Source organism: Kitasatospora sp. NPDC004669, from assembly GCF_040609455.1.
Lineage (GTDB): Bacteria > Actinomycetota > Actinomycetes > Streptomycetales > Streptomycetaceae > Kitasatospora.
The window spans coordinates 1-50,308 of the sequence record NZ_JBEXKB010000062.1 but is presented as its reverse complement, the minus strand read 5'-3'; the positions used below and the strand labels follow the sequence as shown (position 1 = coordinate 50,308).

The 50,308-nt window shown below is 71.9% G+C and carries 46 protein-coding genes and 1 pseudogene; 25 read left to right on the top strand and 22 right to left on the bottom strand.

Annotated features, from left to right (window positions below; translation table 11 throughout):
• Positions 1-94: 94 nt before the first annotated feature.
• The 6 genes and pseudogenes from ABZW30_RS36265 to ABZW30_RS36240 all read right to left on the bottom strand — a co-directional run bounded on the left by ABZW30_RS36265 (position 95) and on the right by ABZW30_RS36240 (position 6,130).
• The gene (locus ABZW30_RS36265; RefSeq protein WP_355675518.1) at positions 95-277 is read right to left on the bottom strand and encodes a hypothetical protein; all 183 of its coding nucleotides are present in this window, start codon (positions 275-277) and stop codon (positions 95-97) included.
• A gap of 58 nt (positions 278-335) precedes the next feature.
• The gene (locus ABZW30_RS36260; RefSeq protein WP_355675517.1) at positions 336-842 is read right to left on the bottom strand and encodes an XRE family transcriptional regulator; all 507 of its coding nucleotides are present in this window, start codon (positions 840-842) and stop codon (positions 336-338) included.
• A gap of 368 nt (positions 843-1,210) precedes the next feature.
• Positions 1,211-2,425: a cytochrome P450 gene (locus tag ABZW30_RS36255; protein ID WP_355675516.1), complete on the bottom strand. Its 1,215-nt coding sequence runs from the start codon at positions 2,423-2,425 to the stop codon at positions 1,211-1,213.
• Positions 2,426-2,438: 13 nt separating this feature from the next.
• Positions 2,439-3,833: an FAD/NAD(P)-binding oxidoreductase gene (locus ABZW30_RS36250; protein ID WP_355675515.1), complete on the bottom strand. Its 1,395-nt coding sequence runs from the start codon at positions 3,831-3,833 to the stop codon at positions 2,439-2,441.
• Entirely contained in the window at positions 3,830-4,057 is a 228-nt protein-coding gene (locus tag ABZW30_RS36245) for a ferredoxin (RefSeq protein ID WP_355675514.1), read from the bottom strand. The genes ABZW30_RS36250 and ABZW30_RS36245 overlap by 4 nt, the downstream gene beginning before the upstream one ends.
• 369 nt (positions 4,058-4,426) lie before the next feature.
• Positions 4,427-6,130: pseudogene (locus ABZW30_RS36240) on the bottom strand (IS200/IS605 family accessory protein TnpB-related protein).
• 110 nt (positions 6,131-6,240) lie between these two features.
• Here ABZW30_RS36240 and ABZW30_RS36235 point away from each other — a divergent pair.
• Both ABZW30_RS36235 and ABZW30_RS36230 read left to right on the top strand, forming a co-directional pair.
• Positions 6,241-7,236, top strand: a complete 996-nt coding sequence (locus ABZW30_RS36235; protein WP_355675513.1) for an aldo/keto reductase — start codon at positions 6,241-6,243, stop codon at positions 7,234-7,236.
• Between the two features lie 59 nt (positions 7,237-7,295).
• The gene (locus ABZW30_RS36230) at positions 7,296-7,553 is read left to right on the top strand and encodes a hypothetical protein (protein WP_355675512.1); all 258 of its coding nucleotides are present in this window, start codon (positions 7,296-7,298) and stop codon (positions 7,551-7,553) included.
• Between the two features lie 56 nt (positions 7,554-7,609).
• On the opposite strand, the gene ABZW30_RS36225 is transcribed toward ABZW30_RS36230, so the two are convergent.
• Complete coding sequence (locus ABZW30_RS36225; protein ID WP_355675511.1) at positions 7,610-7,768, bottom strand: hypothetical protein; 159 nt, start codon at positions 7,766-7,768, stop codon at positions 7,610-7,612.
• Between the two features lie 283 nt (positions 7,769-8,051).
• Between ABZW30_RS36225 and ABZW30_RS36220 the strand changes: the two genes are divergently transcribed.
• Positions 8,052-9,338, top strand: coding sequence for an Ig-like domain-containing protein (locus tag ABZW30_RS36220; RefSeq protein WP_355675510.1), 1,287 nt, complete (start codon positions 8,052-8,054; stop codon positions 9,336-9,338).
• Positions 9,339-9,413: 75 nt separating this feature from the next.
• Here ABZW30_RS36220 and ABZW30_RS36215 read toward each other — a convergent pair whose 3' ends face one another.
• Both ABZW30_RS36215 and ABZW30_RS36210 read right to left on the bottom strand, forming a co-directional pair.
• On the bottom strand, positions 9,414-10,691 hold the full coding sequence (locus ABZW30_RS36215) for an FAD-dependent monooxygenase (protein ID WP_355675509.1): 1,278 nt from the start codon (positions 10,689-10,691) through the stop codon (positions 9,414-9,416).
• An 18-nt stretch (positions 10,692-10,709) separates the two neighbouring features.
• Positions 10,710-11,570: an alpha/beta fold hydrolase gene (locus ABZW30_RS36210; RefSeq protein ID WP_355675508.1), complete on the bottom strand. Its 861-nt coding sequence runs from the start codon at positions 11,568-11,570 to the stop codon at positions 10,710-10,712.
• Between the two features lie 85 nt (positions 11,571-11,655).
• On the opposite strand from ABZW30_RS36210, the gene ABZW30_RS36205 reads away from it, so the two are divergent.
• Positions 11,656-12,564 (top strand): helix-turn-helix domain-containing protein, encoded by a 909-nt coding sequence (locus ABZW30_RS36205; protein ID WP_355675507.1) that lies wholly within the window; start codon positions 11,656-11,658, stop codon positions 12,562-12,564.
• Positions 12,565-12,655: 91 nt separating this feature from the next.
• On the opposite strand, the gene ABZW30_RS36200 is transcribed toward ABZW30_RS36205, so the two are convergent.
• The 4 genes from ABZW30_RS36200 to ABZW30_RS36185 all read right to left on the bottom strand — a co-directional run bounded on the left by ABZW30_RS36200 (position 12,656) and on the right by ABZW30_RS36185 (position 14,652).
• Positions 12,656-12,859 (bottom strand): DUF397 domain-containing protein, encoded by a 204-nt coding sequence (locus ABZW30_RS36200; protein ID WP_355675506.1) that lies wholly within the window; start codon positions 12,857-12,859, stop codon positions 12,656-12,658.
• 53 nt (positions 12,860-12,912) lie between these two features.
• On the bottom strand, positions 12,913-13,509 hold the full coding sequence (locus ABZW30_RS36195) for a DUF5919 domain-containing protein (RefSeq protein WP_355675505.1): 597 nt from the start codon (positions 13,507-13,509) through the stop codon (positions 12,913-12,915).
• 110 nt (positions 13,510-13,619) lie between these two features.
• A complete protein-coding gene (locus ABZW30_RS36190; protein WP_355675504.1) occupies positions 13,620-13,826 on the bottom strand; it encodes a DUF397 domain-containing protein in 207 nt (68 codons plus the stop codon).
• Positions 13,816-14,652 carry a helix-turn-helix transcriptional regulator gene (locus ABZW30_RS36185; RefSeq protein ID WP_355675503.1) on the bottom strand — a complete coding sequence of 279 codons (837 nt, stop codon included), beginning with the start codon at positions 14,650-14,652 and terminating at the stop codon, positions 13,816-13,818. The genes ABZW30_RS36190 and ABZW30_RS36185 overlap by 11 nt, the downstream gene beginning before the upstream one ends.
• A 117-nt stretch (positions 14,653-14,769) precedes the next feature.
• Between ABZW30_RS36185 and ABZW30_RS36180 the strand changes: the two genes are divergently transcribed.
• The 5 genes from ABZW30_RS36180 to ABZW30_RS36160 all read left to right on the top strand — a co-directional run bounded on the left by ABZW30_RS36180 (position 14,770) and on the right by ABZW30_RS36160 (position 17,929).
• A complete protein-coding gene (locus ABZW30_RS36180) occupies positions 14,770-14,973 on the top strand; it encodes a hypothetical protein (RefSeq protein ID WP_355675502.1) in 204 nt (67 codons plus the stop codon).
• The gene (locus ABZW30_RS36175; RefSeq protein ID WP_355675501.1) at positions 14,973-15,305 is read left to right on the top strand and encodes a hypothetical protein; all 333 of its coding nucleotides are present in this window, start codon (positions 14,973-14,975) and stop codon (positions 15,303-15,305) included. The genes ABZW30_RS36180 and ABZW30_RS36175 overlap by 1 nt, the downstream gene beginning before the upstream one ends.
• Positions 15,298-15,765, top strand: a complete 468-nt coding sequence (locus ABZW30_RS36170) for an NUDIX domain-containing protein (RefSeq protein ID WP_355675500.1) — start codon at positions 15,298-15,300, stop codon at positions 15,763-15,765. Before ABZW30_RS36175 ends, ABZW30_RS36170 begins: the two co-directional genes overlap by 8 nt.
• A 29-nt stretch (positions 15,766-15,794) precedes the next feature.
• Positions 15,795-16,583, top strand: coding sequence for a DUF4253 domain-containing protein (locus ABZW30_RS36165; RefSeq protein WP_355675499.1), 789 nt, complete (start codon positions 15,795-15,797; stop codon positions 16,581-16,583).
• Positions 16,584-16,786: 203 nt separating this feature from the next.
• Complete coding sequence (locus ABZW30_RS36160; protein WP_355675498.1) at positions 16,787-17,929, top strand: hypothetical protein; 1,143 nt, start codon at positions 16,787-16,789, stop codon at positions 17,927-17,929.
• Between the two features lie 64 nt (positions 17,930-17,993).
• Here ABZW30_RS36160 and ABZW30_RS36155 read toward each other — a convergent pair whose 3' ends face one another.
• A complete protein-coding gene (locus tag ABZW30_RS36155) occupies positions 17,994-19,784 on the bottom strand; it encodes a beta-galactosidase family protein (RefSeq protein ID WP_355675497.1) in 1,791 nt (596 codons plus the stop codon).
• Positions 19,785-20,021: 237 nt separating this feature from the next.
• Between ABZW30_RS36155 and ABZW30_RS36150 the strand changes: the two genes are divergently transcribed.
• Together ABZW30_RS36150 and ABZW30_RS36145 are read left to right on the top strand one after the other, a co-directional pair.
• Entirely contained in the window at positions 20,022-30,638 is a 10,617-nt protein-coding gene (locus ABZW30_RS36150) for a LamG-like jellyroll fold domain-containing protein (protein ID WP_355675496.1), read from the top strand.
• Positions 30,639-30,671: 33 nt separating this feature from the next.
• Positions 30,672-31,187: a hypothetical protein gene (locus tag ABZW30_RS36145; RefSeq protein ID WP_355675495.1), complete on the top strand. Its 516-nt coding sequence runs from the start codon at positions 30,672-30,674 to the stop codon at positions 31,185-31,187.
• Between the two features lie 612 nt (positions 31,188-31,799).
• Here ABZW30_RS36145 and ABZW30_RS36140 read toward each other — a convergent pair.
• Together ABZW30_RS36140 and ABZW30_RS36135 are read right to left on the bottom strand one after the other, a co-directional pair.
• Complete coding sequence (locus tag ABZW30_RS36140; protein ID WP_355675494.1) at positions 31,800-32,078, bottom strand: hypothetical protein; 279 nt, start codon at positions 32,076-32,078, stop codon at positions 31,800-31,802.
• Positions 32,075-32,512, bottom strand: a complete 438-nt coding sequence (locus ABZW30_RS36135) for an ATP-binding protein (protein ID WP_355675493.1) — start codon at positions 32,510-32,512, stop codon at positions 32,075-32,077. The genes ABZW30_RS36140 and ABZW30_RS36135 overlap by 4 nt, the downstream gene beginning before the upstream one ends.
• A 231-nt stretch (positions 32,513-32,743) precedes the next feature.
• Here ABZW30_RS36135 and ABZW30_RS36130 point away from each other — a divergent pair, with 231 nt between their 5' ends.
• From ABZW30_RS36130 to ABZW30_RS36120, 3 genes are all read left to right on the top strand, one after another.
• Entirely contained in the window at positions 32,744-33,598 is an 855-nt protein-coding gene (locus ABZW30_RS36130; protein ID WP_355675492.1) for a helix-turn-helix transcriptional regulator, read from the top strand.
• A 27-nt stretch (positions 33,599-33,625) separates the two neighbouring features.
• Positions 33,626-33,835 (top strand): DUF397 domain-containing protein, encoded by a 210-nt coding sequence (locus tag ABZW30_RS36125; protein ID WP_355675491.1) that lies wholly within the window; start codon positions 33,626-33,628, stop codon positions 33,833-33,835.
• Positions 33,836-34,053: 218 nt separating this feature from the next.
• The gene (locus ABZW30_RS36120; protein WP_355675490.1) at positions 34,054-34,380 is read left to right on the top strand and encodes a DUF1330 domain-containing protein; all 327 of its coding nucleotides are present in this window, start codon (positions 34,054-34,056) and stop codon (positions 34,378-34,380) included.
• Positions 34,381-34,387: 7 nt separating this feature from the next.
• On the opposite strand, the gene ABZW30_RS36115 is transcribed toward ABZW30_RS36120, so the two are convergent.
• Positions 34,388-35,332, bottom strand: a complete 945-nt coding sequence (locus ABZW30_RS36115; protein ID WP_355675489.1) for an NAD-dependent epimerase/dehydratase family protein — start codon at positions 35,330-35,332, stop codon at positions 34,388-34,390.
• Positions 35,333-35,500: 168 nt separating this feature from the next.
• Between ABZW30_RS36115 and ABZW30_RS36110 the strand changes: the two genes are divergently transcribed.
• Entirely contained in the window at positions 35,501-36,841 is a 1,341-nt protein-coding gene (locus ABZW30_RS36110) for an ALF repeat-containing protein (RefSeq protein ID WP_355675488.1), read from the top strand.
• Between the two features lie 75 nt (positions 36,842-36,916).
• Here the strand turns inward: ABZW30_RS36110 and ABZW30_RS36105 are convergent, their stop codons facing one another.
• Positions 36,917-37,096 (bottom strand): hypothetical protein, encoded by a 180-nt coding sequence (locus tag ABZW30_RS36105; protein ID WP_355675487.1) that lies wholly within the window; start codon positions 37,094-37,096, stop codon positions 36,917-36,919.
• Positions 37,097-37,178: 82 nt separating this feature from the next.
• Positions 37,179-37,391 carry a hypothetical protein gene (locus ABZW30_RS36100; protein WP_355675486.1) on the bottom strand — a complete coding sequence of 71 codons (213 nt, stop codon included), beginning with the start codon at positions 37,389-37,391 and terminating at the stop codon, positions 37,179-37,181.
• A 114-nt stretch (positions 37,392-37,505) separates the two neighbouring features.
• Between ABZW30_RS36100 and ABZW30_RS36095 the strand changes: the two genes are divergently transcribed.
• From ABZW30_RS36095 to ABZW30_RS36085, 3 genes are read left to right on the top strand one after another with little or no spacing between them, the layout of a single operon-like run.
• Positions 37,506-38,027, top strand: a complete 522-nt coding sequence (locus ABZW30_RS36095) for a peptidylprolyl isomerase (RefSeq protein WP_355675485.1) — start codon at positions 37,506-37,508, stop codon at positions 38,025-38,027.
• Positions 38,028-38,053: 26 nt separating this feature from the next.
• Positions 38,054-38,476, top strand: a complete 423-nt coding sequence (locus ABZW30_RS36090; protein ID WP_355675484.1) for a hypothetical protein — start codon at positions 38,054-38,056, stop codon at positions 38,474-38,476.
• 15 nt (positions 38,477-38,491) lie between these two features.
• Positions 38,492-38,623 (top strand): hypothetical protein, encoded by a 132-nt coding sequence (locus ABZW30_RS36085; RefSeq protein ID WP_355675483.1) that lies wholly within the window; start codon positions 38,492-38,494, stop codon positions 38,621-38,623.
• Between the two features lie 64 nt (positions 38,624-38,687).
• Here ABZW30_RS36085 and ABZW30_RS36080 read toward each other — a convergent pair whose 3' ends face one another.
• Together ABZW30_RS36080 and ABZW30_RS36075 are read right to left on the bottom strand one after the other, a co-directional pair.
• Positions 38,688-41,417, bottom strand: coding sequence for a M4 family metallopeptidase (locus ABZW30_RS36080; RefSeq protein WP_355675482.1), 2,730 nt, complete (start codon positions 41,415-41,417; stop codon positions 38,688-38,690).
• A 163-nt stretch (positions 41,418-41,580) separates the two neighbouring features.
• Positions 41,581-41,913: a cupin domain-containing protein gene (locus ABZW30_RS36075; protein WP_355675481.1), complete on the bottom strand. Its 333-nt coding sequence runs from the start codon at positions 41,911-41,913 to the stop codon at positions 41,581-41,583.
• 70 nt (positions 41,914-41,983) lie between these two features.
• Here ABZW30_RS36075 and ABZW30_RS36070 point away from each other — a divergent pair, with 70 nt between their 5' ends.
• Positions 41,984-42,955 carry a helix-turn-helix domain-containing protein gene (locus ABZW30_RS36070; RefSeq protein ID WP_355675480.1) on the top strand — a complete coding sequence of 324 codons (972 nt, stop codon included), beginning with the start codon at positions 41,984-41,986 and terminating at the stop codon, positions 42,953-42,955.
• 17 nt (positions 42,956-42,972) lie between these two features.
• Here the strand turns inward: ABZW30_RS36070 and ABZW30_RS36065 are convergent, their stop codons facing one another.
• Complete coding sequence (locus ABZW30_RS36065) at positions 42,973-43,161, bottom strand: TetR/AcrR family transcriptional regulator C-terminal domain-containing protein (protein WP_355675479.1); 189 nt, start codon at positions 43,159-43,161, stop codon at positions 42,973-42,975.
• A 404-nt stretch (positions 43,162-43,565) separates the two neighbouring features.
• Here ABZW30_RS36065 and ABZW30_RS36060 point away from each other — a divergent pair, with 404 nt between their 5' ends.
• The 6 genes from ABZW30_RS36060 to ABZW30_RS36035 all read left to right on the top strand — a co-directional run bounded on the left by ABZW30_RS36060 (position 43,566) and on the right by ABZW30_RS36035 (position 50,223).
• Positions 43,566-44,414 carry a hypothetical protein gene (locus ABZW30_RS36060; protein ID WP_355675478.1) on the top strand — a complete coding sequence of 283 codons (849 nt, stop codon included), beginning with the start codon at positions 43,566-43,568 and terminating at the stop codon, positions 44,412-44,414.
• A gap of 53 nt (positions 44,415-44,467) precedes the next feature.
• Positions 44,468-45,355 carry a hypothetical protein gene (locus tag ABZW30_RS36055; RefSeq protein ID WP_355675477.1) on the top strand — a complete coding sequence of 296 codons (888 nt, stop codon included), beginning with the start codon at positions 44,468-44,470 and terminating at the stop codon, positions 45,353-45,355.
• On the top strand, positions 45,352-46,362 hold the full coding sequence (locus ABZW30_RS36050; RefSeq protein WP_355675476.1) for a hypothetical protein: 1,011 nt from the start codon (positions 45,352-45,354) through the stop codon (positions 46,360-46,362). Before ABZW30_RS36055 ends, ABZW30_RS36050 begins: the two co-directional genes overlap by 4 nt.
• Positions 46,359-47,504 (top strand): hypothetical protein, encoded by a 1,146-nt coding sequence (locus ABZW30_RS36045; RefSeq protein ID WP_355675475.1) that lies wholly within the window; start codon positions 46,359-46,361, stop codon positions 47,502-47,504. The genes ABZW30_RS36050 and ABZW30_RS36045 overlap by 4 nt, the downstream gene beginning before the upstream one ends.
• Positions 47,505-47,772: 268 nt before the next feature.
• Positions 47,773-48,084, top strand: coding sequence for a hypothetical protein (locus ABZW30_RS36040; RefSeq protein WP_355675474.1), 312 nt, complete (start codon positions 47,773-47,775; stop codon positions 48,082-48,084).
• 3 nt (positions 48,085-48,087) lie between these two features.
• Positions 48,088-50,223: a DUF6571 family protein gene (locus ABZW30_RS36035; protein WP_355675473.1), complete on the top strand. Its 2,136-nt coding sequence runs from the start codon at positions 48,088-48,090 to the stop codon at positions 50,221-50,223.
• Positions 50,224-50,308 lie beyond the last annotated feature (85 nt).

Genomic DNA, 50,308 nt, shown 5'->3' with positions numbered 1-50,308 from the left:
CACCCCTCGGCAAGACCCGCACCTCACACCTCGCCGCACTCGACCTGGCAGCCTGATCACCCAGCCCGGTTTACGAATTTCCCAACGGAGTCCTTTAGGGCGGGGCGGAAGTCAACCGCCGGTACAGCGCGAACTGCGGCCGCCCGCGCCGCGCGGCCAGCCGCTCCAGCAGCACCGCCGGGTCGAACGGGCGCGGCAGCTCCAGCCGTTCGGCGATCCGCCGGCAGCGCCGCAGCGTGGACCGGTGGCCCCGGCCACCCCATAAGTCATCCCACAAGCCGAGCTTCCTTCCCAGCTTCCGCCCGCACCGTTCCCGGGCCGGGGCCCGTCCGGCCTCAGGGGCGTTTGCGCGCCGCGTCCCGGCGGGCGATGACGTCGACCAGCTCGCTGACGGTGTCCAGGCCCTCCGGCGACAGGCCCACCGCCCGCAACGCCAGGCTGCGCACGCCCGCGTCGCGCAGCGCGCCCAGCAGCGCCAGCTCCCTGGCGATCTCGGCGCCCTGCCGCTCGTCGAAGAAGTAGGCGGGCGGGACCTGGAAGAACTGGGCCAGCGCCTCCAGGTGGCGCTTGGTCGGGTTGTCCCGGCGCCCGGTGCGCAGCTGCCACAGGTAGGTGGTGGAGAAGGACTCCCCGGTCGCCTCGCGGCAGGCCCGGGCCACTTCCTCGTTGGTGTACTGGTCGCGGTCGGGGCGGCGGACGGTGTGGAACAGCGCCTCGATCCGGGCCGCGAGCCCGCTCAACTCCCCGGGTCCGCTCAACTCCCCGGGTCTGCCCGGCTCCCCGGACACGTCCTCCGGATCCTCCGGCCGCACCTGAACGACGTCCCCCGTCGACTCCGCCATGCCCCACCTTCCTCACCCCGGGCCCTCCGCGTCGCGATCCCGACGGACGGGGCAGGGCCGGCCAGGTCACGATAGCCGAACGGCATCAGCTGGCGTGGTTCGAAAGATACCCACGATCAACACCAGTTGACCCGCGTGGCGTCGGCCGACATCCTGGACGGGCAGGCCCACAGTCGCGACCGAACGAGCTGACCTCCACTCACATCAGCTCGTATCGACGACACTTGACGCTTCCGCCGGATCACCCGAACGACCTCGACACCCCGGCAGGACGGCCGGCACGCGCTCGGTCACGGCGCCGCGACCGAGCACGCTGCGCCTCCGACTCCCGACATCCTTGCTGATGCCCTCGCTTGTCCCCTCCACCGTCAACCCTGCTCGACGTGCAGATGGATCGGACCGCGGAGAACGGGGCTCCGCCGGTACGGTGGCGGGTCGGCGACCAGCCTGGGGCGGTCGAGGCGGCGTACCAGCTCGGTCAGGGCGATCTGGGTCTCCCGTCGCGCCAGGGGGCCGCCGAAGCACAGGTGGATGCCGCTGCCGAACCCCAGGTGCTGGATGTCACGCCGATCGGGATCGAAACGGTCCGGATCGTGGAAGCGCTTCGGGTCGCGGCTGCCCGAGGCCAGCATGAGTATGATCCGCGAGCCCTTGGGGATGACGGTGTCGGCGACGGTGATGTCGCTGTACGCCGCCCGCCAGGGAATGATGTGCACGGGAGGCTCGTAGCGCAGGAGTTCCTCGACCAGCGGGACGACGAGGCCCGGGTCGTCGCGCAGTCGTCCCAGCACCTGTGGGTGGCGGAGCAGTGTCAGCATGCCGTTGGTGATGAGGTTGACGGTGGTCTCGTGGCCGGCGATCAGCAGCAGGTGGGCGGTGGCGACGATTTCGTCGTCGGTCATGCGCCCGTCGGGCCCGTCATCGTTGGCCAGCCGTGTCAACAGGTCGTCGCCCGGCCGGCCGTGACGCTGTTCCAGCAGCCCGCCGAGGTACTGCTGCAGGTCCTTGCGGGCCTGCACGCCGTTCTCCAGTTTCTCCTTCGGGTCGATCCTGGGGTTGTAGTCGATCGAGTTGACGATGGCGTCCACCCACACGTGGAACCTCGGTTCGTCCTCGCGCGGCACGCCGAGCAGGTGGCAGATCACCGCGACGGGGAACGGATAGGCGAAGTCGTCGACGATGTCGATCTGCTCCTTGCCCGCGAAGCCGTCGATCAGAGCGCCGACCGTGGCGGTCAGGTCGCCTTCCATGCCCGTCACCAGCCCCGGGGTGTGCGGGGGGCCGAAGTGGCGCATCGCCATGCGTCGCAGGCGGTCGTGCTCGGGCGGGTCGAGGTTGATGAACGCCGGCGTGGTCTGTCCCTCGGCGGCCTCCAGCGGATGCGACAGGTTGCGGACGTCCGAACTCAGGTGCGGATTGTGCAGGAGGTCCGTGATCTCGCGATAGGTGCTGACGACGTAGTTGCCGTCCTCCTGCCGGGCCACCGGTGTCTCACGCAGTTCGGCGTACAGCGGGTACGGGTCGGCCCGGGAGGAATAGTCGAGGATCCGGCTCAGGGTGTCGGGCGTCTCGGTCGTGGTCATCACACTTTCCCTCCTACCGGTGGTGCTGCTGCACGGCCGTGACCCGCCGCTCGCCCGGGTCGTTGCCGGTGACGACCACGGTGGCCCCCTGGGCGAGCAGGTCGGGGCCGGGGAAGTCGACGGGCACCGGTTTCGTGTCGACGGGCTGGTCGGGCGTGGGGCTGGGCGGCGGAAAGGGCGCGGCCGTCTCGATCAGCTGCCGGTAGTGGTCCAGCCACTTCGCGTTGTCGAAGCTCACGGCCGCGGTGACGCGGCCCCGATAGCCGTAGGCGGCGACGAAACGGCGGTCGGACACCGACCCCTGGGCGACGACCACCTCGTCGGCGAAGGTCGGCACGCCGACCGACTTGATGTTGACGCCGAACTGGATCGACCAGAACACCGGGAGGGACAGGTGGGGCCAGCGCTCGGCCTGACCACTGACCATGTTGTGCGCCGCGACCCCGGCCTGCTCCACGGCGTTGGCCCAGTGCTCCAGCGAGATGAGCCGGTACTCGTAGACCGGATTCGGGCAGCGGGCCACGTCTCCGGCGGCGAAGATGTCGTCGGTGATCAGGCCGTCGAGGGTGAGGGCACGGCAGCCCGTGTCGCAGGCGATTCCCCACGGGCCTGCCGCCAGTCCCGAGCCCCGTAGCCACTCGGTGTTGCGGATGCCCCCCAGTGCCACCACCGCCACGTCGGCGTCGATCGTGCTGCCGTCGTCGAAGTGCGCGCGGCGGAAGTGCCCCTGTGCGTCGCCCTCGAGCCGGGTGACCTTGACTCCGCAGCGCAGGTCGACGCCGTGAGCGCGCTGCATGTTCGCCGCGACCTCGCCGATCATGGCACCGAGCGCTCCGACCAGCGGGGCCGGCGCGAGTTCGGCCACGGTCACCGGGATGTCCCGTTCCCGGCAGACGGAGGCGATCTCGGAGCCGGTGAATCCCGCCCCGATCACCAGTACGCGGGAGGGCCCGGCGGCGAGGGCTCGCTGCAGGCTCTCGGCGTGCTCGCGGGTACGTACGACGAACACCCCGTCCAGGGCCGCCTCGGACTCGACGAACCAAGGCCGGGCCCGCACCCCGGTGGAGATCAGCACCCGGTCGAAGGGGACCTCGCGTCCGTCGGCCAGCCGTACATGGTTGGCCGCCAGGTCCAGCCCGCTCGCGGGCACGCCCAGCAGCCACTCCGCGTCGATGTCACGACGTCGCGGCAGAGTGGTGTTCCCTGCCGAGACCCAGCCGGTCAGTACCTGCTTGGACAGCGGAGGCCGGTCGTAGGGCTCGGCCGACTCGTCACCGATCATGGTCAATGAGCCGGTGAAACCCTCGTCACGCAAAGCCTCGGCGGCTCGCAGTCCCGCCAGGGACGCCCCGACGACCACGATGCGTCCGGCGCGTTTGAACGCCCGCAGGTTGTCAGCGCTGGTCATGACGCCGACGCCTCAACCGGTACGTCCCGTCCCTCCAGCTGGTCGACCAGAATCGCCTGGACCGGGCATGCCGCCGCGGCGCGCAGCACCTGGTCGCGCTGGGCGTCGTCGGGCTTCGGGTCGTACATCAGCGCTTCCTCGCCGTGCATCCGGAACGCGTCCGGAGCCAGGAACGCGCACTGCGCGTACCCCTGACACCGGGAAAGATCAACGACAACTCTCATCCCGACCTCCACAGGGACTGCGAGCTACGGACCCTGAAGCCGGCGCAGTTCCGGCGCGCAAAACGGGAGAGGCCCCACGGGACAGACCTACAGAGGGAATGAGCCCCCTTGCGCACCCTGCCAAGCGCGAGGGGCGCACCGCGTTCGTCGGGTCTGCGTAGAAATAATCGATCACCGCGAATTGGGTGACTGACCTCTGTAAAATTTCCTGAACATGGCCTCTTTCGAGGCTATCCCTCGCACGCATCACCCGCACCCCCGGGAAAGCGAGGCCCCGCCCGCTCGAACCCGAGCCCCGCACCGGGGCCCCAACTCCCCGGCCTGAAGGCCGGGGCATCCCGGGAGAACATAGGGCGAGCACCGTTCCAATTAAGTGATCAGGAGTGAGTCTTGGACCCAGGTCTGATCGCTGCGTGCATCCCGAACGGTGTTGGATGCCCGACTGGTCGCCCGCGTTCTCGTGGTCCCCGTCCGGGCGCGCAGCTCGCGGCTACGGTCCGTGACGGGGTGGCGGGTTTCCTCACGCCCCCGGGCGCCCGGTGGGGCCTGGACGGTCCGATGCCCACGACGATCGCTCCGGTCGTCGTGGGGCGGTGCCGTCCGTCGCCGGATCGGGTGTCCGAGGGCGCGTCGCCCGATCGCGATGCTCGCGGCATCGTGCCGGGTGGTCTTGCGGGTGGGCGTCGCGAGCGGCTTCTGCCAGTGCTGCGCGCCCCATTGGGAGGTGTAGGCGGGGTCCACGGCGACGACGACCATGTCCAGCTCCGTGGCCATGGAGACAAGCCGGGCGCGGAGCTGGCCGGTGGGGATGCCGGAGACGAGCTGCCGGAACCGCTTGCGGCGGCCGTGTTTCTCGCGGGTGGTCTCGGCGGTGAAGTCCAGGTTCTCCAGGCCGATCGCTCTCACACCGCAGCGCTTCGCCCAGTGCAGCAGTCGGGTGATGGCGTGGCGGATCTGGGCGTCGCGATGGGTGGCGGTGCCGGTCAGGTCGTAGGGGAACCGGTGGGGCTCGCCGACCGGGTTGCCGTGCGCATCGAGGTGTCAGGCGGCGAAGTGGTCGGCGTTGGTGTCCACCCCGACCATCCCTGCCGCGCGGGCCGCCTCCAGCGGCATCGTCCGCACCACGGGCCGGGTCCAGGAGGCGTCCAGATACCACCGCCCCCGCTGCACGTTCAGGTGGATCCGGTACGCCACCGCCCGGTCACCCTCGATGCGGTCTCGCCATTCCTCGCCCCGGTGCGCGAACGCCACCTTCGCGGCAAGGACGTACCGGCCGTGCTTCGCGTTCGCCAGATCGGCAAGCGGCGCGGGCAGCCTGATCGACACCTCGCCGTCCGGGGCGACCCGGATCGTCTCGTTGCCGAAGCGCTTGCCCGACTCGCCGTCAGCGGCGAGGAACCACCGTGCGCTCTGCCACCGCTTTCGCCAGTCGGCTTCGGTGAGACCGGCGGCGGCCAGGTTGTGCCGGGTGTTCAGCAGCCTCCCGCCGCCGCGCACCACATGCACGACACCGGCCTCACCATCGGCCCGGGCAGCCGCGTACCGTTCCTCCAGTGCCGCGAGCCGACGGGACTTGACGAACCACTCGCGCTTGGAACGGTAGCCACCGGGTGTGCGCTTGGTGCCCTTCTCCCCGACCGGCAGCGACAGGCGGTGCCTCAGCATTCGGATGCCGGCGTCCAACGAATCCAGGTGCGCGGCCTGCCCACGCCGGGCCAGCGCCCACTGGTCATGCGTCGCCTTCGTGATCGAACCGGCCCAGCGCGACGACGACTCCACGGTCAGGTCACGTTTGCGCGCGGCCCACGTCTCCTTACCGTGCTCCAGGCCGTCCGCGCACCGCGCCCTCAGATCCTTCGACGCCAGAGCCCCCAGCTGCCCGCCGACCAGCCGCAGAACCCTCTCATCCTCAGGCGTGAGGCCCCTGAGACGGTCACGGACCGTCACACCCGACGGGCCAAGGGAAACGAACGGCGCGTCGATCCGCCGGAGCTTCCTCCTCGGCGCGGTCACGCCATCCCCCCTCCCCGTCAATGCCACCACCCTCACACACACCACCGACAGCCGTCTCATCGATCCAACAAGCCGTGATCGGAAACAAACACATGGACACCTATGCACACCAAAACGAACTCAATCCGCAACAGTTCACAACCCCCGAGCCCGCCCGAGGAGACCCCGCCGTGCCGACCGAGCCCACCACCGCCCCCGCCGCCCGCCCGCACACCGCGCGCCTGGGCCTGGGCACCGCAGCCGTCGGCCGGCCCGGCTACATCAACCTGGGACGCGAGGCCGACCTGCCCGCCGAGCGCACCGTCGAGGCGCTGTGCGAGCGCACCCACGCCCTGCTCGACGCCGCCTACGCGGCCGGCGTGCGCTACCTCGACACCGCCCGCTCCTACGGCCGCGCCGAGGAGTTCCTCGCCCAGTGGCTCACCGAACACCCCGAGGCGGCGGCCGAGGTGACCGTCGGCAGCAAGTGGGGCTACACGTACACCGCCGACTGGCGCACCACCGGCGTCACGGCCCACGAGGTCAAGGAGCACTCCACGGAGGTGTTCGACCGCCAGATCCACGAGACCCGCGCCCTGCTGGGCTCCCACCTGGACGTCTACCTCATCCACTCGGTCACCCCCGACAGCCCCGCCCTCACCGACCCCGCCCTGCACGGGCGCCTGGCCGCCCTCGCCGCCGAGGGCGTGCGGGTGGGCCTGTCCACCAGCGGCCCCGCCCAGGCCGACACCGTCCGCCGCGCCCTCGACGTCACCGTGGCCGGCCGCCCGCTGTTCACCGCCGTCCAGGCCACCTGGAACCTGCTGGAGACCTCCGCCGCCCCCGCCCTCGCCGAGGCCCGCCGGGCCGGCTGGCTGATCGTGGTCAAGGAGGCCATGGCCAACGGCCGCCTGGCCGGCCGCAACGCCACCGGCCCCGACACCGCCCCGCTGCGCACCCTCGCCACCCGCACCGCCACCACCGCCGACGCCCTCGCCCTGGCCGCGGCCGCCGCCCAACCCTGGGCCGACATCGTCCTGTCCGGCGCCGCCACCCTCGACCAGCTCACCTCCAACCTGACCGCGGCCGAGGTGTCCCTCACCCCCGAGGACCTCGCCGCCCTGGCCACGATGGCCGAGCCCACCGACGCCTACTGGCGCACCCGCTCGTCCCTGCCCTGGGCCTGACCGCCCGTCGGCGGCGAAACCTGTTGCGGCGCCTCCGGACCCTCCGGGATGCTCCGCGCATGGACGTCAACTTCGACGGGGTCACCCCCGTGCCCCGGATGCTGCTGCTCAGCGAGTTCCTGCTCCACTCCGACTTCCGCGTCGGACTGGACAAGCCGGTGTTCGTCGCGGCGGGCGACCGGCTCTCCTACGAGAAGGGCGCCGTCGTGGTGACCCGCCCGACCGGCGAGCGACACCGGCACCCGGCCGGCAACAGCCACTGGATCTGCAGCCGACAGGGCACGGCACTGGACTGGACGCCCCGCAACAGGACCTGAGCGCCAAGACGCGCCCGCCCTCGCGGACGACCGGAATGCACCCGCCGCTGCCCCTGTCAGCTGGTGTCGAACCCGCCGGTGCGGACGGCGGCGAGGGAGGACTGCCGGGCAACGGACGGGAGGGACGAGGAGCGGGAAGTCGGCTCAGGGGAGAGCAGTTCGGTGCCGTCCTCGGGGTGGCAGCGGAAGGCCAGGGCGACGAAGCCGCAGGCCATGGGTTGCTCGGCCGTCCGGGTTGCCCGGCGGCGTGGTGGGCGTGGCGGCTCGGAAACCGGTGGCGACGATGGGGGCCAGCGGAGCCGGCAAGGCTCCGCGGTCCGGTCCCGTATCGAATCGTCGAGCCGCAACGCGGCCCGACGGCGGCGCTTCCGCCGAGGGTATGCCGCCGGTCGGCGGTGCGGCAGTCGTGAGGAGAAACCGCTCGTGATCGTTTCCTACCGCTCTGCCATCACACGTCATGCCCGGCCGCGCCTTCGCGCGCTGACGGCGGGAAGCCTGATGACGGGAATGTCCCTGGCCCTCCTGCCGTTCCTGGCAGGCCCCGCCGCCGCCCAGGGATCGTGCGTGCAGACCGGCAACCAGGTGGTGTGCACGTTCAGCTACACCGGGGCGGCCCAGACGTTCACCGTGCCCACCGGGGTGACACAGGTGTCCGTGGACGCGAAGGGGGCCTCCGGAGGCGCGGGCGCCGGAGACACCAACCCCGGCGGCGCCGGCGGCCACGGTGCCGAGGTGACCGGCACCGTGACCGTCACACCAGGCCAGACCCTGCAGGTCAACGTCGGCGGCGCGGGCACGGACGGGACGCAAGGCGCTCCCGGCACCGGCGGCTTCAACGGCGGCGCCACCGGCGGCTCGTCGGACTTCGTCCACGGCGGTGGCGGCGGGGGCGCCTCGGACGTCCGCACCGGAGCCTTCGACCTGCTCTCCCGACTGGTGACGGCCGCCGGCGGCGGTGGCGGCGGCGCAACCGCCGTCCTGGCCGGCGGCCCTGGCGGCGCAGGCGGCCAGTCGGGGGCGAACGGCACCGCCGGTACTTCTGGCGCCAGCACCACCGGTGGCGGTGGCGGCGATGGCGCGACGCCCACCACGCCGGGCGCGGCGGGTACCGGAGGGACCGGCGCCGACTCCAACGGCGGGAACGGCGACCCCGGCACGTTCGGCTCCGGCGGCGTCGGCGGCCCCGGCGAGAGCGGACGCCCGGGCAGCGGGCTCACCGCCGGCGGTGGTGGCGGTGGTGGGGTCTTCGGTGGTGGCGGCGGCGGTGGCGGAGGCGTCACCAACACGGAGTTCGCGGGAGCGGGCGGTGGTGGCGGCGGCTCCAGCGCCGGACCGGTCGGCAGCGCCTTCACCACGGGGGCGAACACCGGCAACGGGCAGGTCACCATCACCTACACCCTGCCCGGCACGGTCACCACCCACCTCACGTCCTCCCGGAACCCCTCCCGGTGGGACCGGCCGGTTTCGGTCACGGACGTCGTCTGCCCGGCCACCGGTGGACCGGGCGCGCCCCGGCCGACCGGCACCGTCACCTTCGCCGTCGACGGCGCCACCGTGGGCACCGCCCCGCTGACCCCCGGCAGCGGCAACTGCAGCACCACCCATCTGACGCTCGCCAAGCTGTCGGCCGGTACGCACGTCATCACCGCGACCTATTCCGGTGACAGCAACTACCAGTCCAACTGCGGCAGCCCGGAGACCCTCATCCAGGAGGTCAAGAAGTGCAGGGAAGAGCACGAGGCCCTGAACGACGGCAGTGACAGCACCCACGACGAGTGCCGCTGACGGCAGCCGCACTTGGTGAACTCGGCGAACCGTTCCAATGAAGTGATCAGGAGTGAGTCTTGGAGCCAGGTCTGATCACTGCGTGCGTCCCGAACGGTGGTGGATGCCCGACTGGTCGCCCGCGAGGCCGCCCCGGCCTCCTGATGCGGCGGGCGACGGCGGGTAGTCGTCGACGGTCACGGAGTTGTAGACGCGCGCGCTCTTGGTGGTGAGACGGACGAGGGCGCGGCTGGGGCCCGCGGGCAGGGCGGAGATCAGGCGCGCACCCTGGGCCAGTCCCCACACGCCGAGGCGGGACGTGGGGATCAGGGTCTTCGCCACGCTCAGCGCAACCGCGCGGCTGCCGCGCACGTGCTGCGCCATCACGCGCTCGTAGGCCGGGAAGGCGTGTTCGTGGTCGCCGTCCGCCCGTGCCAGCTCTCCGGCGAGGACGTACGCGCCGACGACGGCCAGGCTGGTGCTGCCGCCGACGGCCGGACCGGGGCAGTAGCCCGCGTCGCCGACGAGCGTCACCCTCCCCTGCGACCAGGTGTCCATGCGGAGCTGGGTGATGGAGTCGAAGTAGAACGCCGGGGTGCGGTCGAGCTCGTCCAGCCAGCGGTCCACGTGGGCGTGCATGCCGGCGAACGCACCGCGCAGCAGCTCCTTCTGCCGGGGCACGTCGCGGTAGTGGTAGTCGAGCTCGCGCTCGCTCCGGAACAGGAACAGTGCGCGCGCGTCGCCGAGGTGCCGCGCGCCGTACATGCCGGCAGTGCGGCCGACGCCGACGTGCATGAGGAGCTCGCCGTCGAGGCCGGAGACGTTCGGCAGGGTCAGCACCCCGAGGTAGGCCCCGATGAAGGCGTTGAAGCGGGACTCCTCGTCGAAGACGAGGCGGCGTACGTTGGAGTGCAGCCCGTCCGCACCGACGACGAGGTCGAAGCGGCGCGGCGCGGCGTTTTCGAACCACACCTCGCCGTCGGGCGAGATCGCGGTGATCGAGTCGCCGAAGACGTACTCGACGTCGTCGCGTGCGGCGTCGTAGTAGATCTCGCTCAGGTCGTCGCGCATGATCTCCACGTGCCGGTCGTAGGTGGCGCTGAAGACCTTGGAGAGGTCCGCCCGGACGGGACGCCGTGAGCCCTCCTGGTAGACGGTCATCCGGTTCGTGCCGGTGGCCCGCTCCTCGACGCGAGGGAGCACGCCCATCTTCTCCGAGATGTTCATCGCGGGCCGATACAGGTCGACCGCGTGGCCGCCGCTCTCGCGCAGAGCCGGCGCGCGCTCGACGACGGTGACGCAGAAGCCGTGCCTGGTGAGCCAGTAGGCCAGGACCGGACCGGCGATGCCGGCGCCGGAGACGAGAATCCGCATGGCACCTTTCCCAGTCATTCAGTCCGCCCGTACGGCGTGGACCGAGGTGAAGGCCAGCAGCGGGGTGGCGGTCCGCTGCGGATCCTCCAGCAGGGGCGAGTGCCCGAGACCGGGCAGCAACTCGACCTTCGAGCCCGGAACGGCGCGGTAGTCGGAGGCGGACGAGGACCGCCATCTGCGGTCGTCCTCGCCGAAGATCACCAGCAGTGGCTTGCCCAGGACCGCCAGCCGATCCGGCAGGGCCCGCTGCTCCAGGTAGGAGCGGGTGGCCCGCATCGTGGTGGTGAACGTGTGGTGGGTCATGCCGCGTACATCGTCCAGGAGCTCTTCCGGGATCCGGTAGCCCGGGCGGCTGAAACCGGTGCTCGCGAGCCACCGGAGCTGCTCGTCGGTCGGCGGCCACTGCGAGGGGTCGGTTGCGGCGGACTCCGGTGCGATGAAGGCGTCCAGGCTGGGCCCGGTGTTGACGAGCGCGAGCGCGGTCACCAGCTCGGGCCGCTGCTCGGCGAGGGCGATGGCGACCACGCCGCCGCTGGAATGACCAACGACCACGGCGTGCTCGACGCCGAGCCGGTCCAGCGCCTCGCCGGCTCGACGCGCCTGGTCCGGGATCGCGTAGCTGCGGTCGGCCGGTTTGGCCGACCGGCCGTGCCCGAGCAGGTCGATCCGGATGACGCGATGAGATCCGGTCAGCAGCGGAACCATCGGGTTCCACGAGCGGGTCGAGGACGCGGACCCGTGGACGAGCAGGAGCGCGGGGGCGTCGCGGGGGCCGTCCTGGCACACGTAGATGTCGCCGTCGCCGTCGTTCAGTGACAGGATCGAACTCTCGCTCTCGGCGCGGCCGTTCACGTACGGACCGCCGTCAGAAACAGTCATGAGCCCACTGTCTCCGCCGGTACGCGCCGGTGGATTGGACGAATGTTCCCCTGTTCAGCTTGGCCGGCCCACGTAGCATGGGACGATGCGCAGCTTCGTGCGTGGTGCGACCATGTGGGACGTCGAGTGCCCGCGGCGGCCCAGCCGGGTGACCGGTGTCACCATGGCCGGGTTCCGTGCCCGTGACCTGGAAACGCTTCGGATAGTCCCGCACCCGGCCGTCACGCTGCTCCTGGAGTTCGGCGCCGGTTCGCCCGTCGTCGACTACGCCGCAGGGCGGCAGCAGCGGGGAAGCATCGTCGCCGGGCCCGGGCTCGGGTCCGGCGGCGCGGTCCGGGCGCGGGGAGAGAACGTCGAGTGTGTGCAGGTGCGCCTGTCCCCGGTGATCGCACGCGCGATTCTGGGCGCCTCCCCGAGCGACCTCGACGGCGCCGTCGTGTCGCTGGGCGACCTGTGGGGCCGGGAGGCCTCACGGATCCGCGAGCAACTCGGCGAGACCTCGTCGTGGCAGGACCGCTTCGCGTTGACGGACGCGCTGCTCTCCCACCGGCATGAGGCGGGGCCGCCGGTGGACCCGGAGGTGGCCTGGGCCTGGCACCGGATCGTCGTCAGCCGTGGCCTGAGCCGGGTCGACGGACTCGCGGCCGAGGTCGGGTGGAGCCGTAAGCGGCTGTGGTCCCGGTTCCGGTCGCAGCTCGGCCTGCCGCCCAAGCGCGCCGTGAAGCTGGTCCGCTTCGACCATGCCGCCCACCGCCTGGTCGCGGGTGAGGGCGCGGCCCAAGTCGCGGCCGACACCGGCTACGCCGACCAGTCCCACCTGCATCGGGACGTCATGGCGTTCACCGGGGCGACCCCCGCGACCGTGGCCGGCGAGCCGTTTCTCGCCGTTGACGACATCGCATGGCCCAGCAGGGGAACAGCAGCGATGCCTCACCTCTCCAGGGAGCCCCGGCCCGGTCGCCGGCCGGAGGTGAGACGGTGGCCACCGCTGTGAACGCCTTCGGGGCCCGGGGAGTTGAACTTGTCGGACGGGTAGAGAAGGCCCCGCCGCCCCGAGGCCGGGGCGGCGGGGCCGGGTGCTGGTGTCAGCGGGCGTCGAACTCGCCGGTGCGGACGGCGGTGACGAAGGACTGCCAGGCGTCGGCGGGGAAGACGAGGGCCGGGCCGGAGGGGTCCTTGGAGTCGCGCACGGGCATGAGGCCGGTGAAGCCGTCGGCGACCTCGATGCACTGGCCGCCACTGCCGCTGTATGTGCTCTTGCGCCAGGTGATCGGGGTGTTGCTGTTCATGGCGGTTCCCTCCTGGTTGGGCGGTGGAGTGGGAAGTCGGCGGGTTCGACTTCCTATGCGCGGGCCGGGCTGGTGCGGATGTCGCTGCCCCGGGACCAGAGTTCCTCGATGTGTTCGGCGAAGCGGTCGAACATGCCGCTCTCCTCGCTGCGCCGCAGGTGCATCAGCGGTGAGTCGTGACCGACGGTACGGGCCAGGTGCGGGGTGACGAGGGCGTGGTCGTCGAAGCGGAAGACGGAGAGGCCGATGCGGTTCGGGCCGTCCTCCGGGGCGCTGAAGCGGGCCTTGACACCTTCGGTGTCGGAGAGCTTGGCCAGGTTCTCCAGTGTGACCCTGATCCGAGTGGACACGGTGAGGGCCACGGCCTCGATCCGCTCGCGCTGGCGTGTCGTGTCGGAGTCGGGATCCCCGAGGAGGAAGCGGATCCGGCAGCCGTTCTCGGCCTTGCACCGCAGGGTCTGCAGCAGCGCGGGCTGCTCCAGCCAGACGAAGTAGCTGGTGTACCCGGCGAGGAAGACCTCGGACCGGGCCTCGGCGATCAGCTGCGCCCAGACCGCTTGAGGGCAGGCAGATCGGTACGGGTAGACGGCGAACACCTCCCGGTCGTGTCCGGTCTTGACGTTGGACTGGAGGAGGTTGGGCCGGACCATCTGTTCATCAACCCCTGAGGTCGGGATGGGAGTGGGGGAGTTGAACTTGTCGGACGGGTAGAGAAGGTCCCGCCGCCCCGAGGTCGGGGCGGCGGGACCGGGTGCTGCTGTCAGCGGGCGTCGAACTCGCCCGTGCGCACGGCGGTGACGAAGGACTGCCATGAGGCGACGGAGAGGATGAGGGCCGGGCCGTTGGGGTCCTTGGAGTCACGAACCGGGACGATGCCGGGGAAGCCGTCTGCCACCTCGATGCATTCGCCGCCCTGACCGCTGAACGTGCTCTTGCGCCAGCGAGCGCCGGATAGGTCAAGGTGCACTTTCAAATTCCTTCCGTACTACGCGGATCAGCTCAAGCGACGCGGCCAGCGGCAGCGCCTCAGCTTGCAGCCGATCGTACTCCCTGGCCCAGCCCGCGAGGGTTTCGGCGTCGCGCTCCAGAAAGCCGCGTTGGTGGCTCTCCGAATAGCCGAGAAGCGAACGATTCGGCATGGTGAGGATCGTCACCGGGTGTGCGAATGGACGGTTCTCTCCGAGGCCGATCGGGGTGACCTGGACGGTCATGTTCGGCCGACCGGCTAGCTCCTCCAGGTAGGCCAACTGGCCAACCATCACAGCTGTTCCACCGATCGGTCGCCGCAGACACCATTCGTCGAGCACGGCGTGGATGTAGGGCGGAGAGGGCTGAGTGAGCCGTTGTTGTCGGGTCAGTAGAAACCGCATGCGCTCGTCAGCCTGCTGTTGCGTAACGGTCCCGCGCCTGACGGGTGCCTGTTCATAGGCAGCTGCATACTCGGGCGTCTGCAGAAGCCCTGAGATGACTCCGATCTGGAAGAACCGGAGCGCTGTCGCTTCGGCTTCCCGCTCGGCGTACTCGGGGAATCCCTCTATCAGGATGCTGTGTTCAAGTTGGTCGAGCATCAGGGCAAGCGTGCCGCCGGTGTTGAGGTACTCGTCTACGAGCTCCACGAACCGCCGGCTCGGCCGGCGGACGCCACGCTCGATGCTGGAGATGTAGGCATCGGAGTAGGAGATGGCCTTGCCGAGCTCGGACTGGGTCATCTCGACAGCGTCGCGGAAGCGGCGCAGCTGAATCCCGAGGGGCGCGTACGGCGATGACGCCGGGTCAAGATCCTTACGGTTCATGATGCTTCCCAACTGAACCATGCTGAACTGGTGACTTCAGATGCTTCCCTACGAGGGGATCCATCCGCAACTCTTTCCACACAGAAAGTGAATGCCTGACTTCGGAAGGTGATTCCCATGCCCCAGGATCAAGCGCCCCGCATGCACGGCTACGGGGTCCGTTGGGACACCGGGGCCCAGTGCTACCGGGTGCGGAACGAGATGACCGGGGAGTGGCTGCGCAGTGCCGCCACCGGCGAGTTGGCCTCCTTCAGCTCCTTCGGCGACGCCTGGGGCGCCTGGAAGGTTTTCGAGGTGCACAAGCGGCCGGGGGAGCAGTGATGGGCTCGACCCTCTCCCGCGTGACCGCCGAGCAGCGGTGTGAGGCCGCCTCCGTCGTCGAGGACCTGATCTCCGTGCTCGCCCTCGGCGGAGTTAAGTTGCCGTCGGTCGAAGTCGACTGGGAGCACGGGCGGTTGACCGGGTGCTACCTCGTCCAGCTCGGCTCGGCCCGCACTCTCGAACTCCTGCGGATCGTCGACCTGCTCCGCAAGGGTCTGCGCTACGAGCGCCTGACGTATGACGACCGAACTCCTCGCCCGCCTGCTCTGGTGGGTGGGCTTCTCCCTCCTTCTCCTTGCCGTACTCAGGAAGTGAGCTCCCCCGATGCGTGACCCCCGCCTCCTGGCCAAGCCGCCCGTGACCCGGCTCGGCTGCCTCGTTTTCGTGCGCAACCGGCGCGGCGACGTCCTGCTCGTGAACCCGGATTACATGGACGGGCTGATCCTGCCCGGCGGCGCCGCGAACACCAACGAGCCCCCGCACCGCGCCGCCGCCCGCCACCTGCACGCCGAGACCGGCCTGAACCTGCGCCTGACCCACCTCCTCGCCGTCGACTTCACCCCCGCCGACCGCTACCTGGAGCGCCTCAACCTCGTCTTCGACGGCGGCACCGTCCGTGACGACACCCCTCTCACTGTCCCGCCCCAACACCGCAGCGGCCTGCTCGGCGCCCGCTTCGTCCCCGTCCGCGAACTGCCCGACGTCATGGCCCCCGCCCAGGTCGCCCGCGTCACCGAGGCGCTCGCCAACCGCACGCTGCCCGTCCTCCTCCACGGACAGCGCACCGCCTGATTGTCAGTCCCCACCCCTACGGTGGGCGCATGACCTGGCCTTTCGACGTCGTCCCGCCCGCATCCCTGCCGCCCGGCCGTTCCGTCGTCGGGGACGACGGGCGGCCACTCCCGCTGTGGATCAGCGACGCCCCCGCCCCCGCCGGCCTCTGGGAGCAACTGCACCGGGCCCACGCGCAGAGCGGGCTGTGGCCGCTGCTGCTCAGCCCGCTGAGCGACGCGGACCCGGACTTCCGGCCCTGGCTGTCCGGCGAGTTGGACCCGGACCGCGCCTCCGACCCCGCCGAGCACGACCCGGCGGCCGTGCTGCGCGCGTGGTGGGAGCCCGGCGAGGACCTCGAACCCGAGGACATGGATGAGGAGTTCGAGGCCCTCGCCCCCTACGGCGCCGCCTGGCCCGGCCTCGCACCCGCCGCCACCGTCCCCGACGGGGCCGCCGACGCCGAGGCCCGGGGGCTGGCCGGCGCGCTGCAGTCCGTCAAGGACGTGCGGCTGGGCCTGGTGCGGGCCGCCGGCGGGGCCGAGGCGCTGGTGGCGTGCGGGTGGAGCGGCCCGCTCAACCACGACAACGACATCGCGAAGATCGCCGCCGTGCTCGCCGACTGGGAGCGCCGCTTCGGCGCCCAGGTGGTCGAAGTCGGCTTCGACACCCTGCAGTTGAGCGTGGCCGTGCCGCCCGCGACCCTCGCCGAGGCACTCCCGCTGGCCGTCGAGCACGCCGCCTTGTGCCCCGACCAGATCCACCAGGGCGCCGGCACCCTCACCGCCTACGCCGAGCAGCTGGTCGGCTCCCACCACTGGTTCTTCTGGTGGGACTGACCGGGGGAGGCCGGCCGGGGCGACCGAGGACGGTCATTTTATTCGGACAGGCGGGGGTGGTGCGTGTGTCATCTGGCTGAATTCCGAGATCCGCCCGCTTGCGCGGGCGCGGGGGTGGGGGACCTGACGTGCGTCGCGCCGACTGGCGTGAGCAAGTCAGCTGAGGGGCCCGTCCGGGCCCCTGCCGTATGAGGACGACATCCATGAACCACCTGACCCTGCGGGGTTCCGTGATCGCGGCCGGCCTGTTGCTGGGCACGGCCGTCGTTTCCCCCTCCGCCCACGCCTTGCAGGCCGCCACGCCGATCGCCTGCGGCGACACGGCCGGCCTGATCCAGGCCATCAACAACCTCAACGGGCCCGGCGGCACGATCCAGCTGGCCGAGGACTGCGTCTACGCCTTCAGCACCAGCGTCGACAGCACCGGTGACGCGCTCCCGCCCATCAGCGGGAAGATCACCATCAAGGGCGACGAGAGCAGCATCGTGCGCTCCGCCACCACGCCCGACTTCTTCCGCCTGCTCGACGTGGTCTCCACCGGCGACCTCACCTTGCACGGCGTCCAGGTCAGCGGCGGTAACGCGGACGGCGACGGCGGCGGCATCCGGGTCCAGCAGGGCGGCAAGCTGACGCTCGACGAGAGCGCGGTCACCGACAACAAGGGCTTCGACGGCGGCGGCATCGCCAACGCCGGGACCCTGACGCTCCACCGCAGCAACGTCTCCGGCAACGTCGCCGACGTCGGTGCGGGCATCCTCAACACCGAAAGCGGCACGGTCACCATCGGGCACAGCAAGATCAACGGCAATCAGGCCGACAGCAATGGCGGCGGCATCGTCAACGCCGGGAGCGGCACCCTCACGGTCGAGGACAGCGTCCTGGCCCACAACACGGCCCGCAACCTCGCTGGGGGCGCCGTGTTCAACCTCTCGAAGGCGACGTTCACCGACACCGAGGTGTCAGACAGTTTCGCCGGTCTCGACGGCGGGGCCTTCTACAACGACCTCAAAGCCACCCTGGACGTCACCGGCGGCCCCATCGTCCAGAACCGGGCCGGGCGCGACGGCGGGGCCCTCAACAACGCGGGGACCGCGACCCTGACCAAGGTGCGGCTGAAGGACAACGTGGCCGGGCGCGACGGCGGGGCCATCCACAACCAGACCCTGGCCGGCCCCTCCACGCTCACGCTCCACCACACCACGGTCGTCGACAACACCGCCGCGGTCAACGGCGGTGGCATCCTGAACGACTACGGCTCCCAGGTGACCCTCGACGACAGCCGGGTCGTCCACAACACCCCCAACAACTGCTTCCCGCTGAACAACATCCCCGGCTGCCAGAACTGACGGCCCGAAGACGCGAGGGGCGGGCCTCGGGACGCCCCTCGCGCCTTCAACCGCCGGGCCGGGGTCAGTACTCGGCGCTGGGCGCGGCCGTGGTCGGCCCCAGGTCCGGCTGGTCGCGCAACTCCAACGCCTCACCGTGGAGTTCGAGTTCGAGCACGACCACCTCGTTGTCCCCGGCCCGCCACAGCGGCGCCGGGGCGTAGAGGGTGCGCTGGGGGCCCTCCGCCCGGTAGCGGCCGAGCAGGAAGCCGTTGACCCACAGCAGTCCGCGCCCCCAGCCGGGCAGGGCGACGAACGCGTCGGCGGGGGAGTCCAGCCGGGCCGTGAAGCGGTGGAACACCGGCTCCCCGCCCGCCGCCCCGACATCGTCCGAGAAGCGCAGCGCGGACAGGTCGGTCAGCGGCAGCGGCCGGATCTGCCAGCCGAACAGCCGCTGGTGCCCGTGCGAGACGCCACGCGTGATGCCCTTGCGGTCGTCCATCTGCGGCCCGTAGTTCACCCGGCCCAGTGCCTCGACCAGGATGTCCAGTCGGACCCCGTCCTCCCCGACGGCCAGCGGCAACACCGCGCCGGGCACGTTGCGGTCCAGCGTCCCGAGCGGGCGCCCGTCGGCGAAGACCTGGGCGCGGTCGGCCAACCCGTCGATGCGCAAGGGCAGTTCGGGGCGCGGTCCGGGCACGCGGGTGCGGTAGTGGATCAGGCCGCGGTCCTGCCCGAGGGCCTCCATCGGCAGCGGCGCGGCGCGCTCCACCGGCTGCGACAGCGCGTCCAGGTTCGCCGACAGCGCCGCCCGGCCCTCGGCGCGCTCCAGCCGCTGCGGGGCCACCCTCGGTGGCTGGGGCGGCAGTTCGCCGTCCGGCAGGTCCACGTAGCGGCCGATGACCTCGCGCAGGGCGTGGAACTTGTCGGTCAGCTCGCCCGCCTCGCCGATCGGCGCGTCGTAGTCGTAGCTGGTGACGGTCGGCTCGTACCCGGCGTCGTACGGGTGGGCGCCGGCGTGGTTGGCACCGGACCACAGGCCGAAGCTGGTGCCGCCGTGCGCCATGTAGAGGTTCACGGAGGCGCCGGTGGCCAGCAGTTCGTCCAGCGAGGCGGCGGTCTCCTTGGGGTCTCGCACGTGGTGCGGGCGGCCCCACTGGTCGAACCAGCCGATCCAGAACTCCATCGCCGCCAGCGGCCCGTCCACCTGGTGACGGCGCAGCAGCGCGAGGCGCTCGGGGGCGCGCGAGCCGAAGGTCGCGGTCGCCAGGTGGCCGGGGATCGCGCCGCCCTGCTGCATGAGGTCGTGGGCGCCGTCGGCGGTGAACAGCAGGCAGTCCACCCCGCGCCGCACCAGGCCGTCGCGCAGGTGGAGCAGGTAGGCGGCGTCGTCGCCGTAACTGCCGTATTCGTTCTCCACCTGCACGGCCACCACCGGCCCGCCCCGGCTCGCCAGCAGCGGCAGCACCTCGGGCACCAGCGCGTCGAACCAGCCGTCCACCTCGGCCAGGTATGCCGGGTCCGCGCAGCGCAGCCGCAGCCCCTCCACCGCCAGCAGCCGGGCGGGCAGCCCGCCGAACTCCCACTCCGCGCAGATGTACGGGCCCGGCCGCAGGATGACGTCCAGCCCCAACTCCCCGGCCAGGCGCACGAACCGGCCCACATCGCGCCACCCGGTGAAGTCCGTCCGCCCGGCCCGCAGTTCGTGGAAGTTCCACGGCACGTATGTGTCCACCGTGTTCACCCCCAGCGCCCGCACCCGCCTGAGCCGGTCCTCCCACAGTTCGGGATGCACCCGGAAGTAGTGCACCGACCCGGCGACCACCCGGTGCGGCGCCCCGTTCCGCAGGAACCCGCTCCCGTCGAACCCCAGCATGCGCAGCCCACCCTTCCCTCGCCGAAACACCCGCCGCGAGCCTAGCGAGTGACGTCACTCCAGGTCATCGGTTCCCCGCCGTCCGTGTTTCCGCTGTGATCTCCGGCACAAGATGGCGATTGTCTCTTTATCTGCCTACTGACGATCCGATATATCTGCTGCGGTTTCATTTGCTTCTTCTTGACTGTCTGGTGGGTTTACCTCGTGCTGCGCCGTCCCCTGGCCATCCTGATGGCCATGACCATGGTCGTCCTCGGAACAGCCGAAGGGTCGGCCTTCGCCGAGACCCTGATGCGCCAGAGTGCCGGCACCGCGCCCGCCGACCCCGGCCCGCGCCCCAAGCAGCAGCAGGGCAGCGCCGAGGGGCGCGGCCACGACGCCGCAACCGCCGCCACCAGCGCGAAGGACGGCTCCGGGCACCCGGACGCGGCCCCCGCGCCGGGCGAACTGCCCGAGGACAAGACCGGGTCGGGCTCCGCCGCAGCCCCTGCCCAGGACCTCGCGCCCAAGCCCGCCGCGCTGCCCGCCACCGAGGCCAAGCCCGCCGACAAGCCCGCCGCGCTGCCCGCCAGCAAGGTCGACCCGGCCAAGAGCTTCGACCCGGCCACCAGCAAGGAGCTCCCCGAAAAGCGCACCGCGCAGCAACGGACCTTCCAGAACACCAACGGGACCTTCACCACCCGCAGCTACCCCGAGCCGGTCAACTTCCAGCGCTCCAACGGCTCCTGGTCAGCCATCGACACCACCCTGATACCCGACGGCACCGCCACCGGCGGCCGGGCCGCCCCGGTCCAGAACTCCTGGACCACCACCTCCACCGAGCAGCAGCTCAAGCTCGGCCTCACCGCCGACGCCGACCCGCTCGTCCAGCTCCAGCTCGGCGAGGGCCTCTCCGCCGGCTACAGCCTCCAGGGCGCCGCCCCCGTCCAGGGCACCGCGCAGGGCAACGCCATCACCTACCCCGAGGCCCGGCCCAAGGCCGACGTGACGATCCTCGCCGCAAGCTCCTCGTTCAAGGAGAACCTGGTCCTCAAGGACGCCACCGCGCCCACCGAATGGGTCTTCCCGCTGCGCCTGCAGGGCGTGAGCGCCTCCCTGGACGCCGACGGCTCCGTCCACTTCACCGACGCAGCCGGCACCCTGCGCGGACGCATGCCCGCCGGCTGGATGCAGGACTCCAACTTCGCGCCCAACACCGAGGAAGGCGTGATCACCGGCGGCGTCACCTACGAGCTGGTCCAGCTGCCGACCGGCGGCCAGGCCCTCAAGGCCAAGCTCGACGAGGCCTGGCTGCACGCCCCCGAACGCGTATACCCCGTCAAGGTCGACCCGCAGCTCTCCTCCGTCCGGGCCGTGGAGACCACCTACGGCTACACCGGCTACAACGTCGACTTCTCCGGCGACACCGTCCTCAAGGTCGGCACCAACGACGGCGGCAAGCACCAGGCGTCCTCGTTCGTCAAGTTCACCGGCATCGAGGACTCCCTCAGCAACGCCACCATCCTCGGCGCCCGCCTGAGCCTGTACAACGGCTGGTCCTACAGCTGCACCCCGCGCACCGTGACCATCCACCAGGTCACCTCCTGGTGGTCGCCCAGCTCCCTGCGCGGCTCCAACGCCCCCTCCACCGGGCCCGCGCTGGCAGCCCCCTCCTTCGCCCACGGCTGGCGGCCCAGCGCCTCCAGCGCCTGGGCCTGCCCGGAGGCCTGGGAGTCGATCGACCTGGGCGCCGACGGCCGCAACCTGGTCAACTCCTGGACCCACCACTGGACCGCCAACTACGGCCTGGCCATCAAGACCGACGCCTGGGACAACTACTCCTGGAAGCAGTTCGGCAGCGCCAACAACGGCGGCGGCCAGCCGGTCCTGGACGTCACCTGGTCCCGCTACGGCGCCGACTACGAACTCTGGGGCCTGCAGCAGCCGGTGACCGCCACCCAGGAGGGCATCGTCCGCCTGCGCGTGTGGAACCGCGGCATGGACACCTGGACCCCCACCAACAACTACAAGATGTCGTACCTGCTGTTCGACCAGTGGGGCAACAACATCACCAACTACGGCACCAACGTCGCCTGGACGGCCATGCCGGGCGACGTTCCCCCGGGCGGCAGCGCCGTGGTCGACGCGCACATCCGCACCCTCCCGCAGGGCGCGTACACCGTCGCGTTCACCATGGACCAGTACCAGGTCAGCAACTTCTGGGTCGACGCCGGCGTGCCGACCGTCAACATCCAGATCTCCTCCGTCAACGTCCCCCCGTACATCACCCGCCTCGCCCCGCCCTCGGGCGCGGTCGTCTACCAGCTCCAACCCACCCTCACCGCCGAGGGCGTGGACCCCGACCGCGCGCCCTACCCCGAACTGGACTACAAGTTCGAGGTCTGCCGGGTCGTCGGCGGCGACGCCCGCGTGGACTGCAAGCAGACCGACTACCTCAAACGCCAGGGCCGCTTCGTCGTCCCGGCCGGCTGGCTGACCTGGAACGAGCAGTACGCCTGGTACGCCAAGGCCGGTGACGGCGCCGGCTCCAGCCCCTGGACCGCCGCCTCCTACATCCGCACCGTCCTGCCGCAGCCCAACCAGTACACCACCGCCGCCGACGCCGGACGCAGCGTCAACACCGCCGCCGGCAACTACACCACCGCCGCCACCGACGCCGCCCTGCCCACCGTCGGCCCCGAGCTGTCCGTCACCCGCAGCTACAACTCCCTCGACCCGCGCACCGACGGCGCCTTCGGCGCCGGCTGGAGCACCCCCTTCGACATGCGCATCCAGGTCGAGTCCAGCAACTGGCTCGCCCTGCCCGGCAACGTGCTGCTCACCGCCTCCAACGGCTCGCGCGCCCGCTTCGGCTGGGACCCGGGCAAGAACGCCTACATACCCGGCAGCGGCATGGCCGCCGACCTGCGCAAGGCCGACGGCGGCGGCTGGACGCTCACCGACCGCGCCGGCAAGATCCACACCTTCGGCGCCGACGGCCGGCTCACCCGCGTCGCCGACGTCGCCGGCCACACCCAGGACCTCGTCTACGACGGCGGCCGCCCTGTCCAGGTCAAGGACACCGCCTCCGGCCGCAACCTGACCCTCACCTGGACCGGCGCCCACGTCACCTCCGTGACCGCCACCGGCTCCACTGGCGGCTGGCAGTACCAGTACGACGGCGACAAGCTCACCAAGGTCTGCCCGCCCGGCGCGGACCCTGCCGCCGCCACCGGCTGCACCGTCTACGACTACGGCACCGGCTCGCGCTACCGCACCGCCGTGCGCGACGCCGGCCCCTCCGGCTACTGGCGCCTGGGCCAGGCCGACGGCAGCACCCTCACCAACGACGCCCAGGTCAGCGACCGTTCCCCAGCCTCGGCCAAGGACGTCACCTTCGGCGCCGACGGCGCCCTGGGCGCCAGCGGCAACCAGGCCGTCACCTTCAACGGCCGCTCCACCTCCTACGTCGAGCTGCCCAACCGCGCCATCAGCTCCTCCGTCAACCGCAGCGTCGAACTGTGGTTCCGCACCGCCGCGCCCGGCGTCATCCTCAGCTACCAGAACCGCGCGATGGGCGAGGAACCGTACAACGTCGTCCCGGCCCTGTACGTCGGCACCGACAAGAAGCTGCGCGGCAAGTTCAACAGCCCCAACCCCCCGGTGACCTCCACCAAGGACGTCACCGACAACGCCTGGCACCACGTCGTGCTCGCCGGCGCCCGCGACAACACCGCGATGTTCCTCGACGGCGCCCTGGTCGACACCACCCCCGGCGCCATCGACCACCTCAACATGGACCGCGCCTACCTCGGCGGCGGCTACACCGGCAACTGGCCCGGCGGCAACGGCGGCTGGTCCTGGTTCACCGGCCAGATCGACGAGGCCGCGGTCTACGACTACCCGCTCACCGAGCAGACCGTCGCCGAGCACTACGCCCTGCGCACCGGCAGCGCCCAGCTCACCAAGGTCACCCTGCCCTCCGGCCGCACCAGCGCCCAGGTCACCTACGACGCCACCACCGAGCGCGTCACCAAGGTCACCGACGCCGCCGGCGGCGACTGGAAGATCTCCGAACCCACCTACAGCGGCGGCTCCTTCCTCTACAGCAACGCCGTCAAGGCCTCCGGCCCGGCCGGCTACTGGCGCCTGGGCGAACGCGACGGCGCCACCGCAGCCAGCGAGGTCGGCAACGGCCTGGCCGGCACCTACGGCGACGGCGTCGCCAAGAAGGCCCCCGGCGTCTTCGCCCCCACCGACGACACCGCCGCCCGCTTCGACGGCTCCGCCAAGTCCCAGATCGAGATCCCCCAGGACGTCCTGCACGCCAAGACCGACCTCGCCGTCGAACTCTGGTTCACCACCACCACCCCGGGCGTGCTGATCGGCGACCAGAGCCGCACCATCGACGACCCGAACGGCGTCGGCGGCAGCTGGACCCCGGTGATGTACGTCGGCACCGACGGCAAGCTGCGCGGCCGCTTCTGCTGCGCCGCCCCCGAGGGCGCCACCTCCCCGAACGCCGTCACCGACGGCGCCTGGCACCACGCCGTGCTCTCCGTGAACGGCACCACCCAGACCCTCTACCTCGACGGCCAGGTCCTGGGCACCCGCACCGGCGCCATCGACCACCAGCAGAACACCCACACCTACATCGGCGCCGGCTTCGCCCGCTCCTGGCCCGCCACCCCCGGCGACATCAGCCACTTCACCGGCAGCATCGACGAGGTCGCCCTCTACCAGCACCCGCTGAGCGACAGCGACGTCGTCGCCCACTACCGCGCCCGCAGCGCCCAGGTCGGCGGCCAGGGCGTCGGCTACCGCGGCTCCGTCGTCGCCGACTCGCCCGGCGGCTACTGGCGCCTGGACGAGACCGGCGGCACCACCGCCGCCAGCGAGGTCGCCGCCGTCAAGGGCAACGGCACCTACGCGAGCGCCGTCAAGCCCGGTACCACCGGCGTGTTCGGCCCCGGCGACGGTCACGCCGCCCAGTTCAACGGCACCAACACCTCCTACGTCGAGCTGCCCGGCCAGATCCTGCGGGCCCAGACCGACCTGGCCGCCGAACTGTGGTTCCGCACCAGCGGCACCGGCATCCTGCTGGACCAGGCCAACAACACCAGCGGCAACACCGTGCCCGTCCTGTACGTCGGCACCGACGGCAAGCTGCGCGGCATGTTCTTCGGCGCCACCAACGGCCCGATCACCTCCGCCGCCGCCGTCACCGACGGCTCCTGGCACCAGGCGGTCATCAGCGCCGCCCAGGGCACCCAGTCGCTCTACCTGGACGGCACCCTGGTCGGCACCGCCTCCGGTGCCGCCAACCACCTCGACATGGACCGCGTCACCCTCGGCGGCGGCTACCTCGGCAACTGGCCCGCCGGCAACGGCGGATGGTCCTGGCTGACCGGCCAGATCGACGAGGTCGCCGTGTACCAGCACCCGCTGACCGCCGAACGCGTCGCCGCCCACTACCAGGCGCGCTCCGCCTCCTCGGCCACCGAACTGGCCTCCCGCGTCACCCTCACCGACCCGGTCGGCAACACCACCACCGACATCCACGACGCCACCCGCGGCAACCGCCTCATCTCCCGCACCGACGAGGCCGGCAACACCACCAGCTACACCTACGACACCGGCGGCTTCGTCCACACCGTCACCGACCCCAACGGCCACTCCACCGTCAGCGGCCAGGACGCCCGCGGCAACACCGTCTCCCTGACCACCTGCCGCGACGTCAACTCCTGCTGGACCTCCTACACCAGCTACTACTACAACCCCGCCGACCCCCGCGACCCGCGCAACGACAAACCCACCGAGACCCGCGACGCCCGCTCCGCCGGCCCCGGCGACACCACCTACCGCAGCACCGTCGCCTACACCGCCCTCGGCCTGCCCGCCTCCACCACCCGCCCCGACGGCCGCACCACCCGCACCAGCTACACCACCGGCACCGAAGCCGCCTACGGCGGCGGCACCACCCCGGCCGGGCTGCTCGCCAGCGAGACCACCGCCGCCGGCGCCGTGACCGCCTACGCCTACTACTCCACCGGCGACCTGGCCCGCACCACCCTGCCGAGCGGACTGACCGTCACCTACAACTACGACGCGGCCGGCCGCAAGACCTCCTCCACCGAGACCTCCGACGCCCAGCCCGCCGGCGTCACCACCACCTACGAGTACGACGACCTCGGCCGCCAGACCGCCCAGACCGGCCCCAAGGTCACCGACGCGGTCACCGGCGACACCCACCAGGCCAGGACCACCGCCGCCTTCGACCCCGACGGCCACCCCACCAGCAGCACCACCGCCGACATCGCCGGCACCGACGGCTCCCGCACCACCAGCAGCAGCTACGACAACGCCGGCCGCCTGGAGAGCGACACCGACGCGATGGGCGGCGTCACCCGCTACGGCTACGACACGCTCGGCCGCCGAGCCTCCGTCACCGACCCGCTCGGCCAGGTCACCCGCTACACCTACACCCCACGCAGCCAGCCGGCGACCACCGTCGTCGAGGGCTGGAACGGCGACGGCAAGGGCGTGCGCGACCTGACCCTGGAGTCCCGCGCCTACGACCCGGCCGGCCGCCTGGCCACCCTCACCGACGCCATGGGCGCCGTCACCGCCTACACCTACTTCGACGACGGCCTGCCCGCCACCGTCACCGCCCAGAACGTCACCCAGGCCGACGGCACCACCCGCTCGATCGTCCTGGAAGCCGACGAGTACGACGGCACCGGCCACCTGGTCAAGCAGACCACCGGCGGCGGCCGCACCACCGCCGTGCGCACCGTCGACCCCTCCGGGCGGGTCACCCAGACCGTCCTCGACCCGGCCGGCCTGGCGCGCACCACCACCGTCGGCTACGACGCCGACGACCGCGTCACCACCAGCACCGTCAAGGTCAGCGACACCGAGAACAGCGTCCAGACCAACACCTACGACACCGCCGGCCGCCTGACCCGCAGCCAGCTCGCCTCCTCCGCCGGCGCACCCACCGCCGTCAGCACCTTCAGCTACGACCAGCGAGGCCTGCTCACCGCCACCACCTCCCCGAACGGCAACGCCCCCGGCGCCGACCCGGCCGCCCACACCACCAGCTACCTCTACGACGTCCTCGGGCGCCGCACCACCACCGTCGCCCCGCCGGTCGCCGCCGAGAGCGGGGGAGCGGCCGCCACCACCGTCCGCCCGACCACCACCACCGGCTACAACGCCTTCGGCGAGGCCGTGCGGGAGAAGGACCCGCTGGGCAACTCCACCTACCGGTGGGTCGACTCCCTCGGCCGCACCAAGCAGACCGGCTCGCCCACCTACTACCAGCCCGGCTCCGACTTCCCGTTCGGCATCATCACCACCTTCGAGTACGACAAGCTCTCGCGGATCACCGCGACGACCGACGGCCTCAAGCGCAAGACCACCTACACCTACGACCGCCTCAGCCACCAGATCCAGCGCGTCGACCCCAACGTCAAGGGCGGCTTCGGCCCCCAGACCCCGGTGTGGGACACCGCACCCACCTGGTCCGCCACCTGGACCCCCACCGGCCTCCAGCTGTCCGCCAACGACCCGCTCGGCGCCCGCACCGAGGCCACCTACGACCAGCTCGGCCGCACCCTCACCGCGACCGTGATCGAACGCCAGCCCACTCCGCAGAACCTGACCACCAAGTTCGCCTGGGACGACGCCGGCAACCGCACCTCCGTCACCACCCCGGGCGGCAGCACCACCGGCGCCACGTACAACCCCGCCGGCCAGGTGCTCACCAGCACCGACCCCCTCGGGCGCGTCAGCAAGACCGAGTACGACGGCGCCGGCCGCGCCGTGCGCGCCATCGCCCCCATCGGCGAATCCGTGCGCACCCACTACGACGGCCTCGGCAACCCCGCCGCCACCGACGACCTCGACCCGTCCGGCACCGTGCTGCGCACCGCCACCGCCACCTACGACCTGGAAGGACGGGTCCTCACCACCACCAGCCCGGCCACCGGCGCCGTCACCAGCACCGACTACGACGTGCTGGGCCGCCCGGTGAAGCTCACCGAGCCGGTGGCCGCCGGCCAGGCGATCACCACCACCCTCGGCTACGACGCCGCCGGCCATCGCACCCGCCTGACCGACGGCAAGGGCAACACCACGGTCTACACCTACAACACCTGGGGCCTGCCGGAGTCGACCATCGAGCCGGCCACCGCAGCCCACCCGAACGCCGCCGACCGGACCTGGACCACCAGCTACGACATGGGCGGCCAGGCGGTGAAGGCCACCGAGCCGGGCGGCGTCACCCGCCTGCGCTCCTTCGACCCGGCCGGGCACCTGGTGCGCGAGACCGGAAGCGGCGCCGAGACGGACACCGCCGCCCGGGAGCTGGCCTACGACAAGGCCGGGCACCTGATCCGGAGCAACACCGACACCCCGAACGCCCAGAACTACGCGTACAACGACCGCGGTCTGCTCATCACGGCCGGCACCGACCTCGCGGCGGCCGCCCAGACCTGGGAGTACGACGCCGACGGGCGCGTCGCCAAGCGCCGGGACAAGGACACCGGCCTGACGGTTTTCGGCTACAAGGCCGACGGACAGCTCGACTGGGCCAACAACCCCAAGCTGAAGACCCAGAACTGGTACGGCTACGACGGCGACGGCCGGCTGATCAAGCAGTGGTACGTCGCCCCGGACCCGGCCGACGCCACGAAGCTCACGCCCATGTCCGAGCGCCGACTGAGCTACGACGGCCTCGGTCGCCTGTCCGGCGACCAGCTCCTGACCGCCGGCAGCTCCGCCACCCCGCTCACCGGCGCCACCTACGAGTACGACCTCGACAACCACCTGACCCGCAAGACCGTCAGCGGCGGCGCCACCGACCCGGTCAAGGACAACCGCTACGGCTACGACCAGGCCGGCCGCCTCACCTCCTGGGCCGCCGACGGCACCACCACCGCCTACGAGTGGGACGCCGCCGGCAACCGCACCAAGAACGGCGCCACGACCGCGTCCTACGACGAGCGCAACCGCCTGCTGTCGGACGGCACCAGCACCTACCGCTACACCGCGCGCGGCACCCTGGCCGCCGTCACCACCGGCACCAAGGAGGACACCACCGCCTACGACGCCTTCGGCCGCCTGATCACCGAGGGCACCACCAGCTACACCTACGACGGCCTCGACCGCGTCGCCAGCCGGGGCACCGCCCGCTTCAGCTACGACGGCGGCTCCAACAACCTGACCGGCGACGGCACCTGGACCTACGCCCGCGACACCGCCGGCAACCTGCTCGGCGCTGCCAACGGCACCACCAGCGTGCGCCTGCGCACCGACCAGCACAGCGACGTCACCGCCACCCTCGACAACAACGGCACCACGGTCACCGGCACCACCACCTACGACCCCTTCGGCAAGCCCACCGCCACCAGCGGCACCGGCACCGGCCTCGGGTACCAGAGCGGCTGGACCGACCCCACCACCGGCGACGTCAACATGGCCGCCCGCTGGTACCGCCCCGGAACCGGCTCCTTCACCAGCCGCGACTCCTACCTCCTGAACCCCAACCCCTCCGCCCAGGCCAACCGCTACACCTACGGCAACGCCAGCCCCCTGAACGGCACCGACCCGTCGGGGCACTGCCTGGAAGACGCCTGCGTCATCGAGGTGACGGTCCTGATCGGCGCGGGCTCCGCACTCATCAGTGCCTGCCAGGCGAACTGCAACAAGATGGCCAGGGCGGGCGGACAGCTCGTCGACAGCACGATCAGCGGCGCCAAGAACTCGTGGAACTGGCTCCACGACCAGTTCACCAGCTCCTCCTCCCACGCCGGCAGCGGCTCCGCCGCCGCCGCCTCCTCAACGGCCACGTCGACGCCCTACGTCAACGACCTGGCCCTGGAGAAGGCGGAGGTGCACGCCCGCAACGCCCAGAGGGCCGCAGCCGCCGCCGCGGCAGCGGCGGCAGGAGCCGCGGCCGCGCCCGACACCGCGGCCACGCCCGACGACGACACCTGCTGGTCGAGGTGCGGCGGAACGACCCCCACCTGGGTCCGCCCGGCGAAGTTCCACCGGCCGACCACCACGATCAAGCGACCGACCGAGATCACGATCCCGAAGCCGCTCTGGGATCCCCGCAAGACCGACATCGAGCGTCCTCCGCCGAAGCCCGACTGGGAGCCGCCGAAGCCCGGCGACATCCTCAAGATCATCTCAGCCGTCTACCACGCCGCCGACCTGCTCAACCAGCTGACCACCAACCAGAACACCACCCCCGACCAGGACACCGGCACCCAGACCGCTCCCGGAACCAATCCGAGTAACGGAAGCGGTACCACGACCAACCAGCAGGAAGAGGACTGCACGCAGCACCTGAACAAGACCAAGAAGCAGCGGGGGATGTCCGGGATCGTCTGCCTCCGAGCGCCCGAGGGGGCGACGCAGGAGCAGATCGAGGAATTGAAGGACCACATCGCCGCCCTGAACGCCGTGTCGAGCTACTGGTCGCCCAAGGGCCGGGTGTCTCCCACCAAGGAGGTCATGGATTACACCCGCGCGGGAGAGAAGATCACGCTCTCCGACCTGGCGGACAAGTACAAGGACCTCCACATCAAGGAGGTGAAGGGGACTCCGTACGAGTACAACGGAAACGTGGCCGGGCACCTCCCCGACACCACCTGGTCCGGAAAGTACGCCCCGTACTGCTGGCACCAGCAGGACAACGATGTGAACTCACTCGTGGGTTCCTATGCCAACAAGTACAACGAGGGATATCAACCCACTGAATTCCTGTACGCCGGTGTGAACAAGACCCCTAGCACCTACACAACCGAGCGCATCAGAGGAACCGTCACGCGCGGCGACTATGGCATCTGTAAGATCACTCGGTAGCAGGTGCGGGGGCGACGATGGGAATGGTGCGAATTGACTGAGTGGATCGAAAGGCTCGTGACGGCGAGGGTCAATGATCATCGGTCGGACCCGGATTCCGCCCTGGCGGCGCCCCCGGGACTGCGGCCGCCGGCTGACGCGAGTCAGATCTCGGAGCTCGAAGGGTGGCTGCGGCAGCCGATCGAGTCGGGTTATCGCGAATTCCTTGAGTTCTCCGACGGGATGGACAACTTCCGTTCCGGAATGCCTCTCCTGGGGTGGCAGGACTGGCCGTCAGGGGACGCCCTCTCTCGGGCGCTGCACTTTCGCGACATCATCACCAGCATCGACGTCCACATCGACGAGGGGCTCACGGAGGATGCCGTGCTGGCGCCGGTGTCGGTGAACCGCGACGGCACGGTGGGGATCTTCATGGTGTGGGACGAGGAGTCGCCGGAGAAGCGGTACTTCTGGGTCGGGAACGGCGATGCCGCCTTTTTCTCGACGCTGTCCGAGGTCTTCGACGTCGCTTCGGGTGTCCGGTCGTGGAGCGAGTTCTCGACCGAATGAGGAGGCGCGGCCTGCCCCCGCTGCGACGGCGGGGGCAGGCCGAGGAGTGGGAGGTGGTCGGCCATGAGGTGGGTTCGTCGGACGGTCGAAGTTGGCGATCGACCCAGGAAATCGGCCCACGGCGGATCGTTGGACGGGGAGCATGGGCATGGAACTCGACCGTCAGGCGCGGCTCCTCGGTGAGCCGGTACGGTACGGCGGCCGACCGCGACCCCGTGGGAGCGGTCCGTCGCGGAGGTCGGCTTCGTCGCTCCTGCGGAGGTCGATCGTAGGCTTCCCGGGCTTCGTGTGCCTGACCACGGAGGGGATCGCCGCGGAACTTGCCGGGGACGAGGACTGCCCGTACCCGGTCCACTCCGAGCCCGGCGGGCTGCTCTCCTGGGGTTCCGGCCTCAACGCGGACCAGTTCTCTTCTGGCTGCCCGAGGGCGGTGATCCTGATGCCCGGCCGGTGGTCGCGTTCTATCGGAGCCTGGAGGAGTGGGACCGCTTCGACGGCGGCTTCGCGGCCTTTCTGCTCGCCGTCGTCGACGGCACCTTTGGCGAGCCGAGTAGCGGCGGACTTGGTTCCCCGTCCCCGCCCGGCGTGAACGCCAGGCGGGGGCGGGGGAGTTCAGGGCTGGAGGGTGGTGGTGATGGTGATCGGGTGGGCGGTCCAGTCGGTCATCCCGCCGACGTAGAGGGTGGTGCTCCATCTGCCGCCCCGGGCGAGGCAGCGGGCGACGCCCTGGCCGCCGCCGGGGCCGATGCAGATCCGGATGAAGTCCCGGTGGGCCTCGCGGACGGGGAGCCTGCGGATGTGTTCCCACAGGACTGGCAGGGCGTGGTCGAGGCCGGGGAAGAGGGCGGGCGCCATGATGCCAGTGATTCCGGCCCGGACGGCGGTGGTCATGCGGCGGCCTCCTCGGGGGTGACGAGGCACCAGATGAACTTGCCGATGCCGCCCTCGCGCGGGGAACAGCCCCAGCTCTGAGCCAACTTGTGGACGAGGAGCAGGCCCCGGCCGGTCTCGGCGGAAGCGGGGGCTTCGCGGAGCGCGGGCTTCTCGCTGTCGGCGTCGTGCACCTCGATGCGGAGGGTGTTGTCCGGGGTGAGGTTGAAGTGGACGTGGATCAGGCGGTCGCGCGGGACCCGAGCGTGCTGGACGGCGTTGGTGACCAACTCGCTGACGAGCAACTCGCCGGTTGGGAGGAGGAGTTCGCCGACCGGGAAAGGGGCGAGGAAGTCACGGAGCCGCTGACGGGCGACACCGGGGGAGGTTCGGCACCGGGGCAGTCGGCAGGCCTTCTCGGTGGGGGCGGGGGAGGGCGAGTCGGTTTCAGGCATGGCGGAGCCACCTCCGGAATGTGCGGGGTGAGACGGCTGAGAAAGGCATGGGAATGCCCGGGGTGAGCCCGCCATGATCACTGTGTGTGGACGCACTCGCTACTCCAGGTAGCATGCACCTGTATTGGTGCAACCTGCAAGCAGAACAACTGCAACGATGCAGATATGGCTACGCTGGATTGACGAATGGTCACAAGGCAGACTGGGGTCGTCAGGTGAGAGGACTTGCGCATGGCCGATGAACCGAAGCCGACCGTCCGTGCCCGCCGGCTCGGCTCGGAGCTTCGCCGCCTCCGCGAAGCCGTGAACAAGGGGACAGAGGATGCGGCGCAGGCCCTTGCCTGCTCCCGCGCCAAGATCAGCCGCATAGAGACCGGGGTGTCCGGCGTGCGCCGGCTGGACCTCGGGATCCTGCTGGACCTGTACGGGGTGGCTGGCGAGGAGCGTGATGCTCTAGAGGGGCTGGCGAGGGACAGCAAGAAGCGTGGATGGTGGCACGACTACGGCGACACGATCCCCTCGGCCTACGTCGATGTTCTCGGGCTGGAAGACGACGCCCGGTACATCCGCATGTGGCAGACCATGGTGGTCCCCGGCTTGTTGCAGACGAAGGGCTACGCCCGGGCGCTACTGGAAGCCAATCCGGCTGCGGTGCGACCGGAGCGCATCGATCAGCTGGTCGAGATCCGGATGGAGCGCAAGGAAGTCCTCGCGAAGCCGGATCCGGCCCGGTTCTGGGCGATCATCTGGGAGCCTGCGCTCAGGTGCCCGGTGGGAGGGGCGGAGGTGCACCGGGAACAGCTACAGCACTTGACGGAGATGGCGCAGCTGCCCAACGTCACCTTGCAAGTGGTGCCGTTGGACGTCGGCGCGACTGCCGGCGCGTGCGGCGCCTTCGTGATGTACGGCTTCTCCGACTCGCCCACCGCCGGAGCGGTGTTTTTGGAGACACTGACAAGCAGCCACTATCTGGAGCAGCAGGGCGAACTGGATGGCTACGGGCTGGTCTTCGAGTACTTGCGATCAGCTGCTCTGAACCCCAAGGAGTCGCTGGATATGATCGCGGCCATCGCTGCGGCGACATGACGATGAGATCAGAAGGGGTGTGAACACGTGACTGTGCCGGAGAGTGGCGCTCGGGGCTGGTACAAGAGCAGCTACAGCGCCCAGGCGAACGAGTGCGTGGAGGCCCGGCAGTCGGTGGCGAGCGGGATGGCCGTCCGGGACTCGAAGGACCCGGATGGGCCGGCCCTGCTCTTCCCGGCCGATGCCTGGTCCTCGTTCCTCGCAGGGGTCAAGGGTGGGGAGTTTCCGGCCGGCTGAAGCAACAGGGGCGCCCCGCACGGGCTGTGGCCGTGCGGGGCTTCTGCCTGCTGCGCCAGGGCGGGTCCAGGGCCGGGAGGTGGTCGGCCAGGAGGAGGGCACCCGTTTCCGGCCTACGTCACCCCCTACCGATACGTGACTGATTCGGCCCCCACCCCCGGGCCCTACTGTCGGAGACGTCAGACGGAAACGCCCACGACGAACCCGCAGGAGCAGTCATGACCGCCTACGCGATCGCCCAGGTCCACTCGGTGGAGTTCGGCCCCGACATCGTCGAGTACCTGGAGCGCATCGACGCCACCCTCGACCCCTTCGGCGGCCGCTTCATCGTCCACGGCGGCACGTACGAGACGGTGGAGGGCCGCTGGGGTTCGGGCGGGACGATCGTCATCGAGTTCCCCGACCACGAGCGGGCCCGGGCCTGGTGGGACTCGCCCGCCTACCGGGAGATCCTGCCGCTGCGCACCCGGCACATGGTCGCCGACATCATCCTGATCGAGGGCGTGCCGGCCGGCTACCGCGGGGCGGACGCGCTCAATCACTGATGTGCCGTCAGGACTCCAGCCGCTCGCGCCACCATCCGATCGTTGCCGCGAGCTGCTCCTCCAGCGGCGTGACCCGGACCGTGAACGCCGCCTCGTACGCGGAGGCGTCCATGACGAACGGGCGGTCGAACTGGTAGCGGACCTCGCGCAGTTCGCGCAGCAGCGGGGAGAACAGGCCCGCCACGCCCAGCAGGACGGGGGACAACCGGCGCACCGCGACCGGGCCGGTGCCGGCCTCGGCGGCCAGGCGCTCGACCATCGCGCGCACCGGCAGGGCGGGGGCGGTGGGCACGTGCCAGGCCCGGCCCCAGGCGCGCTCCTCGCCTGCGACCTCGGCCAACGCCCGGGCCACGTCCGGCAGGTAGGTCCAGCTGTGCGGGGTGTCCGGGGCGCCGAGCACCGCGACCGGACGGCCCTTCAACAGGGCCGGTATCGCCCGGGCGGCCAGGTGGCCGCCCTCGGTGACGCCTGGTCCGAAGAAGTCCGAGGCCCGCACCTCCACGGCCCGGATCCGCCCGGCCTCGTGCAGCGCCCGTGCCTGCTCCCAGGAAGCCGCCCGTACCCGGCCCTTGGGGCCGGTCGCGGCGAGCGGCAGGTCCTCGGTCATCGGACGGTCGACCGGGCCGTAACCGTAGAGGTTGCCGAGCATGACCAGCACCGCGCCGCTGTCCTCGGCCGCGGCGCACAGCGCGGAGCCGAGGGCGGGCCAGCACTCGGTCCACTGCGGCAGCGGGGGCGCGGCGCAGCCGTAGATCGCGGCGGCGCCGCGGGCGGCCCGGGCCAGCCGCGCGGAGTCGCCGGCGTCCAGGGCGAGGTGTTCGACGCCCGCGGCGGCCGGCCCGGCGGGGCGCCCGGTGCGGGTGACGACCCGGACCTCGTGGCCCTGTTCGGCCAGCAGGCGGGCGGTGGCGGCCCCGGCGGGCCCGTGTCCGACGACCAGATGAAAGCTCACCCGCCCACCCTAGCGGCGTACTTGACCAGGCGGGACACGCCGTCGGGCAGGGTTCGGCGGCGTGCGGCAAATACTGGTATGGCAAAAGTAAAAGAGGATCTATGCTGTGGGGCGTTCATGATCCCTTCACAAGAAGAAGACAGGTTCCGCTGCATGAAGCTGCCCCGGGTGTCCGCTGTCGTCGCGGCCGCCGTCCTGGCCCCCGCCGTCCTGTTCCCCTCGACGGCTTCGGCCGCCGACGCCCCCCAGCCGACCGGGGTCTCCGGCCCTGACACCGCCTCGGGTTCCGCGCCGGACACCGCCCCCACCGAGGGTACCGACGGTCAGGAGCAGCGCGACCGCGCCGAGATCCAGCGGATCCTGGCCGACCAGGAGACCGGGCCCGGGGTGCGCGAGGGTGCCGAGAAGGCGCTCAAGGGCACCGCGGCCGAGATGCGGCACTTCCTGACGGTCGACCTGGCCAAGCTGCGCGGCGACGACATCCGGGTGAAGCTGTCCCAGATCATGGCCGCCGGCGGCCCGGCCGTGCGCGCGGCGGCCGGCAAGGCGCTGGACGGCAGCGACGCGGACGTCGCGAAGTTCCTCAAGGAGGGCTGGCCCGCCGCCCAGGCCGAGGACGACGACCGCGCCGCGATCCAGGCGATCCTGGCCGACAAGGAGACCGGGCCCGGGGTGCGCGAGGGTGCCGAGAAGGCGCTCAAGGGCACCGCGGCCGAGATGCGGCACTTCCTGACGGTCGACCTGGCCAAGCTGCGCGGCGACGACAACCGGGTGAAGGTCTCCCAGCTCCTCGCCACCGGCGGCCGCGAGGTGCGCGAGGGGGCCGCCAAGGCGCTGGACGGCAGCGACGCGGACGTCGCGAAGTTCCTCAAGGAGGGCTGGCCCGCCGCCCAGGCCTCGGACGACCGCGTCGCGGTGTTCGTCGCCCTGTCCGACAAGAACACCGGCCCGTACACCGTCGAGGCCGCCAAGAAGGCGCTCAGCGGCACCCCGGCCGACGTCGCCCACTTCCTGCACGTCGAACTGCCCAAGCTGCGCTCCGACGACAACCGGGTGAAGGTCTCCCAGATCATGGCCGCCGGCGGCCCGGCCGTGCGCGAGGCGGCGGGCAAGGCGATGGACGGCAGCGACGCCGACATCCAGGCCTTCCTCAACGAGGGCTGGGCCAAGGCCCGCGCCCTGGACGAGGCCGCCGCGAACAAGCCCGCCGACAAGCCGGGTGACAAGGCCGCCGACAAGCCGGCCGACAAGTCCGCCGGACAGCAGGGCCAGGGCGCCCAGCAGCCGCAGACCGTCCAGCCGGCCGGCCTGACCGAGACCACCACCACCGGCACCACCGACTCCGGCACCACGGGCACCACCACGGGCACCACCACCACCGGCACCACCGGCACGCTCGCCGCCACCGGCACCGACGGGCTCGGCTGGGAGGCCGGCGGCGCCGCCGCCGCCCTCGCCGCCGGGGCCGCGCTGGTCGCGATCTCCCGCCGCCGCTCCACCGAGAGCTGACACTCGTACCTCCCCGGCCGTCGCCGCCGTCACGGCGACGGCCGGGGATACGCCCCGCCCCGCCACCGGGGCCGCTCAGCCGCCGCCGCGCTCGGCGAACCACCTGGCGATCCGCTCACGCCGACGTGCCGCGTCGGCGCCGTCCAACTGCCCCTCGAAGGCGAGCCGAGCCGCCGCCACCAGCTCCTCCGGCGCCTGCGGGTGCGCGTCGTACACCGCCCACAGCGCGTCCTCGGTCTCCGCGTCCAGGCCCAAGCAGGTCGGCCGCCGGACCCGGTCAGCGCGTCGGCCAGCGCCGCCGTGAACACGTGCCGCAGCCGCTGCTCGTCCGTCAAGCTCAGTCCCCGTCCCCGTCCCCGCTGCTCACGCTCCGCCGCCGCCTGCGCTGACGGCGCTGACCGCGCTCAAGGCGCCGCAGCGCCTCGCCCGCGCCGAGCGTGACGGCCGCGACCGCGCGGACCCAGCGCGGCCCGCCGCGCTCGGCCCACACCACGCAGCCGCATCCGGCGACGACCAGCACCAGCAGTGCGACCAGTACCGCACCGACCACACGGCCACCCCTTTCCTCGGACGGCGGACCCGGTTCGGCCGCGAACCCCCCACTGTGTCAGGATGCCCACCCGAAAGCCCTGATCACCGTACCGATCGACCCGAGGAGTCACCCGTGGCCACTGCCCGGTTCGCCACCCTGCACACCACGGCCGGCCCGATCCGGCTGGAACTGTTCCCGTTCCACGCGCCGAAGACGGTCCGCAACTTCGTCGAACTCGCCGAGGGTGCCAAGGAGTACACCGACCCGCGCACCGGTGAGCCGGGCAGCGGCCCGTACTACGACGGCACGCTCTTCCACCGGGTGATCGCCGGCTTCATGATCCAGGGCGGCGACCCGACCGGCACCGGCACCGGCGGCCCGGGCTACGCCTTCGCGGACGAGTTCCACCCGGAGCTGTTCTTCACCAAGCCCTACCTGCTGGCGATGGCCAACTCCGGCCCGGGCACCAACGGTTCGCAGTTCTTCATCACGGTGGGCACCCCCACCCATCTCAACCGCCGCCACACCATCTTCGGACAGGTCGCCGACGCCGCCTCCAAGGCCGTGGTGGACGCCATCGCCGCCACGCCCACCGAGGACGACCGCCCGGTCGAGGACGTGGTCATCACCTCGGTCGAGATCACCCAGGCCTGACCGGGCCAGCGATGGACCCCGAGCCGATGACGGCCTTCCCTCCCCGCCCCGTGCGCGGTGTGCGGGCGCGCTATGTGCTCCAGTCGGCCTGTGGCGACCTCGCGGACGCCACCGTGGACTTCGAGCCGTGGGAGGAGGGCGTGCACCTGGAGGTCGCCGCCGGCGCCACCGTGCGCGGCGACCCGGCGCCGGAGGACCTCGCCCGCTACCATGCGGCGCTGGTGGCCGGCGTCCGCGAGGAGCTGGCCGGGCAACTGCCGGGCGTCCCGGTGGCGTTGGCGCTGGTCGTGCACCACACCGCCGTGCATGACATGGACACCAGCGAGCGTTCCTACCGCAAGGCGGGGCGACTGGCCGTGCGCGAGGTGCTCACGCGCCTGGGAATGCCGGTGGACGGGGAGACGCCGAGCCGTCGCCCGGTCAAGCGCGGGCGGCGGCAGCGGGCCTGACGACTCAGTCAGGCCGTGCCGGCCACCATCGCCGGCGTCGGCCTGCGCATCGACGAACGCGACCGCCGCATCCTCACCCTGATGACCAGCGGCGCCACCACCCGCTTACGGGTGGGCGTCCAGGCGGCCCGCAGGGGCTGGCTCTGACGGGCAAGCGGGTGGGGCGGCGGGCCCGTTCCGGCCCCGCCGCCCCACCGTCCGGGACGCGTGCTCAGCAGCTGCCCGCCGGGCGCTCGCGCACCACCAGGTCCGCGCGGCCGGCGGTGGCGTCCAGCCACACCACCCGGGTGCCCTGGTCGGCGGCCGGGCTGTACTGGCCGCCGCGGTCGCAGGACAGGCGCTGCGGGGCGCCGCCCGCCAGCGGGACCTGCCACAGCTTGGGCAGCGCGGCGTTGGTCCAGCCACCGGCCGGCCGCTCGGACGTCAGCTGGTAGGTGACGGCCTGGTCGGAGGCGGTCAGGGTGGTGTAACGCGGGGCGTACGGGGAGTCCGCGGACAGCAGGTCGACGACGCCCGAGCCGTTCCCGGCCCCGGAGCGGATGGTGCTGCGGGCGGTGGCCTGGGCGGGGGTGTCCAGCCACAGCAGGCGTCCGCCCGCGAGCAGGGTGGAGGAGACGGTGCTCGGCCCGGAGCCGGCCGGGGCGTGCGCGGTGTACTGCGCGGTGACCTTCCCGGCGGCGATGGAGTAGACGGTCGGCGCGCTCACCTGCTGCCCGCCGTCCTGCCAGGTCTCGGTCCAGCCGAGCAGGCCGTCGCGCAGGGTGAGGTAGGACAGGCGGTGGCCCTCGGGCAGCGGGAGTTCGATGGCCGCGCCGCCGTCGTGGACCAGGTGCGCCCGGGTGCGGCCGGTGGCGTGGTCGGTGACCAGGAAGGCGATGTCCGCGCCGGAGACCTGGAGGCCGGAGGCCCCCTGGGTGGTGGAGTCGAAGAGGCTGCGCACGGGGCCGGCGCCGCTGAGCGGGGCGGTCAGCACCTCCTGGCCCGGGCCCTGGGAGCCACCCTGGGCCTCCCACACGGCGGTGGTGCCGTCGGTGGCGGCCCAGCCGTGGAAGCGCCCGTCCTCGGGGCTGAGCCGTACGGGCTTGCCGCGGCCGTCGGTGGTGCCGGTGTACAGCCCGTTGCCGTCGGGCCCGTTGGCCAGGACCACCCAGTGCCCGTTCGCGGCGACCGGGGTGGCCATGCCGTCGGGGACGTCCGGCAGCAAGGTGCGGCTGTCCATGCCGAGCCGGTGCTGCCAGCCGGGGCGGATCCCGTGCGCGTCGAACGCGGCGGCCACGGCGTGCAGTTGGCGCCCGTCCAGGCCCTGGTCGAGCGCGGCGGCCAGCACCGCGTCGCGGCCGGCGAGGAAGTCGTCCGTCGGGGTGAGGTAGTCGGCGAGCGCGTGGTAGACGACCCGGTCGGCGGTGAGCGGGTCGACGGTGCGCCGGATGTCCCACAGCGCGCCGCTGAAGATGGTGGAGTTGACGTGCACCCCGCCCAGGTCGACGTCGCCGAGGGCGCCCAGGTAGTCGTCCACGGTGGTGCGGTGGTCGTCCAGGCGGCGCTGCGCACAGGCCTGCGGGGTGCCGGTGCGGCACAGGCTCTCGCCCAGCAGCGGGGCGGTGGGGTCGTCCATGGTCAGGCCGCGGGCGGTCACCTCGATGGCGTTGCCGAAGTAGTCGGCGATCCCCTCGTTCATGGCGCCGGACTGGCCGTAGCCGACCAGGTTCGCGGTGTGCTGGATGACGGCGTGGGTCATCTCGTGCCCGGCGATGTCCAGGGCGGCGGAGAACGGGTAGTAGCGGGGGCCGGAGCCGTAGACCATCTTGCGGCCGTCCCAGAACGCGTTCGGGAACGGGCGGCCGTTGTCGCTCACGTTGACGACGGAGACGATCGGGCCGCCCTGGCCGTCCAGGCCGTCGCGCTCCAGCCGGTCGCGGTAGAAGTCGTAGACGATCCCGGCGTTGACGTGGGCGTCGGTGGCGCCGTCGTCCCCGGTGGAGGCGGGGAAGTCGGGGGTGGGGGAGGAGACGGGGGCGGCGTCGGCCGGGACGGTGCGGTCGAAGTCGCCCTGGTCGCGGCCGGCGGCGTCGTAGGTGGTGATGGCGGCGGGACGGGTGAGGTCGGTGAGCTGGTAGGTGCCGTCGGGGCGCTTGGCGGTGTTCAGCGCGGTACTGCGCCCGTGGGCGTCGGGGGCGGTGCCGGTGGCGGGCTGCAGTCCGTCACCGGGGCCGCCGACCGGGGTGGGCGCCGGGTCGGCGGCCCGGGGCGCGCGGGCGTCGTAGGCCAGGGCGACCGTGCCGGCGGTGGCGTCGACGTACACCTCGCGGGCGGTGCCGCCGGCCTTGGGGTGCACGGTGTAGTGCTCGGCGAGGCGGCCGGGGCCACCGGGCAGGATCACCGCCCCCTGGTCCTCGGCGGTGGCGTCGGCGCGCTGCTGCGGGTCGCTCAGCGCGGTCAGCGCGGTGCGGCGCAGGGTGTCGGCCGGGACGGCGGGGGTGGTGGGGGCGGTCAGGCCGGTGAAGTAGCGCCCGCCCGCCGACTGCACCCTCTGCCCGGCGCCCTGGCCGGTGAGGTGCACCAGGTACTGGCCGCCGAGGACGGGGATGCCGCCGTGGCGCTGCTCGAACCTGACGGTGCGCCGGCCGCCCGGGCCGGGGGTGGAGTCGAGCTCGGTCAGCTCGCCGGTGTCGATGCGGTAGCGCTCGGGGTGGGCGGCCAGGTGGGCCAGGGCGGCCCGGGCCGGGTCGCCGGGGGCGGGCTCGTCGAGGCGGGTCACCAGCTGCGGGGCGGCGGTGTCCTTGCCCTCCACCAGGGCCGGCAGCGGATCGGCGCCCGCGGCCGGCACCGGTACGGGCTGCGCGGCCGCGGGCTGGGCCAGGGCCGCGGGCGCGGCCAGCGCCAGTGCCACCGTTGCGGCGGCTATGGCTAACGTGCGGGCGGTACGCGGATGTTGGGGCACGGGCGGTCCTCTCACGCGGGTGCGGGTCGGTGCCGACGGCGCGGCGGCCGTCGGTACCGACCACAATAGGCAGTCTGGCGACATATGTCGATCAACTGCCTATCGACGGTGCGGGTGCCGCCCCGCTCCCGTCCACGTCCGCGCGGGTGCCGCGTTCAGGCCGTCAGGCGGCCGAGAGGGTGATCCCGAGCATCCGTGCGCCGGTCTCCGTGCGCGGCCGGTGGCGGCTGCCCGGCGCGAACACCACGTAGCTGCCCGCCGGGTGCCGCTCGTCCCCCTCGATCACCTCACCGCTGAGCACGTAGTAGCGCTCCTCGGTGTGGTGCACGTCCACCTCCGGCCACTCGCTGCCCGGCGCGAAGTCGATCAGCCAGCCACGGGCGTACCCGGTGGCGGTCAGCCGCCGCCGCACGATCCCCGGCCCGACCTCGACCGGTTCCACGTCGTCGGCCAGCAGCGTCGTCTTCAGCGCGTCGTTCCCGTCGTTCTCGCTCATGCCCCCACTGTGGCCGCCGCCGCCCCGCCGCCCCAGAGTCCAGAAAGACATCATCGGGTACATTCCTGCCATGGACGCCTCTGCCGCGAACGCGGCCCGCCACCGGGTGGTGGCCCTGCTCGGCGCGCCCCAGGCGCCGTTCGAACTCGCCTGCGCCGCCGAGGTCTTCGGCACCGAACGGGCCGGACTGCCCTCCCACTACGACTTCACCCTGTGCACCCGGACCCCCGGCCCGGTGCCGACCACCCTCGGCGTCCCGCTGACGGTCGACGCGGGCCTGGAGGCGCTGGAGCGGGCCGACACCGTGGTCGTCCCCGGCTGGCAGCCGCCGGGATCCCCGGTGCCGCCGCCCGTCCTGGACGCGCTGCGCGCCGCCCGCGCCCGCGGCGCCCGGATCGTGTCCATCTGCACCGGCGCCTTCGTCCTGGCCCAGGCCGGACTGCTGGACGGGCGCCGCGCCACCACCCACTGGGCCCGCACCGCCCAACTCGCCGCCGAGTACCCGGCCCTGACGGTCGACCGGGACGTGCTGTACGTCGACCACGGCGACGTCGCCACCAGCGCCGGGTCCGGCGCGGGCATCGACCTGTGCCTGCACCTGCTGCGCCGCGACCACGGCGCCGCCTACGCCGCCCAGGTCGCCCGGCACATGGTGCTGCCTCCGCACCGCGAGGGCAGCCAGCTGCAGTACGCCGCCGTCCCGGCGCCCGCGCGGGCGGACGAGTCGCTGGCCCCGCTGCTGGAGTGGGCCGAGGGGCGCCTGGGGGAGCGGCTGACCCTGGAGGACCTGGCCGCCCGCGCCGGGCTCTCCGGGCGCACCCTGGCCCGGCGCTTCACCGAGCAGCTCGGCACCAGCCCCGGCCAGTGGCTGCTGGCCCGGCGCATCGACGCCGCCCGGGCGCTGCTGGAGCAGACCGACCTGCCGGTGGAGGCCGTGGCCGTACGGGTCGGCCTGGCCTCCGCCGTCAACCTGCGCCGCCGCTTCCACACCGCGCTCGGCACCACCCCCGGCGCCTACCGCCGCACCTTCGGCGGCGCCTGAACCAACTAGGGCTTCCTTCAGGGAAGTCGGAGGATCCGGGCGAGGCCGAACTCGAAGCGTTCGTCGAAGCCGCCGGACTTCAGGTGGCGCGCCACCCGGCTCAGCGCCGGGTAGGCACCGCCCCCGACACCCCCGACGCCCACCCGCTCCCCGACGACCTTCTCGGCGACGAAGGTCGCGTCGAGCGCCCTGGGGAACCCGCCCACGACCAGCACCGTGCCCTGGATGCCTGTCGCCCGGTCACCGTAGCGCCGGCGTCCGGGTGGTGAGCCGCTTCGTCCGCGAATGCCTTCGGTCTTTTCCGCGCGCACCGGCCGGTTGCGTTTGGATTACGGCGTGTCCGGTTTGCGGCCGTTGGGTGGGAGTGTGGTGATTGAATTTGTTGGCACCGCTGTCATCGGACTCTCATAATGCCTGCTGAGACACGTGACGGACGGTCCGGAGAGCCGCAGGGGAGCGGAATCCGAGAGTGGTCCGCGTGCGAAATCCACTTTTCCCTTGGGGGAGTCCTTTGTCCGCGCCCGAAAACGAGAGCGCTTTCGCCGATCCGCCGCCGAAGCCGGCCGCGGAGCCCGAGGCTGTTGCCGCGCCCGAGCCGGCTGCAGAGCCCGTGCCCGAGCCCGAGCCCGTCGCGGAGCCCGCGCTCGGGCCCGTGCCCGTGCCCGAGCCCGTCGCGGAGCCCGTGCCCGCGCCCGGTCCCACCCCGCGCCGCCTGCCGCGCGCCGTCGGCGTCGCGCTGGCCACCGCCGGGCTGCTCGCCGTCACGGCGGCCAGCGCGGCGGTGACCGTCGCGGTCGGCAAGCCGGACACCCGCCCGGCCGCCGCCGCGCCCGCCCCGACCACCACCGCTTCGGCGAGTGCGAGTGCGAGTGCGAGCGCCACGCCCTCCGCCGTGCCGGTCCCGGTGCCGACCGCAGTCCCGACCGAGCCCAAGCCCGCCAGCACCGTCAAGGGCACCGTCAACGGTTCCACGCACGAGGGCGACCTGCGCTACTTCCTGCTCCCGATCCCCGACGGCGGCGAGTCGTACGGGCCCGCGGACGGGATGGCGATGACCCACGACGAGGTCTCCGCGATGTTCGGCAAGCCGGACGACATCGACACCCTCCTCAAGGACCTCGGCTACAAGGACGGTGCCCTCCGCACCTACCGGACGGCCGACGGCAAGGCCGAAGTGACCGTCACCCTGCTGCACCTCGGCTCCGCCGAGATCGCCGGCAGGTTCGTCAAGTTCTACAACATCAAGTCGGAGGAGCCGATCGACATCGACGGCGACCCGAACGCCCACGGCTTCCGGAAGAAGCCCAAGAACGAGGCGTTCACCGGCTCGATGACCGGCATCGGCAGCCAGGGCGACGTCCAGTACACCATCGACGTCGAGGTGAAGGGCACGCCGGACAAGGCGCTGCTGAACGACCTGATGAAGCGCCAGCGCGAGTGGCTCGCCTCCGGCGGCTGAGCTTGCGCCCGCCCACCGACGCCACCCCTTCCTCCTCCTCTGGAGCCACTTCCGTGACCACCGAACCCGCGCAGCCGCCGCCCGCGCCGGCCGACGCCCCGCCCGCGCCAGCCGTCCCGCCGGCCGTCCCGCCGGCGCAGCCCGAACCGGCCGCACAGCCCGAGCCGCCTGCGCAGCCCGTTCCCCCGCAGCCCCAAACCCCGCGCGCCACAGGTGAGTTGACCGCCGACCCCGACCTGCCGTCGGCTGCCCCCGAGGCCGCGCCGCGCGCCCCGCGCCGCCCCCGCCCGGTGCTGCTGTCCACCTGCGCCCTGGTGCTGGGCGCGCTGGCCGGCGGCGGTGTCGGCTACGCGATCCAGGCCCAGCGCCCGCCCACGCCGCTGCCGAAGCTGCAGGTCGCCCGCCCGTCCTACCCGGCCCTGGTGGTGGACCCGACCGCCTTCGCCGCCGAGCAGCCCGCGCCGCCGGCCATCGACGGCGACCTGCGCAAACTGCTGATCAGCGCCCCGGACGGCAGCGGCCCCTGGGGCGACCTCCCGGACAAGCCGAGCTGGATGTCGGCCGGGGACCTCGCCGACCACAGCGGCAGGCCGGGACCGGTGTTCAAGGACCTGCTGTCCACCGGCTTCCGGCGCGCGGTCGAGGTGGACTGGAAGAAGGACGACATCAGGTACCGCGTCCTGCTCACCCAGTACGCGCCCGACCACTCCGACGAGGCGAAGTCCCACCGCGCGGAGCCCTTCGCCGACGGCGCCAACGGCGGCTACACGGTGTACAACGTGCCCAGGTACTGGTCCGACAGCAACGACCAGTACTACTACGGCTTCGCCACCGCCAAGCGCGGCACGGTGCAGATGACCGTGGAGATCTTCAGCCCCAAGCAGGTGGACTCCGGGGCCCTCAAGGACCTTGCGAAGCAGCAGTGGGAGCGGCTGGTATGAGCGACGACACCGTGACCGGAACCCCGTCCACCCCGGACGTCCCGTCCACCCCGGAGGTCCCGGACGTCCCGGACACCCCCGAACCGGCCCCGATCGCCGCCGCGCCCGTGGCCCCGCCCGTCGCGCCGCCCGGTCCCGAGCAGCAGCCGTCCGCGGAGCAGCAGCCGTCCGCGGAGCAGCGGCCGTCCACGGAACAGGCGTTCACGGCGCAGCCCTTCGGGCAGCCCTTCACCGAGCCCACCGGTGAGCAGCAGCCCGCCGCGCCCCGCCCCGCCTCCCGCCGCCTGCTGCGCGCGGGCGCCGCGACCGCCGCGGCGGCGCTGGTGGGCGTGGCGATCGGCATCGGCATCATCAAGACCCAGTACGACGACCCCGCCCCGGCCACCGCCGCCGGCCCCACCGGCGCGCCCGCCCCGACGGCGAGTGCCACGCCGTTCGGCGCCAAGTCCAACGGCAGCCACTTCGGCTCGCTGCGCGACCTGCTGCTGCCCGTTCCGGCCGGCTACGAACTCGGCCCGGACCAGGGCGGCTACGGCAACGACACCGAGTACGGCACCGGGCAGCTGGCCGGCGAGCTGGAGGCCGAACTCCAGCAGATCCCCAAGGACAAGCGCGAGCAGCTCCGCTCCTACTGGGAGGGCCTGCACGTCAAGGGCACCGGCGTGCGGACCTACCGCAGCAGCGGGGACGACCTGGTGATCGGGCTTCGGCTGCGCCAGTTCAACCAGCAGGAGGTGCAGAAGATCAACGAGTACACCGCGGTGTTCACCGGCGACACCGGCATCTTCCGCGTCGGCCCGCAGGTCCCCGGTCACCCCGAGGCGCACTGCTACCTGATGCCGGCGCCGCCGTCCGCGCCGATCGACCACCTGGAGTGCTCGGCCGCCGAGGGCGACCTCCTGGTGATCATGGAGACCGAGGGTTTGGCGCCGCTGCCCAAGGACAAGATCGTCGCCCTCTTCACCATGCAGCTCGACCGCCTCGCCCTCCCGGGAGCGTCCGTATGACCGACCAGCCCGCCGCCCCGCAGCCCGTGCCGGACCCGGCCGCCCCGGCCCCGGCCGAGACCCGGGCGGTCTCCGGGGCCCCTGCCCCCGCTGAGGCTCCGGCAGCCCCGGCAGCCCCGGCAGCCCCCGCGCTCCCGGAGTCCGGCGAGACCCCCGAGGCCGCGCAGACCCCCGGGACGCAGGAGGCCCAGGAGCCCCCGGAGAGCTTGGCGACCCCGGAGAGCCTGGAGACGCCCGAGGAGCAGGCCGCCCGGCGCACCCGCCGCCGCAAGGCCGCCGTGCGCTGGAGCTGCGCCGTCCTGGTGTTCGCCCTCGCCGGCACCGGTGCCGCGATGGCCGTCACCACCCCCGAGCGCACCGACATCCCCGGCCTGGCCACCGCGAACGACGGCCGCTACACCTTCCCGCCCCTGACCCTGCCGCCCCTGCCCTCGGGCAAGGCCGCGCCGGACCGCAAGGGCAAGGTGCTCCACTACGCGGACCTGCGCTACCTGCTGCTGCCCGCGCCCAAGGAGGCGGGCGGCTCCGTGACCGCGCCGGTCTTCCCGGTGCCCACCGCGACCCCCTCGGCGTCGTCCTCCGCCACGCCCTCCGACGCCCCCTCGGCGAGCCCGACCCCCTCGGCGTCGGCCACCCCCTCGGCGTCGGCCACCCCCTCGGCGTCGGCCGCTTCCTCGGCGTCCGCCGGGACGGCCCTCGCCTCCTGGGTCCCGTGCGACGCGATCCTCGCCGAGCAGAAGGACCCGGCCAAGTCGCGTGGGCTGCTCCTGCAGAACGTGTGCCGGGCGGCCACCGTCCGGGAGTGGACGGCCTCCGACGGCACCCGCACCCAGATCCGGTTGCTGCGCTTCGGTTCCTCGACGGAGGGCTGGGACACCTTCTCCAGCCTGCGCTCGGACAGCCCGGCCAAGGCCGCGCCCGACGCGAAGACCGCCCCCCACAGCGACTGGGACACCGTCGACGGCGTCGACGTGACTCTCAAGGACTCGCCGGAGACCGCCGGCAAGGGGGTGCCGACCACCCGCCTGGCGTACCTGTCCGCCTCCGACGTCGTGGCCGTCATCACCATGACCAACCCCCAGGGCGTCCCCACCTCGGCGTTCCGTCAGGTCGTCACCCTCCAGTCCGACCTGCTCGCCTGACCGCCCTCGGCCGCCTCGACCCCGCCCGCCGGCAGCCCCGCCGGCGGGCGGTTCGCGTTGCGGGCTCCGCCCCGTTCGTCCCCGTCCGCGTGTCACCTCGCCCCGCCCGTGCGCCACTTGGCGCGCCGGGGCCGGAACCCGCAGAGACGAAACGGTGACAAACCCATGGTGATTCCCTTGCCGATTCCGGTGTCTTCCGGGTTTACGATCATCGGCGCCCGTTGTACACACCACACAACCGGGCCAACAGACATGGGGGAATCGACAGATGAGCACACCGGCAGCAGGCGGATTCGCGGTCGACCACGCCGCGATGGACAAGGCGCACGGCACGCTGGTCAACCTGGCCCACGACTGTCCCACCGCCGGCGCCGTCGCGAACGACGCCACCGGGACGGCCGTCACCGCGCTCAAGGGCTGGGCCAGCGCCGGGGCGTTGAAGGACTCGCTGGACGAGTGGCACCAGCAGGTCCAGCAGCTGACCGGCCGGCTGAACGCCAACGCCGCCGCGATGCAGTCGACCACGTTCAACTACCGCAACACCAACCTGTCCATCGCCCAGTCCCTCCAGGTGCAGTGACCCATGCTCGGATACGAGGACGTACTCAACGCCAACCCCGACGCCCTGTCCACCGCCGCCGCCCAGTGGCGCGCGATGGCCGCGCGCTTCCACACCATGCAGACCACCATGCAGCAGGACGTGCTGGGCGGCACCGGCACCGGGACAGGTGCGTGGTGGACCGGCAGCACCGCCACCCTCGCCAACGCCCAACTCCTCGCCACCAAGGGCCAGATCGTCGACGCCCAGACCGAGGCCAACGCGATGGCCTCGCTGCTCGACGAGGCGCACACCGACTTCGCCGCGGCGCAGAAGCAGACCCGCGACGCCGCGGACGGCGCGGTCAAGGACGGCTTCAAGGTCACCGGCACCGGCACCGCCGTGTTCGACGAGAGCACGCTCGACCCGGCGACCCGCCGCGCCCTGGTGCACGACCCGGAGGGCCGGCAGTCGTACGAGGACGCCGCCGACAAGTGGACCAAGGCGATAGCCGCCGGCATCCAGGCCGCCACCCGCGCCGACGAGCGGATCGCCGCGGCCCTGCGCGGCGCCTCCAAGGCGAACAACCTGCTGGACACCACCTTCAACGGCAAGGCGGTGGGCGGCGGTGACGCGGGCGACGCGCAGCGCGCCTACGACCTGGCCACCAACCTGGACAGCCTCGACGCGGGCCAGCTCTCGCAGCTGCAGGACCTGATGAAGGACAAGGCGGACCACCCCGAGTTCTCCCAGGCCCTGCTCGACAGGCTCGGCCCGGACGGCATGATCAAGCTCGCCCAGAAGCTGGGCAGCCCGAGCGGTGACAAGAAGGCCGCCTACACCGACCTGCAAGGCGGCCTCACCCACGCCCTGGCCTCCGCCACCCAGGACACCAACACCGACTTCTACCGCCACTGGCGCGAGGGCGTGAAGAACGCCGGCTACAACAACTACGGCTCCAACACGGATCCGGTGTACGGCTACCAGATCCTGACCACCCTGATGACCAAGGGCGACGCCAAGTACTCCGCCCCGATGCTCGGCGACCTGGCCGACGACATCACCGAGACGGAGAAGAAGCACCCGGACGCGTGGAGCTACAAGGCCGGTCACAGCGGCGACCCGCTGGGCGCCGACCCGCTGGACAACGTGCTGTCCGTCATGGGCCGTGAGCCCGAGGCGGCCACCGCCTACCTGGACCCGAACGCGGGCGGCGGCAACCAGCACCTGCACTACCTGCTCAAGGACCGCAAGTGGCCGGACGGTTGGATCGCCAACCCCTACGCCGGCGTGGTCAAGGTCCCGGACCCGCTGTCCCAGAGCGGTCTGGGCGCGGCGCTGGAGGCCGCGACCACCGGCCAGCCGGCCGGCGCCCCGCACACCGGTCAGCACACCGAGGCGCAGGCCCGGATCATGCACGACACCATCACGACCCTGGACGAGGGCCAGGGCGGCAACAAGATCAAGGACACCCTGCGCCAGCCGCTGGCCAACGCCCTGGCGGACTACACCAACGACACCCACGAGATCTTCAACGGCCGCAACTCCCAGTACACCGACCACGGCAGCTCGGTGTGGACCGACGGCAGCGGCACGGTGCACATGGGCGTCGGCGAGGACAGCCTGGTGCGGGTCATGCGCGGGCTGTCGGACAACCCGGACGCCTACGCCACCCTGCACAAGGCCGAGAGCGCGAAGATCGCCCAGGAGCTCTCCTCGATCGGGCCCAACCCGTCGCAGAACGACATCCAGGACGTGATGAACAAGGGCGCCGCGAGTCTCGGCGTCTACGACGCGATCCGCGCGGACGTCGCGATGGGCCAGCGCGACGACGCCAACCTCCAGGCCGACTGGAAGGCCAAGGTCGCGTACCACGTCATCGGCGCGCCGCCGACCCTCATCCCGTGGGTCGGCGACAGCGCCCAGCGCCTGGTCGACACCTGGGCCTGGGAGTGGGACAACCAGATGAAGGACCACAACAACAGCATCGCCAACGCCAAGATCTCCGACACCTACCTGGACGCCAACAACGAGATGACCCACCTGGTCAGCGGCTGGGCCAAGGACCGCGGCATGGACCCGGACAGCAGCATGATCCACGTCGTGGAGGACGCCTCCCACGACCGCCGCTCCACCAGCGCCACCACCGCCGGCCACTTCCTCGGCCGCGGCAACTCCTGACCTCCGCCGCCGCGGCCGGGGGGGGCCCCCCCCCCGGGCCGCCGGCGGCCCGGCCCGCGGGGGGGGGGGTGTGGGGGAGAGCGGG

Excerpts from the sequence above, each read along its gene's own strand:
- ABZW30_RS36260 (WP_355675517.1), bottom strand. The coding sequence starts at position 842 with ATGGCGGAGTCGACGGGGGACGTCGTTCAGGTGCGGCCGGAGGATCCG.
- ABZW30_RS36255 (WP_355675516.1), bottom strand. The coding sequence starts at position 2,425 with ATGACCACGACCGAGACGCCCGACACCCTGAGCCGGATCCTCGACTAT.
- ABZW30_RS36250 (WP_355675515.1), bottom strand. The coding sequence starts at position 3,833 with ATGACCAGCGCTGACAACCTGCGGGCGTTCAAACGCGCCGGACGCATC.
- ABZW30_RS36245 (WP_355675514.1), bottom strand. The coding sequence starts at position 4,057 with ATGAGAGTTGTCGTTGATCTTTCCCGGTGTCAGGGGTACGCGCAGTGC.
- ABZW30_RS36230 (WP_355675512.1), top strand. The coding sequence starts at position 7,296 with ATGGACGTCAACTTCGACGGGGTCACCCCCGTGCCCCGGATGCTGCTG.
- ABZW30_RS36225 (WP_355675511.1), bottom strand. The coding sequence starts at position 7,768 with ATGGCCTGCGGCTTCGTCGCCCTGGCCTTCCGCTGCCACCCCGAGGAC.
- ABZW30_RS36220 (WP_355675510.1), top strand. The coding sequence starts at position 8,052 with ATGACGGGAATGTCCCTGGCCCTCCTGCCGTTCCTGGCAGGCCCCGCC.
- ABZW30_RS36215 (WP_355675509.1), bottom strand. The coding sequence starts at position 10,691 with ATGCGGATTCTCGTCTCCGGCGCCGGCATCGCCGGTCCGGTCCTGGCC.
- ABZW30_RS36210 (WP_355675508.1), bottom strand. The coding sequence starts at position 11,570 with ATGACTGTTTCTGACGGCGGTCCGTACGTGAACGGCCGCGCCGAGAGC.
- ABZW30_RS36205 (WP_355675507.1), top strand. The coding sequence starts at position 11,656 with ATGCGCAGCTTCGTGCGTGGTGCGACCATGTGGGACGTCGAGTGCCCG.
- ABZW30_RS36200 (WP_355675506.1), bottom strand. The coding sequence starts at position 12,859 with ATGAACAGCAACACCCCGATCACCTGGCGCAAGAGCACATACAGCGGC.
- ABZW30_RS36195 (WP_355675505.1), bottom strand. The coding sequence starts at position 13,509 with ATGGTCCGGCCCAACCTCCTCCAGTCCAACGTCAAGACCGGACACGAC.
- ABZW30_RS36185 (WP_355675503.1), bottom strand. The coding sequence starts at position 14,652 with ATGAACCGTAAGGATCTTGACCCGGCGTCATCGCCGTACGCGCCCCTC.
- ABZW30_RS36180 (WP_355675502.1), top strand. The coding sequence starts at position 14,770 with ATGCCCCAGGATCAAGCGCCCCGCATGCACGGCTACGGGGTCCGTTGG.
- ABZW30_RS36175 (WP_355675501.1), top strand. The coding sequence starts at position 14,973 with ATGGGCTCGACCCTCTCCCGCGTGACCGCCGAGCAGCGGTGTGAGGCC.
- ABZW30_RS36170 (WP_355675500.1), top strand. The coding sequence starts at position 15,298 with ATGCGTGACCCCCGCCTCCTGGCCAAGCCGCCCGTGACCCGGCTCGGC.
- ABZW30_RS36165 (WP_355675499.1), top strand. The coding sequence starts at position 15,795 with ATGACCTGGCCTTTCGACGTCGTCCCGCCCGCATCCCTGCCGCCCGGC.
- ABZW30_RS36160 (WP_355675498.1), top strand. The coding sequence starts at position 16,787 with ATGAACCACCTGACCCTGCGGGGTTCCGTGATCGCGGCCGGCCTGTTG.
- ABZW30_RS36155 (WP_355675497.1), bottom strand. The coding sequence starts at position 19,784 with ATGCTGGGGTTCGACGGGAGCGGGTTCCTGCGGAACGGGGCGCCGCAC.
- ABZW30_RS36150 (WP_355675496.1), top strand. The coding sequence starts at position 20,022 with ATGACCATGGTCGTCCTCGGAACAGCCGAAGGGTCGGCCTTCGCCGAG.
- ABZW30_RS36140 (WP_355675494.1), bottom strand. The coding sequence starts at position 32,078 with ATGACCACCGCCGTCCGGGCCGGAATCACTGGCATCATGGCGCCCGCC.
- ABZW30_RS36135 (WP_355675493.1), bottom strand. The coding sequence starts at position 32,512 with ATGCCTGAAACCGACTCGCCCTCCCCCGCCCCCACCGAGAAGGCCTGC.
- ABZW30_RS36130 (WP_355675492.1), top strand. The coding sequence starts at position 32,744 with ATGGCCGATGAACCGAAGCCGACCGTCCGTGCCCGCCGGCTCGGCTCG.
- ABZW30_RS36120 (WP_355675490.1), top strand. The coding sequence starts at position 34,054 with ATGACCGCCTACGCGATCGCCCAGGTCCACTCGGTGGAGTTCGGCCCC.
- ABZW30_RS36090 (WP_355675484.1), top strand. The coding sequence starts at position 38,054 with ATGACGGCCTTCCCTCCCCGCCCCGTGCGCGGTGTGCGGGCGCGCTAT.
- ABZW30_RS36075 (WP_355675481.1), bottom strand. The coding sequence starts at position 41,913 with ATGAGCGAGAACGACGGGAACGACGCGCTGAAGACGACGCTGCTGGCC.
- ABZW30_RS36070 (WP_355675480.1), top strand. The coding sequence starts at position 41,984 with ATGGACGCCTCTGCCGCGAACGCGGCCCGCCACCGGGTGGTGGCCCTG.
- ABZW30_RS36050 (WP_355675476.1), top strand. The coding sequence starts at position 45,352 with ATGAGCGACGACACCGTGACCGGAACCCCGTCCACCCCGGACGTCCCG.
- ABZW30_RS36045 (WP_355675475.1), top strand. The coding sequence starts at position 46,359 with ATGACCGACCAGCCCGCCGCCCCGCAGCCCGTGCCGGACCCGGCCGCC.
- ABZW30_RS36040 (WP_355675474.1), top strand. The coding sequence starts at position 47,773 with ATGAGCACACCGGCAGCAGGCGGATTCGCGGTCGACCACGCCGCGATG.
- ABZW30_RS36035 (WP_355675473.1), top strand. The coding sequence starts at position 48,088 with ATGCTCGGATACGAGGACGTACTCAACGCCAACCCCGACGCCCTGTCC.